Below are 55,264 nucleotides of genomic sequence, written 5' to 3' on the forward strand. Positions count from 1 at the left end.
GACTTCACGGCAAGGCCGCCCGATGCCGCATCTGGCGGGCCTTTGCAAGCCGGGGTTCCCTCGTCAGCGATTTCCCCGGAACCGTTTGCAAGCGTCGTCTTTTTCAGCAAATGGTGGAACAAACCGCAACCACCCACGTTTTGCTCGCACCATTCGGAAGGAGATGAACCATGCTTTACTGGGCGCTCGTATTTCTCGTCGTGGCCATCATAGCCGGCGCGCTTGGTTTCGGCGGCATCGCCGGCACGTCTGCTGGCATAGCGCAGATATTGTTCTTCGTCTTTCTCGCCTTCCTGATCATCTCGCTTCTTGCCGGTCTGTTCAGGCGGGCATGAGGCGACCTTCATTCAGGCGAACACTGGAAGCCGCACCCCTCAAACGGTTTCCAGCCACCGCCGGGCGGTGTCCCTCAAACGGACGCCGTCCGGCGGACCGCTATTTGGAAGCTGGTTTTTCCTTGGGAACCCATTTGCCGGGGAACCGTTCAGCCTAGCAGGGGTGGACAGATTGACCGATGCGCTCCAAGACTTCAGATAGGACGGAAGGCGCGGGGAGTGACGAAGTCATCGCGCTGCATCCGGCGGAAAGCGGCATGCAGCTTGGCCGGGCGCTTCTCCACGCCCTGCACAATGCCGGCATTTCCGTCCTCTATCAGGATCGAGAGATGAAGACCGTATGGGCCCGCAACATGCGTGCGCCCTGGGTCTCTGACAATACCGACGGCAATGGCATCTTGCCTACAGCGCAGGCCGACCGCATCCGCACCGCAAAGGGCGATGTGGTCGCGACCGGCAATCCGGAGCGGCTTGAGATCAGTGTCCCGGGCGAAGATGGCATCCGCTGGTTCCAGGTTTGGGTCGATGCCGACCATGGCGACGGCGGCGATGTGCAAGGCGTGGTCACCACAATGGTCGAGACGACCGAGCAGAAGCGCCGCGAACAGACATTGACGACGCTGTTGCGCGAAGTCAGCCACCGCTCGAAGAACCTGCTGGCGATCATCCAGAGCATAGCGACCCAGACCGGCCGCTATTCCGACAGCATCGGCGATTTCCTGACCCGTTTTCGTGGCCGGCTGCAGTCGCTGGCGTCCTCCCAGGACCTGGTGACTTCTTCCAACTGGCGCGGTGCGGCCCTCCATGACCTGGTGGCAAGCCAGGTCGGCCGCTATGGCACGAGCACATCGCACAGCCTTCGCTTCCGGGGCGCCAATCCCTACCTCAATCCCAACGCCGCACTGCATATTGGCCTCGCGATGCATGAACTCGCCGTCAACTCGGTCAGCTATGGCGCCCTGTCCCGGCCGGATGGTTTCGTCGAGGTGAGCGCCGATCTCAACACCGCAGCCGCCGGTGAGGTCGTCCTGTCGCTGACATGGGCCGAAGCCATTGGAACCAATGGCGGCCGAGGCAGTCAAAAGCGTTTCGGCAGCGTCGCGCTGGAGCGGGTGGTGCCCGCGTCCCTGAATGGAACCGCGAGCCTCGATATCGTAGATGGCCACCTCGAATACCGCCTTGTCGTTCCGCACAGCAATTTCGAGACATGACGAGCGCGGTGGCCGGGAACGCCTGCGGCGGCCGGAGATCCTTAACCGACTGTTCACCATAAGGGCGGATGCTGTTTTACCCAGATACTGCTGCAACTTGCTTGGGTTGCAACAAGGTATTGGGAGGAATGCTTGACCGTCTCCGACATGAACAGACTGGAACAGGCCGCCCGTGTTTCGATGGGCGAATTCCAGGATCCCGAAGCATCCGCGGAACCGCTTTCCCCGCCTCATCACGGTCTGCTTTGGGGTGTGGTCCTGGCCGCGGCCGCGACAATTCTCCTGGTCACCGTGTTCAGGCTGACCTGACTGCGATCCGTCCTGCCCGCCTACTGTTTAGCCGCTCGCGACAGCCATTGTCCGCTTGTCATCCCGGAACCAGGAACTTTTGGCTCATCCGGACCGTTATTGTGGCGAGGGGGCTCGCCATGGAACATATCGCTGCACTGTTGCTGGTCATCGGTTGCACCAACTCGATGGCCGATTGTCATGAGCTGCAGGTTCCAGTCAGCGTCTTTGCGACCGTCGACGAATGCACTGCCGAGCGTCCCTTCGTCGTGGGCGATGTGCGGGAGCAGGCGCAACACGTCGTCGCCAAGTGCCTCGCGGTCGATCCCGCGCTCGAGGATGACTATGATCGGATCGTCTGGAATGTGCATACCGATGGCAGTCTCGACGCCTCGCTGGCGATATCCAGCCTCGTCGTGGCATCGAACGCGGCGCGCCCAGAAAAAGGCGACCTTAGCCAACAATAAATTGGAGCAGCAAAGCCCGTTGTTTCATGCTAAATGGCTGCTGGTGCTTACCAAAGTGTGGACACAAAGTGAGGAGTGACTCAATGCGGAAGATGATTATTGCCATGATTGCGGTGGCTGCTCTAAGCGGCTGCACCTCCACCGAGCAGGACGTGGTTGGCGGCGGCTTGATCGGCGCCGGTATCGGCGGCTTGGTCGGCGGTGGCAAGGGCGCGCTGATTGGTGCGGCCGTCGGCGCCGGTTCCGGCCTGCTGGTGCGCAAGCTGCAGAACGGCTACTGCCAGTATCGCGACCGCCATGGCCGCATCTACACGGCACGCTGCAACTAATCCGCGATAATGGAATGCAAATCCGGAGGCCGTATCCGGCCTCCGGATTTTTTTTATGACCCGGCAATCTGTGGCTATCCCTGCTGACAGGCTGAACCTCAGCCGACCAGCGGAATTCTGATCTCCACCTTCAGACCATCGGCCTGAAAATCGCGTTTGATCGTGCCACGCAGTTCGCGCGTGACGTTGAGGTCGATCAGCTTGGTGCCGAATCCGGTTTCGGACGGCGCCTCGACTTTCTTTTTCCCGGCCTCCCGCCAGTTCAGCGCCAGCGTCCGCTCGCGCCCACGCCCTTCCAGCGACCAGTCCACCTTGAGCGCCCAGTCACTCCCAAGCGAATTGGCGGAATTGCCGGCTTCGCCATATTTCAGCGCGTTGGTCGCCAGTTCATGGAAGGTCAGGCCAAGCGACTGCGTCGTCGTCTCGTCGAGCAGTACCTCCGGCCCTGACAGCAGCCCCTCGGGCAGTTCCTTGCCGAACACCTGGCCAAGCTCGATGCGCAGCAGATCGGCGAGATCCGCCTTCTGCCAGCGCGAGCGCGTCAGCATGTCCTGGGAAGCCGCCATCGCCTGCAGCCTGGCCGAGAAGGATGCGGAAAACTCGTTGACGTCGGTCGCCCGCGACGCCGTCTGTCGCGCGATCGCCAGCACTCTGGTGATCGAATTCTTGATACGATGCTTCATCTCCTGCAGCATCAGGTCCTTTTCGAGCAGGCTCTTTTCGGTCGTCTCGTGCAGACGCGATGCCGCCTCGTAGGCCCGTTCCTGATAGCGCGCCACCAGCGCGATGGCGCCTGCCGCGAGCAAACCGAACAGCCCCAGCATCACCGGGATGGCGCGCGACGACGGTTGCGAAAAGGCGCTGGTCGGCCTGAACAATATGGTCCATGGACGGCCAGCCACCATGATCTTGCGGGTGACCAGCAGCCGGTCGCCAAACGACGAAGCCGGTGGCGTCTCCGACCGAAACAACAGATTGTCGCCGTTCACCGTGCCTTCATAGATCTCGGTGTTGACCGGCAGCAGCGGCGTGCGGCTGAGCGCAATCTGGAACAGGTCGCGGGCCCGGAAGGCTGCGTAGAGAAAGCCCGCGGTCGAGGATCGCGATGCGTTGATGACCTCGGGCGCGGTTTCGACGTTGAGCCGCACGAAGACCAGGAAGCCGGTGAAGGTCTGCGCGGCGCCGGTGCCTTGGCCGAGTTGCACCAGCCCGCTCGCGTGCTGCTGGTCGTCCGCCATTGCCTTTTCGATCGCCGCGCGCCGAACCGGCTCGCTGAACATGTCGTAGCCGATGCTCGCCTGGTTGGACGGATCCAGCGGCTCGAACAGCGTGATGGGCGCGCGCCAGGGCTGCGTCGTATCCGGATAGACCGGATGGCTGGCACCGAAATCGTGGAGGATATCGCGTTCGACCGCCGCCTCGTCGCCCGTCTTGACGAGTTGGAGGAACCCGATCCCGCGCAGGCCGGCGAAATTGTCCTTGATATCCAGCGCGTTGAAGAATGCCTTGAACTCATTCTGCGATATGTCGCCGTTACGGGCGTCGAACAGAGCCTGCGTAGAGCGCAGCAGCGACAGATGCAGGTCGATACGGCTCTCGATTCGGTTGAGCGCATCGTCGGCCGCCCCTTCGAACTTGATGCGGGCGGCTTCCTGCGTCGCGAAATAGGCGAACCCCGCCATGGTCATGCTGATCAGCGCGACGGCGACGAACGCGACGATTGGAAAAAGTTTCTTCAACGGTGATGCGATCCATGAGCGATATCGGACCTTTATGGGCAAGTCGCCGGGTCAACACAATGGCAAGGCCAAGCCATCGTGATCGCTGGTACATCACGTGAACGGCAACCGGCCGTGCCCGATCGGCCGATGCCGGACCGACAAAACGCCTCAGGCGGCGATCTTCAGCGCGCCCGGCCCCGGAATGGCTCCCGGAGGACATTTACCCAGGATGATCATGCCGAGCACCTCGTCCTGCGTCACGTCGGTGGTGCGCGCGGTGCCGACGACCTGGCCGTTCTTCATCACGCAGACCCGGTCGGCCAGTTCGAACACATCATGGATGTCGTGGCTGATCAGGAAGATGCCGATGCCATCCGACTTGAGCTGCCTCACCAGTTCGCCGACCTGTGCCGTTTCCTGCGGACCGAGTGCGGCGGTCGGCTCGTCCATGATCAGAATGCGGGCGTTGAACAGGATCGCGCGCGCGATCGCCACCGACTGCCGCTGTCCGCCAGACAGCTTGATCACCGGCTCCTTGAAGCGCTGGAAGCGGGGATTGAGCCGCCCCATCACCTTGCGCGCCTCGGCCTCCATGGCGACGTCGTCGAGCGTGCCCCAGGCGGTCATCAGCTCGCGGCCGAGGAACAGGTTGGCGGCGGCGTCGACATTGTCGGCCAGCGCCAGCGTCTGGTAGATCGTCTCGATACCGTATTTCTTGGCGTCGCGCGGGTTGGAGATCGCCGCTTCCTCGCCATTGACGAAGATCTGGCCGGCATCGCGCTTGTAGGCGCCGGACAGGATCTTGATCAGCGTCGACTTGCCCGCGCCATTGTGGCCGAGCAGCGCCACGACCTCGCCGGGGAAAAGATCGATCGAGGCGTCGTCGACGGCACGGATGCCGCCAAAGGCAATCGAGATGTTGCGCATGTCGACCAGCGACGTGCCGGCGGGAGCAGATGCGGGAGCGGTGTTGTCGGCCATGATGGTTCTCCTTCCCTAGACCCGCTTGCGGTAGACGGTATCGAGCCAGACCGCGACGACGAGCACGGCGCCGACGACGATGCTCTGCAGCGGTGAGTCGATGCCGAGCAGCACCATGCCGGACTGCAACGACTGCATCAGCAGCGCACCGAGCATGGCGCCGAGCACCGTTCCGGAGCCGCCGGCAAGCGAGGTGCCGCCGATAACGGCGGCGGCAATCACCAAAAGCTCGTCCAGTGTGCCCAGCGCATTGGTCGACGCGTTAAGACGGGCCGACGAGATCGCAGCGCTGATCGCGGCCAGCACGCCCATGATCATGAACACCTTCATCGTCACCCATCGGGTGTTGATGCCGGCGAGATTGGCAGCCTCCGGATTGCCGCCGATGGCAAAGACGTAGCGGCCGAAACGGGTGCGCTTGGTGATGAACGTCATGACGATGCCGACCGCCACCGCCATCAGCACCGGTATGGCAATGCCGTGGGCGATGAACAGTCCATTTTCGGGAATGGCGATGCCGTTCTGCTGAGCGTACTGGCGTACGATGCCGATTGGCCACGGATAGGAATTGGCGATCCACACCGCGCCAAGGATGGCAGCGCAGGCGACTACGCCGAGAAAGGTTTCCGCCCAGACCGGACGTAGCGGAAAGTTGAACCGTTTGCGCTGCGATCGACCGTTGAGCAGCGCGAAAGCGACAGCCGCGCAAGCAACGGCGCCGATGATCCAGCTGGCGGTGGCGCCGATCGAGCCCCTCGGTCCGCCCCCCATCAGCTGGAATGTGGCGTCGAGCGGCGCGACCGTGCGCCCGTTGGTGATGAGCCATGCCATGCCGCGCCAGACCAGCAGGCCGCCCAATGTCACGATGAAGGCCGGAACTTCGAGATAGGCGATGATGAAGCCCTGGAATGCGCCGATCAGGAGACCGAGCACCACGCCGGCGGCCAGCGCAATGATCCAGAGCCAGGGATTTCCAAGCTGGAAGCCGATGACGCGAATGAGGAATTCGGCTTGCGCCACGCCCATGATCATGCCGATCACACCTTCGACGGAGCCAACCGAAAGGTCGATGTTACGCATGACGATGACCAGCACCATGCCGGTCGCCATGATCGCGACCGAGGACGTCTGCACCGACAGGTTCCAGAGATTGCGCGGCGTCAGGAAAAGTCCGCCCGACAGGATGTGGATGCCGATCCAGATGACCAGCAGCGCGCCGACCATGCCAAGCATGCGTGTGTCGAGTTCGGTTGCCTTCAGAAACCGGGCGACCGCGCCAAGTTCCGATGCCCGCGCGGTGTCGGCCGGTGCATTTGAGGTCGTGTCGGTCATGAAATCCTCCCGCCGGCTTGCCGTCTGACGCGGATGCCGGAATAGAGCCTGGAAGTTACCCGCCCGCGGCGGAAACACAAATCTTCCTGAAAAAACGCCGCGGCCTGGCAGCCGCGGCGTTTCATTGTCTGACGTCTTCGAGATCAGTTGCAGGCCGCGAGGCTGCCGGCGGCGACGCCTGCACAGACCTCGTCCTTCTTGATCCAGCCGGCGTCGATGACCACGTTGAGATTGTCCTTGGTGATCGCAACCGGTGTCAGGAACAGCGACTTGACGGTGTTGCCGCCAGGCGTCGTGAAGTCCTTCGCACCGGCGATGTCTGCCATCTTCTTGCCGTCGGCCAGCTGCGAGGCGATCTCGGCGGCATTCTTGCCGAGTTCGCGCGCGTCCTTCCACACCGACACGGTCTGGGTGCCGAGCGCGATGCGGTTGAGTGCCGCATGGTCGCCGTCCTGGCCGGACACCGGCACGGTGCCGGCAAGGCCTTGCGCCGTCAGCGCCGCGACGACGCCGCCTGCGGTGCCGTCATTGGCCGCGACCACCGCGTCGACCTTGTTGTCGTTGGCGGTCAGGAACTGTTCCATGTTCTTCTGGGCGTTGGCGGGCAGCCAGCCGTCCGTATAGGCTTCGCCGACATTCTTGATCTTGCCGCTGTCGATGGCTTCCTTGAGCACTTCCATCGAGCCCGAGAACAGGAAGTCGGCATTCGGATCGGCACCCGAGCCCTTGATGAAGACGTAGTTGCCTTCCGGCTTGGCCTTGAACACCGCGCTGGCCTGCAAGCGACCGACTTCCTTGTTGTCGAAGGTCAGGTAGAAGACGTCCTTGTTCTCGATCAGGCGGTCATAACCGACGACCGGAATGCCTTCGTCCAGCGCCTTCTGCACCGCCGGGCCGATGGCCGAGGCATCCTGCGCCAGGATGATCAGCGAATTGGCGCCTTGCGAGATCAGGCTTTCGACATCGGTGAGCTGCTTGCCGGGATTGGACTGCGCGTCGGCGGAGATGTACTTGTCGCCGGCGGCCTCGATCGCCTTTTTCATCGCGGCCTCGTCGGTCTTCCAGCGCTCTTCCTGGAAATTGGACCATGAAACGCCGATGACCTTGTCCTTCGCCTGCGCGACCGACGCAAGCGTCAGCGACATGGCGACACCCGCCAGGATGGCGGCTGTGAATTTCTTCATGATATTCCTCCCTGCGCCGCGTATGGCGCGACCAAACTGGCCCTAAGGCCGGCACAAAGGCCCTATTTTTTCGAGCCTCGAAAAAACACTGGTCCATCACCGGAACACTGTCAACAATGATTCTGATGGATTTTGAGGTGCCGCAGACTTTTTTTCGAGCTCCGGAATAAATAATGACAGCGTGGGGCGCTTCTGCCAGTATTTGGTGGCTTCGCTGGCGGCCTTCGGGAGGCACGAAAGGCCGCGGCGATCGGGAGGATGTGGGAAACATGTCGGTCGGAATCCGCCACGACGATCTGCGCCGGCGCAACCGCGCCATGGTGATCGCGGCCGTGCGCCGTGCCGGTCAGCCTTCGCGCACCGAGATCGCCGCGACCACCGGCCTCAGCCACTCGACCATCTCGGCGATCTCCTCCGACCTGATCGGCGAAGGCGTCCTGACCGAGGGCAAGCCGAGCGAGGCCGGCTCGCTAAAACGCGGTAGGCCGCAGGTCGGCCTCACCCTCAACCCCGAGGCGGCGGCGGTGATGACCGTGGTGCTGTCGCTGAATTTCCTGTCGGTCGCCGTCATCGACTATGCCGGCCAGGTGATATCGGAGGAACAGCGCCGGCTGGACACGCTGACCATGTCGCGCGAGGCGCTGATCGGCGAATGCACGGCAATCGTAAGGCGGCGCCTCGAGGACCCCGACATCGACATCCGCAGCGTCGCCCGCATCGCGCTGGCGGTCCAGGGCATCACCGACACCGAGGCGCGAGCCATGCTGTGGTCGCCGATCACGCCGCAGACCGACATCGCCTTCGCCGACATATTCGAAGCCGAGTTCGGCATCCCCGCCACCATGGAAAACGACTGCAACATGATGGCGGTGGCGCTGCGCTGGCGCGATCCCGAGCGCTACCGCGACGACTTCATCGCCATTCTGCTGTCGCATGGCATCGGCATGGGCCTGGTGCTGAAGGGCGAACTGTTCACCGGCACCCATTCCTCGGGCGGCGAGTTCGGCCACATGATCCACCGCCCAGGCGGCGCGCTCTGCCGCTGCGGACGGCGCGGCTGCGTCGAGGCCTATGCCGGCAACTACGCCATCTGGCGCAACGCGAGACAGCTTGGCGAGGACACCGAACCGATCGACGTCAGCGACGCCGACATGCGGGCGCTGGCGGCTTCGGCGCGCGACAAGGACGGGCCGGAGCGCCAGGCCTATCGCAAGGCCGGCGAGGCGCTGGGCTATGGCCTGGGCAGCCTGTTCGCGCTGATCGATCCCGCCCCGGTCGCCATGGTCGGCGTCAGCGCCGCCGCCTTCGACCTGATCGAGCCGGCCTTGCGCGAGGCGATTGCACAGACCGCCGGCGGCCAGCACTCGAAATCGATCTCCTTCGACACCGAGCCTAACGAACTGCCGCTGATCCGCGAAGGCTGCGCCATGCGCGCTCTGACCTTCGTCGATCAGGAAATATTCGCGCCGGGCGTGCAGGCGAGAGCAGGCGCGGCTGGGAAGAACGTGGCGTGAAATCGAAGCCATCGTAACATCCGTGGGTTGGACAAAGCCTCACGACTTCGTCATCCCTGGGCGGAGCAGGAGCGAAGCTCCGTCGCGGAGACCCTGGAATCCATGCCGCGACCTTGGCCACGGAGTGCAGCGGAGCAGAATTCCGCACCGAGGCAACGCTTCGAAGTCGCGGCATGGATCCTCGGGTCTATGCCGCGTCGCTTCGCTTCTTGCTCCGCCCGTGGATGACGAAGCAATGGACGTTTTCGCGAATCGCCAAGGTAAAGCGATCCGGCTTAAGCACGAAATCCGACTGTCTAACCTTCCGCGCCGAAGAACCTAATCTTCGCGGATGGCGTACCCTGCCCCGCGAATGGTGCGAATCACATCCGGCATGCGGCCATTGTTGACCGCCTTGCGCAGCCGGCCGACATGCACGTCGACGGTGCGCTCGTCGATGTAGATCGTCTCGCCCCAGACATTGTCGAGCAGCTGGCTGCGCGAGAACACGCGGCCGGGATGGCGCATCATGAATTCGAGCAGGCGGAACTCGGTCGGCCCGAGCCGGATCTCGCTCTTCTTGCGGTAGACGCGGTGCGATTCGCGGTCGAGCACGATATCGCCGACCTTGAGCACGCTGGACAGCACTTCAGGCTTGGCGCGGCGCAGCAGCGCCTTGACGCGGGCCATGAACTCCGGCGTCGAGAACGGCTTGACCAGATAGTCGTCGGCGCCCGTGGAGAGCCCACGCACGCGGTCGCTTTCTTCGCCCCGCGCGGTCAGCATGATGATCGGCAGCCGCTCGGTCTCGGGCCGCATTCGCAGGCGCCGGCAGAGTTCGATGCCGGACACCGCCGGCACCATCCAGTCGAGCACCAGAAGGTCGGGCACGTTCTCCTGCAGGCGGATCTCCGCCTCGTCGCCGCGCGTCACCACCTCGACCTGGTAGCCTTCCGATTCCAGATTGTAGCGGAGCAGCACCCCTAGCGGCTCCTCATCCTCCACCACCATGATGCGTGGCGCGATCATCGGCTGGTCACCCCTGCTATGCCGCCGGCGCCGACATCGCGGTTTCGTCCTGCTTCGGGCGATTGGCGGGCAGCTGCGTGCCGGTCAGCACATAATACGCATTCTCGGCGATGTTGGTCACGTGGTCGCCGATGCGTTCGAGGTTCTTGGCACAGAACAGAAGATGCGTGCAGGCGGTGATGTTGCGCGGATCTTCCATCATGTAGGTCAGCAGTTCGCGGAACACCGAGGTGTATTTCACGTCGATACGCTCGTCGTCGGCGCGCAGCTTCGCCAGTGCCGCGGCATCACGCGCCGCATATTCCTCGATGACACCTTGAACCTGGATCAGCACCAGCTGCGCCATCGCGTCGATGGAGTGCGACAGGTCGCGCGGCGTGGCGGAGAGCCCGACCGTGCCGACGCGCTTGGCGATGTTCTTGGCAAGGTCGCCGATGCGTTCGAGATCGCCGGCCATGCGGATCGAGCCGACGACATGGCGCAGATCGTCGGCCATCGGCTGGCGCTTGGCGATCAGCGTGATGGCGCGGTCGTCCAGCTCGCGCTGGCGCGCATCCATGATCGCGTCATCGGAGACGACGCGTTGGGCGAGCGCATTGTCGGAGTTCAGCAGCGCCTTGGTGGCACCGCCGACCATCGAGCCGGCGAGGTCGCCCATGTCGCTGATCAGCCTGCTGATCTGTCCGAGATCTTCATCGAAGGCTGCAACCGTGTGTTCGGCCATGATCCTGGTCCTCGTATGCGTGATCAGCCGAAGCGGCCGGTGATGTAGTCCTGCGTCCGCTTCTCGCGGGGCGACGTGAAGATCTTCTCCGTCTTGTCGAACTCGACCAGTTCGCCCAGATACATGAAGGCCGTCTGCTTCGATACGCGCGCCGCCTGCTGCATGTTGTGGGTGACGATGACGATCGTGTAGTCGGCCTGCAATTCGTCGATCAGCTCCTCGATCTTGGCGGTCGACAGCGGATCGAGCGCCGAGGCCGGCTCGTCGAGCAGGATGACTTCCGGCTTCACCGCCACGGTACGGGCAATGCAGAGCCGCTGCTGCTGGCCGCCCGAAAGGCTGAGGCCGCTGGCATTGAGCTTGTCCTTGACCTCGGTCCAGAGTGCTGCGCGCTTCAGCGCCTGTTCGACGCGGCCGTCCATCTCGGCCTTGCTGATCTTCTCGTAGAGCCTGACGCCGAAGGCGATGTTCTCATAGATCGACATCGGGAACGGCGTCGGCTTCTGGAACACCATGCCGATCTTGGTGCGCAACAGGTTGAGGTCCTGCGAACGGTCGAGAACGTTCTTGCCGTCGAGCAGCACCTGGCCCTCGGCGGTCTGCCTGGGATAGAGCTCGTAGATGCGGTTGAAGACGCGCAGCAGCGTCGACTTTCCGCAGCCCGAAGGGCCGATGAAGGCGGTGACGCTGCGTTCGGGCAGCGACAGCGTGATGTCCTTCAGCGCCTTCGACTGGCCGTAGTAGAAATTGAGGTTCTTGACCTCGATCTTTGCCTTGGCGGCTGCCTCGGCGGCGATCGTCATGTCTGGAGACAACATCTGGCTCATTTGTCCTCTCTGCGTCCGGTCAGGCTGCGCGCAAAGATGCTGAGCGCGAGAACCGTCAATGTAATTATGAGTGCGCCGGTCCAAGCCAGTTGCTGCCATTCCTCGTAGGGGCTGAGAGCGAACTGGAAGATGGTGACAGGCAGGCTGGCCATCGGCGCGTTGAGATTGCTCGACCAGAACTGGTTGTTGAGCGCGGTGAACAGCAGCGGCGCCGTTTCGCCGGAGATGCGGGCAATGGCCAGCAATATGCCGGTGACGATGCCCGAAAGCGCGGCGCGGTAGGCGACCGAGCGGATCACCACCCAGCGCGGCGCGCCGATCGCGGTGCCGGCTTCGCGCAAGGCGTTGGGCACAAGGTTGAGCATGTCCTCAGTGGTACGCACGACGACGGGGATGACCAGGATGGCCAGCGCGACGGCGCCGGCGATCGCCGAGAAGTGCCCCATCGGCCGGACCATCAATTCGTAGACGAACAGGCCGATGATGATCGACGGCGCCGACAGAAGGATATCGTTGATGAAGCGCACAACGGTGGTGAGCTTCGAAAAGCGGCCGTATTCGGCCATGTAGGTGCCGGCCAGTACACCGATCGGCGTGCCGACGATGATCCCGATGACGGTCATCACGATGCTGCCGTAGATGGCGTTGAGCAGGCCGCCGGCGTCGCCTGGCGGCGGGGTCATTTCCGTGAAGACCGAAAGATTGACGCCTGACAGGCCCTTGTAGAGCAGGGCGCCGAGAATGAGCGCCAGCCAGGCAAGGCCGATGCCGGCCGCGGCGACGCACAGCGTCATCATCACGCCATTCTTGCGCTTGCGGCTCTGGTGAAGCGACGTGGCTGTCGACATCGGTCAGGCTCCGGTGCGGGCGTCGATGCGCATCAGCATGTAGCGTGCGATGGCAAGGATCAGGAAAGTGATGACGAACAGGATCAGGCCGAGCGCCACCAGCGAAGACGTGTAGAGATCGCCGACCGCCTCGGTGAATTCGTTGGCGATGGTCGCCGAGATCGTCGTTGCCGGCGCAAACAGCGACGTACTGATGCGATGCGCGTTGCCGATGACGAAGGTTACCGCCATGGTTTCGCCGAGCGCGCGGCCAAGGCCGAGCATGACGCCGCCCATGATGCCGATCCGCGTGTAGGGAATGACGACGCGGCGGGTCACTTCCCAGGTCGTGCAGCCGATGCCGTAGGCCGATTCCTTCAGCACCGGAGGCACCGTGTCGAAGACGTCCTTGGTGATCGAGGTGATGAAAGGCAGCACCATGATGGCAAGGATCATCGACGATGTCAGCAGGCCGATGCCGTAGGGCGGGCCGGCAAACAGGCTGCCGAGGCCCGGGATACCGTGGAACACGCTGATGATGAACGGCTGCACCGTGGTCTGCAGGAACGGCGCCAGCACGAACAGGCCCCAGATGCCGTAGATGATCGAGGGAATGCCGGCCAGCAATTCCACCGCCATGCCGATCGGGCGCCGCAGCGGGCGCGGGCAAAGCTCGGTGAGGAAGATGGCGATGCCGATGCCGAGCGGCACGGCGATCAGGATGGCGATTGCCGAGGTGATGATGGTACCGTAGATCGGCGCCAGCGCGCCGAATTTCTCCGTCACCGGATTCCAGCTTTCGCTGGTCAGGAACGAGAAGCCAAAGGTCGAGAGGGCTTGCCAGGAGCCGGCAAACAGCGAGATCGCGACGCTGCCGAGCAGCACCAGCACCAATATCGCAGCGGCGCGGGTCATTGCGTGGAAGATCGCGTCTGTCAGCGCAAACCGCCTGACGATGGCGTCGCGCGAACCTCGAATGGCTGGCAAGGCTTCCTGGACAGCACTCATGTCAAGCTCGGCTCTTTCGAGTTGAAGGAAAAGGAGCGCCGCGGGCGCGGCGCTCCTCCAGAAGATGTTACTCGCCGGCGTAGATGGGCTTGCCGTCGGCCTGGATGTCGGTCTTCCACGAAGCCTTGATCAGGTCGACGACGCTGTCGGGGATCGACACATAGTCGAGCGCCTTGGCGGTTTCCTTGCCGTCCTTGTAGGCCCAGGCGAAGAACTTCAGCGCTTCGCCGGTGGCAGCAGCGTCATCGGGAACCTTGTGGATCAGCACCCAGGTCGAAGCCGCGATCGGCCAGGTGGTGTCGCCGGGCTCGTTGGTGATGATGACGTTGAAGTTCTTGGCAGTCTTGAAGTCGGCATTCGAAGCGGCAGCGCCGAAGGATTCGAGCGACGGCTCGACGACCTTGCCGGCTGCGTTCACCATCTTTGAGTAGGACAGGTTGTTCTGCTTGGCATAGGCGTATTCGACGTAGCCGATGCCGCCGTCGGTCTGCTTGACGGTATTGGCAACGCCTTCGCTGCCCTTGGCGCCGACGCCGGTCGGCCATTCGACGGCCGTGTCCGAGCCGACCTTGTCCTTCCAGTCGGGCGAGAGCTTCACCAGATAGTCGGTGAAGTTGAAGGTGGTGCCCGAGCCGTCCGAGCGGTGCACGACGGCGATGGCGGTCGACGGCAGCGTGAGGGTGGGGTTCAGCGCTTTGATCGCGGCATCGTCCCAGGTGGTGATGGCGCCGAGATAGATCTGGGCCAGCGTCTTGCCGTCGAGGACGAGTTCGCCCGGCTTGACGCCGGAGAGGTTGACGATCGGCACGATGCCGCCCATCACCATCGGAAACTGCACGAGGCCGTTCTTTTCCAGATCGGCATCGGACATCGGCTTGTCGGTGGCGCCGAAGGTCACGGTCTTGGCGATGACCTGCTTGATGCCGCCGCCGGAACCGATCGACTGGTAGTTGAGGCCGATGCCGGTGTCTTTCTTGTAGGTGTCGGCCCACTTGGCGAACACCGGATAGATGAAGGTCGAGCCGGCGCCTGAAAGGTCAGCTGCCATTGCCGCGGAAAGGGTGATGGTGGACGCCGCAGCCATTGCAATCGCAACGGCCGCCGAGCGGATGAAATGTCTCATGTGGCCTGCTCCTGTTCGGAAGATGGTCTCTCGGCGCCATTTCTTGCCAGCGCCCGCTGAGGCCAATAGCCTTCGATTATAACAGTCGCATGACAGTTTCATGTCAGCCCGGTAACGCGTCGCCGGCGCCGGCAAAGGCGGTGGCGCGGCCGGTTCGCGGCCCGATCCGAGTTTGTCCCCGGAATCATGGGCTTGAGCCGTCCGCCGGCCGCAGCCGCCGCCGGATTCGACGGGGCTTTCAAAGGTGAAGAAAATCCGGACGGGAGTGCGTTGCTCGAGGCCAGAGCGTGTCGTGGCCGGGCCATCGCCGAAAACAGGTCCGTTGGGGTAGAGTGACGCTGTTCCTTGCCGGCGGTCGCTGCTCCCGCCCGTAACTGGATGAGCGGAATTCGATGCCGCCATTGTCCCGGCTAGGCACAGCCTTTGATATGGTGCGATCGCACCATAGTCATTGCACGCGGGGGTAGCAGGGAATCTCCCACTGATTCCTTCGGCTTGCCTCTTCAGATGCCGCGAATCCGCGACGCGGTGCTATCCCGCGTTGCGCTGCGCCTGGCGGCTGGCGCCGACCCAGCGCTCGACCTTCTCCAAGAGGGCCCTGGGGCTGATTGGTTTTGGCAGATAGTCGTCCATGCCCGCTTCCAGGCATCGTTCGCGATCGCCCTTGAGCGCATGCGCGGTGACCCCGACGATCGGCACATGCGTGCCGGTGTCTTCCTCCAGCCGGCGGATCGCGGCCGTCGCTTCGAGACCGCTCATCTCCGGCATCGAGACGTCCATCAGGATCATGCAAGGATTGAGCTTGCCGAAGGCGTCGAGTGCCTTGCGGCCGTTGCTGACGATCTCGAAGCCGTAGCCGGTCTCGCCAAGGATCTGGGTGAAGACCATCTGGTTCACCTCATTGTCCTCGGCCACGAGGATATCAAGCCTCTGTCCGTCACCGCCGACGGCCGGCAGCCTGGGACGAACCGGCGGTGGCTGCAATTGTGCGCGCTGCTCGGACGGCGCCAATGATTGCCGCTGAGGCGCATTAGGCGCCTCGCCTGCCGATGGCTGGGCGGCGTGGCCAACCGTGGTGTGGCGATGGCGCTGGACGGTCGCGACCAGCGTTTCCAGCAGCACCGAGGAGCGCGCCGGCTTGATCAGCTGTGCGTCGATGCCGAGATCTCGGTAGCTGGTGTTGGCAAGCGACTGGTCGACCGAGGTCAGCATGATGATCGGCGTGTTGGCGAGGCCCGCAGTGTTTCGCACGATGCGCGCCATTTCGGCGCCGCTCATCCCAGGCATCTGGTAGTCGAGCACGACGCAGTCGACCGGTACGCCATAGGCCGCGGCGGCGATCAGCACCTTGAGCCCCTCGGCGCCGCTTTCAGCCGCGCATGAATCGAATGTCCACGACGTCATCTGCTCGGTCAGGATGGCACGGTTCACGGCATTGTCGTCGACGATCAGCACGCGAGCGCCGGTCACATCCACCGGCATGATGCGCTGCCCGTTCTGCTGTTCGGCGCTGGGCAGCGTCACCTCGAACCAGAAAGTCGAACCCTTGCCCTCGGCGCTCTCGACACCGATTTTGCCGCCCATCAGTTCGACCAGCCGCGAGGTGATGGCGAGACCAAGCCCGGTGCCCTCGTGCCGCCTTGTCGAGGAGGTGTCGACCTGGCTGAATTTCTCGAACACCAGCTTCAGCTTTTCCTCGGGGATGCCGATCCCGGTGTCGGTGACCGAGATCGTCAGTTTGGTTCCGGTCGGCATCCGTTCGCCGGTCACGTCGACCAGCACATGGCCTTCGTCGGTGAATTTCACCGCGTTGCCGAGCAGGTTGGTGACGATCTGCCTGATCCGGCCGACATCGCCGATGAAAAGGCTTCCGAGCCTCGGCTCGATGCGCACGATGAGTTCGAGATCCTTTTCCTTGGCGCGTGTCGACACCAGCGTCGCGACGTCCTCGATCGCCTCCGCGAGATTGAACGGCGCCGGATCGAGCACCAGCTGGCCGGCATCGATCTTGGAGAAATCCAGGATGTCGTTGATGATGGTCAAAAGTGCGTTGCCCGATTTGACGATGATGTCGGTGAACGTCTTCTGCTTTGGATCGAGATTGGATTTGGCCAGGAGTTCGGCCATGCCCAGCACGCCGTTCATCGGCGTGCGGATCTCATGGCTCATATTGGCGAGGAATTCCGACTTGGCGCGGTCGGCGAGCACCGCACGCTGGCGCGCCTCGCGCAATTCGGCCTCGCGCATCTTCAATTCGGTGATGTCGGTGGTTGATCCGATCAGATAGAGCGAACCGTCGGACGCGATCATCGCGCCCTTTCGGGCGAACTGGTGGCGCACGCTGCCATCGGCAAGCGTCACCGTCTCCTCGATCTCCTGGGTTTCGCCGGTGCGCAGCACGGCCAGGTCGCCGGCGACGAAGGCCTCGCCGTCCGGCCCGAAGATCTCGACGTCGGTCTTGCCGATCGCCTCTTCCTTGCCGAGACCGGTGAGGTCGCACCAGCCCTTGTTGACGTAGAACTGCCTGAGGTCGGAGCGCTTGGCGTAGATCGACACCGGCACGTTGTCGATCAGGCTGCGGAACACCTCGTTCTCGCGCATGCTTTCTTCCAGCGCCCGCTCGCGCGCCTTGACATCGGTGATGTCGGTGCTGGAGCCGACAAGGTGCACCGAGCCGTCGCTGGCCACCAGGCGGCTCTTGCGCGTCATCAACTGCCGCACCGTGCCGTCGCGATGGGTGACCGGCTCCTCGACCTCGCGCACATTGCCGGTCGCCACGACATCGGCGTCGTCATGGCTGAAGCCTTCCGCTTCCTCGGCGCCGAACAATTGCCGGTCGGTCCGGCCGATGACATCTTCCTTGGCGAGGCCGGTCAGCGCGCACCAGGCCTTGTTGACGAATTCGATGTTCAGGTCCTGCGCCTTGATGAAGGCGGCCACCGGCAGCTCGTCCATGACGTGCCGGAACAGATCGATCTGGCGCATCGAGTCGCGCAAGGCGGCCTCGCGGCTCTTGAGATCGCTGATGTCGACGCGCACGCCGATGAACGTGCCGTCATCGGTGCGCATGTCGTAGACCTGATACCAGCGTCCATCCGCATTGAGACGCTCATAGGAAGAATTTGGCAAACGGTAGCGCCTCAGCATGCCGTCGAGCCAGCGTTCGGTATCGACCGCATAAAGGCTGTCGACCACGGCATCGCCGCTCGAGCGGAAATAGCCGACCGAGTGGCCGAACTCCAGCGCCTCGCGGAAAGTGCGGCCGGGCTGCCAGTAGGGCTTCAGTGCCGGCAGCGAATCCTGCAGCTTGCGGTTGGCGAAGACGAACTTGTCGTCTCGGTCGTAGATGATGACGCCTGCCGGCAGCGATTCCAGCACGGTTGCAACGTTTTTGCGGGCATCCTCGGCTTCCGTCTCGCGGCCCTTCATGTCGGTGACATCGACATAGGAAATGAGCCGCTTGCCACCGGCCAGCGATGCCAGTGAGGCGACCAGCGTGCGCCCATCATTGTGCGGCAATTGCCTGGAGCCGGCGACGCCGGCCCTGATCTCGGCTTCGCGCTCGGCGACATGGCGCTGCCAGGCAGTCTCGTCGGCACCGAAGGGATCTATGGCACGGCTGGCTTCCATCAGCTCGCGGAAGCTGGAGCCGATCCCGGCGCGGTTTGGATCGATCCTCCAGAAGTCATGGAAGGCGCTGTTGATCACCTCCGCGCGCATGTCGGCACCGAGGACGACCACGCCGATCGGCATCGAATCGACCATCGTGCGAAGGTTGACGAGACTTTGCGAAGAAACGTCTTCGTCCTGTTTCGGCGCCATCTCCTCGAAGGCGGCGGCCAGCGCGGTGATGTTGCGGCCGATGCCACGATAGCCGGCAAATTTTCCTTCGCTGTCGAAGCGTGGAAAGCCTGACGTCAGCACCCAGCGGCAGTCGGCGCCGCCGCCCTTCAGCTCATAGACGAAGTCGCGGAACGGCCGGCGCGCCTGCAGATCTTCCAGATGCGCTGCCGCGCTGCGATTGCCCTTCAGGACCTGGTTGAGGAAATCGAAGCGGAACCGGCCAAGCACATCGGCCGGATCGATGCCCGTCGCCGCCTGGTAGCCCTGCGAAAGCCAGGAGAAGCGCAGCTCCGCATCGGTCTCCCAGATCCAGTCCGAGCCGGCTTCGACAAGCTGGCGAAGCCCTTCGGCGCGATCCATATCGGCAGTATGTGGCAAGGCGTCGCCGCCATGCACTGCTGCCTTGCCGGGCTCGCGCTTGCCGCGCGCGCCGATTGCTTCGTCCGCTTCCGCCATGCTGTCCCCACCCCGAAAATCAAGGCCGAACCCTCCCTCCGCGGTTCGTCGGCGGAATGTGCCCGAGAAGCATTAACGATCCGCTAACCTTAACGAGCAACCGGACCGTTGTTGCTGCGTTGTTCCGTGCGGTTGCCGGGTCGGCCAACGCTGCGTTATAAGCGCCCGCAGGGGTGTTGCTTATGTCTGGACGGATAGGGCCTTTTTTGCTGGGCGTGGCGCTGCTTTTCGGCAGCGGCTGTTCGCGCAGCTATGACGGCACGGTCATCATCCCGCGGCCGCTCGATGCCAGGCGCTTCTGGGACCGGCCGCCACCCAATGTCGACTACGGACCGTCGCAGGTCGACAACGGTGCCTTTCCGGCGCCACCACAGTCGCCCGAACGGTTTTCCGAGCGCAGGGTTGTGAAGCCCGCCGTGCAGAGACGGCATCAAAGGAGGCTTTCCTCCCCGGCTCCCTCGTCTTCCGGCCCGGAAAAGCAGCTGGCGTGCAGGAATGTAAGCGCGCCAGGCCAACGCGTTCGCATGGTTTGCGACTAAAGCTGGAGCCTTGTTGCCGGCAGGGCTTCTATAGCGTTGCCGCGCCCTTCTTGGGTTCTTTTGCACCGAGCTTGTCGAGCGCTAGGCGAACTTGGCGCAGATCGTCTTGCCAGCCGTCATCGTTGCCCATCGGGCTCTCCGACGCTGCCCGCTGTAGCCCGCGCGCCTCGGATTCGATCTTGCGCAGTTCGGCGATCTTCTCGTCTTTGGTCAAGGAGCCGTCTTCGAGGATCTCCAGAACCCGCATTTCCCTGAACGTGGCCATGGCGTTGCTCCCGGCTGATGTCGATCACAACGCTGGGAGCAGGCACCTGTTCCAGCCGGATCGCGGCGGCCAGGATCGCGGCCAGGTAAGCGACAGGCTCATCGCGGCGGTCGGCCGCCGGGTTTGAAAAACCGTTGCTATTCCACGGGGAAGAAGGCAGGGCCAACCATGCGCACCGACCGCTTGCCAGCCTCGATCGATTGCAACCGAGCGGTGCCCGGAGCCTCGCTGCCGGATCCCGGAATTGCCGCGACACTGCCGAGGTCCGGCTTTGGCTGCGGCAAGGGGATGATGGCATTGCTCATGTTCGTGGGCGTGACCGTCCTCGCTCTCAGTTCGGCAACCCGCTGGTAATAGCGCTTGACGTCACAGGCCTTGAAATTGGCATCCTCACGGTAGCGGAAAGCCGTCGGCAATTCCGTGTAAGGCTTGCGCGTGTCAAGCGCGGCCATTTTTTCGGTTTCCAGACTGGCATCGCTCAGCGTGTAGAGGTCGACCGCCGGATCGTCACAGATGTAACGGCATTGATCGGCCGTATCCTTGAGATCGTCATTGCCGGCGAATTGCGACTTGGGCGCCGGGAAGAAATATCCATCCGAAAGGCGCACGCAAAACAGCATGGTGTTGCCGCCGTACGTTGGCACCGCCGTTGCCGCGGCGGACTGCGTCTTCGGCGCCGGGCGCTGCTCCTTGCCCCGGAATGTGCAGCCGAGCGCCGCGAACCGTGCCTGCAGGCCCGAAATGTCCCGGCCGGAATTGGACGCGGCGGCGATCTGGCGCTGCACGTCCGACCGGTTCCTGGCAAGGTCGGCGCAAGCGTTGAAGAAACCACCCGTCGCACTTTGCGCGGTGCATCTGCGCTGCCTCTCCAGGCCCTGGATCGCCGCGAGCTGGCGACGCAGCTGCGCCAGTTCCGGGCTCACGCCGCCGCCGCGACCGGCGGAAAGCAACTGGCCTCTGATCGCGCTGCAACTGTCCGCGTAGGAAGATGTTGTGCCGAGCGCAAAGGCGGTCACCATTACCAGTGCGACCGTCATCATGAGAAACCAGAAACGGGTCATCGGGACGACATGATCCTTGTTGCGGATAGTCTGGAATCACGTTCTTTAGACTGAGCTAACCTTTGGTTAGATGAGCCTAGTCTAATGTTTTAAGACTTTCGACCTAAGCAGACCTTCATTTAGTGTAATAGGACCAGCCCTGTAAATTCGATATTACATTTTTATTTCAAGATTGAGACGAACCGGAAAACAGTGCGGCCCGATCGATGGCAGCCAATGCTGCAAGGCCAGGACGCCAGGCGGGCGACTAAATCCGATACCTGACCTGAAACCTTTGCCTGGCGTGCGGCGTTGAAAGGCAAAGGAGAACGCGGATGTCGATCCACTTCACGGTATCGGAACTGACAAGAAACCTTTTTCATTCCCTCGGGCTTGACCATGAGGGCGCGCCACGGCCGCTCAACGCCGAGCAGAACCTGTTGCTGGAGTGCTATCTGGCCGGGCAAATTCCGGAATCGGCCTGGAGCGACTACGTCTTCGAGACACCGGATTTGGCACGGCATGCCGAGGCGCGGCGCCTGAGCCATTGAGCCAAAAGCGCCGGGCCATTGAGCCGCTGATCTCGGAGGGGCCGGCTACGCGGAGGTGTAAAACCTGCCGGACAGTCTGCTTTTCGCGAGCCTTCCCTGACCCATGGCGTCAGGCATGGTCACCGTAAGGTCGTCGCGGGAACAGCTATTTACTTCGGGGAGACCGATTGCAACTGCTTCGGGGAAACCAATTGCAATGTGAACACCTTGCCGCCAATGCCCTGTGCCAGCGTCGCAGAGAAAGTCAGGGGCGTGCAATTCTTGACGGCCGCGGTGGCCGCGTCGATGAACGCCTGCCGCGCCTTGTCATCGCCGGCCACCTTGACGGCAGTCGCCCTTGGCGAACCGATCAGCGTGCCGTCGCGCTTGAAGCTGAAGCTCAGGGTTACGGTGGAATTCCCGGCATCCGCCGAGGGCGTCCAGCACGCCTGGATCGCGGCCCCGACATCAGCCATTGTATTGAGCGTCGCGGCCTGTAGCGGGAGAAGGGTCCCGACCAGCATTCCAACGGCGATCATCAGCCTTGCCGCGACGCACTTCATTGCAATCCCTCGATTTCACTGCCGGCCGGCATTCATGGCTGGACTGGCTGTAAGGGATGTTAGAGCCGACGTTGGCAATGACAATATCTTGCAGCAAAAGTTGATGCTTCGGCGTTGCCTGACTTTCGTGCCGCGATGCCCCGGCACCACCGCCCCAAAAAAAGCAAAAAGGCCGGCGCGGGGCCGACCTTTCCTTCCACCTCGGCGCCAGTACATCCGTGGTCGCGCGGTGAATTCCGGGCAGTAGACAGGGCTTTGGTTAACGAATCCCTAACCCCTGGCCTGCGACTTCACATGGGCGATATAGCCGCGCACGTCGCCGGCCGGCTCGGCGTAGGCCTTGCCGAGCTTCTTCTCGATCGCCGCCATGTACTCCTTCGTCCATCTGGGCAGCGCGTAGTCGATGACGGCCAGGAATTCGAGCGTCGCCGCCAGCCGGATGTCGGCGATCGACGGGTGCTTGCCGCCGATGAACGGCTTGCCGTCCCTGAAGAAGCTGTGGAAGACCTCCAACGGCTCGGCGATCGCGGCCATGGCTGCCTTCTGCGCTTCGGACTTCTTGTCGGGATGGGCGTCGCTGTGGCCGACCTCGCCGGCATAGTGCGGGAAGCCGAGCGCCGGATAGGTGGCGCGTGCCACATAGGGGTAGAGCGTACCGATCAGGTAGAACATGGCGCTGTCGACCATTGCCCGCTTGGCCGGCGCCGTGGGATAGAATTTCTCCAGCCCGTGCTTGTTGGCGAGATATTGCATGATGGCGCAGCTTTCCCAAAGCACGCCTCTGGGCAGCCCCTTGTCCTCGATCATCGGCGTCAGGTGCGCCGGATTGCGCGCCATATATTCGGGCGAGCGCGTGTGGCCCCAGGCGTCGGTCTCGGCGGCGTCGAATCCGGCCGCGCGCGCGAACACCCGCACCGTCATGTTGTTGACGCTCGGCTTCAGCATGCTGAGCTTCAGCCCCGGTTTCTTCGCCGGCTTGGCCTTGGCCTTCGCAGCGGGTTTTGCGGTGGCCTTTGCCGTCGGTTTCGCCGCTGCTTTGGCCCCCGCCTTTGGGGTCGCTTTTGCGGCCACCTTGGCCGCGGGTTTCTTCGCCTTCGTTGTCGCTGTCTTGGCCATTTGTTCCTCCCTCTGTGCCCGTTCAGTATGGGTTCTTCGGCGCCCGGTCATCCGACAGGGTTGCGCGCGAACGCTCGACGAGCGCCTGGATCGCATCGGCGAGATGCACTTCTGCGATGTTGTAGTCGCCGCGCGCGACCCGCAGCCTGTGCGCTTCCATCAGCACGTCGGCATGGGTGAAGCCGGCCGGCGGCTCGAAGCGATAGGAGGCGAGTTCGATCAGCAGCCCGAGCGGATCCTCGAAATAGATCGAATCCATGAAGCCGCGATCCTTGACGCCGCTGTGCTTGATACCGCGCTGGTCGAGCCGCGCGACCGCCTGCAGGAAGGTGACGCGCGACACCGAAAAGGCGATGTGATGGACACAACCCGTATCGGTCGGCGTGCGTCGCTTCTCCGGCGTGCGGCTTTCGTCGGTGAAGATGGTGATCAGCCGGCCATCGCCGGGATCGAAATAGAGATGGCTCTCCTTGGGCTTGTCGAGATTGGGCTGCTCGAAGATGAACGGCATGCCGAGCACGCCCTCCCAGAAATCGATCGAGGTCTGGCGGCCGGCGCCGACCAGCGTGATGTGGTGGACACCCTGCGACTGCAGTTTCTGCATTGGCCCCTCCCGAGGCATCAGCTGCCCGTGCGGATCTGCCCGGCGCTCGGCGTTCTGCGCGCCACTCGAGCCGTGCCTCAAGATCCAGGAGGTGATGCTAATGCAATCGGCTCCGCCGCGCCAGAAGCGGCGAACCCTAATGTTGGCACGCCGGCGAAACCATTCCTGGTGATAAAAGCCAGAGAAACGTTTTTAGGGATAGCGGTTATCAGTGCAAGCGAAAGTCGCGTTCGTAGCGCCATGGCCGAAAACGCGACTACGCGACGGCAACCGCGACTACGCGACAGCCCTGAGCTCGGCCACCGCCAGCATCCCCACGCCGCCACATTCGGCGCATGCGATGGTCTTCCCCGGGCAGCTTGTCTGATGCGTCCCCTGCGGGCAGCAATGCCCTTTTGACGCAGACCATCTCGAGCAATCGAAAACCTTGCCGCCGCCATGGCAGCGCGAGCACATCGTCTTCACTGCGGTCATCCCAACTCTACCCGACCCAAAGTCCGCCATCCGCGGACGCTACCCCGCATGCCAAGTAACAGAGATCGTTATGCTTTCAAGCGTCGCGGCCTGACTTAAATTGGGTGGATTCGGCCATGCGGCCACCGGATTTTCGCGGGCTTTGCCGCTTCTTTCGGTGAACGCAACCCACACGGGTGCTTTGTCTGAATGTGACCCGAGACTGCGGGAAGAAGCGACGGAGCTGTTGTTGCGCCGGGACGGACCGCTGCACAGCAGTCTAAAAGCAAAAGGGGCCGGCATTGCGCTGGCCCTCCACTTCCACTTGGAGCGCGAGGTGGTCGCGAATACGCCAATGCTAGTCGAGAAATCTGATCTTCGTGAAGGACATCATCTCTCCCATCACGTTGCCGCCGTCATCGATCTGCTGCCCTTGTCCGACTGTAACGGTCACGCGTTTTCCCTTGTAGCGGGACGGCATCGCGGTTTGCTCGTTCCAGCTTCCGCACTCGGGAGCGGAACACAGGCCGACTTGCTCCTCCTTCTTGCGGTCGACAATGGTCAGATAGCAATTGTCGCCACATTCGAAACCTCGAATGGTGCCGGTGATCTTCCTGTCCTTGGAGAACGACGGACCGCACTGGGCGATCAGGGACGCGGAAATGAGGAGCGGCAAAGCCAATTGTTTCATGCAGCCAACTTGCTGCAACAGGCCGTATGGCGCAAGCATCGCATCTGGCAGAAAATCCTTGGTACGCCCAAGGGGAGTTGATCTTTCCTTTGAAATCAAAACGTTAGGCTGTCCAACCGCCTATCTGGCCCTCGTTGAAACCATTGGCGAATTTGTCGCCGTGTCCAACGCGAGATAACTGCGGATGGCCGGCAGCAAAAAGGAAAAGCCCGAGGTCGAGGTCGCGAAGGCGGCGCTTAAGCGCATGGGCGATCGTCCTGGCGATGATCAGCCGAAGGCGCAGGCAGAATTCGACGCGCTTGCCAAAGCCGCCGCTGGCGACATCGATCCCGACGACAACGGCTTCGATATCGATGCCTTCAATCGCGAGTTCGCAGTCGTGCCAATCGGCAGCCGCGCCGTTATCCTCTGGGAAAAGCCGGATGCTCCGCCCGAGGAACAGTTGCAGCTGCTCCAGGTCGGCGCCTTCCAGACCATGTATCAGAATCGGTTCACCGAAGTTCGCGGTGCCGATCGAAAGGCCAAGTGGAAGACGTGGGGTAACGCATGGCTCGACAGCCGTCGCCGGCGTGATTTTCGCGGGCTGGAGTTTTTTCCAGATCCGGCCGACGCGGAAGGCACTCCAGGCTTCTACAATCTATGGCGAGGCTTTTCGGTCGAGCCGCGCAAAGGCGGCAGCTATGCCATCTTCCGCGATCACCTGCTGACCAACGTCTGCGGCGGGTCGGAAAAGATCTACGCCTGGTTCTTCGGCTGGTTTGCCCAGATGATGCAGCGGCCTCGCGAGAAGCCGGGAACGTCGATCGTCTTGCGTGGCCCGATGGGCGCCGGCAAGTCCAAGATCGGCGAAACCTTCGGCTCACTGATCGCGGCGCATTATTTCCAGATCGATAATCCGCGATATCTGATCGGGCAGTTCAACAGCCACATGGCGGCCTGCCTATTCCTGCAAGCCGACGAGGCAGTCTTCGCCGGCGACAAGGCCGCCGAAGGCCACTTGCGCGGCCTGGTCACCAGCGACCGAATGATGATCGAGGCGAAAGGCATCGATCCGCTTCGCATGCCCAACTACATCCGGCTGCTGATGACATCCAACTTCGATTGGGTAGTGCCAGCCGGAAAAGAGGAGCGGCGCTTTGCGTGCTTCGACATCGCCCCGCATGCGAAACAGAACCACGACTATTTCCGCGAGATGACAGATGAGCTCGACGCGGGCGGACGCGAGGCGCTGTTGCACGACCTGCTGACCTTCGACCTGTCGAAAATCAATCTGCGCGATATCCCCAAGACCGCCGCGCTGCTCGAGCAGAAGATCAGATCGTTCCAGCCGGTCGAGCAATGGCTATACGACCGTTTGCACGATGGCTCGCTGTATGAGCGCGGCACGGGTTGGCCCAAAGAGATCGAATGCCTTGCGCTCTATAAGAGCTTTCTTGCCTCAGCCGAGCAGATGGGCGTGCGTTGGCGCGTGTCGCAGATCAGCTTTGGCATGAATGTCGGGCACTTGCTGCCAGGCATACAACGAGCGCGACGAGCCATCGCCGACGACGATACAGGCGCCAGCGTAACACGGCGATGGGTGTACGTCCTGCCGCCACTGCAGGACTGTCGCGCGGCCTTCGACGAGCAGGTCGGTCAGCGGTCAGATTGGGGGGCGATCGATGACCCCGAATAGCCAAGTGTCCCAACTAAGGTTAGGACAGCGTCGAAGGTTAGGACGCGAAAAGATAAATGATTTCAATGGGCAGTCCCAACTGTCCCAACTGTCCCAACCTTGCTGCTATCCCCCGCGCGTGCGCGTGAATAGCGACGATGATGGGCTGCTGTTTTCTTATAACCCTCTGAAATGGTTAGGACAGTTAGGACAGTTAGGGCAACGCATTGAAATCGCTTCTGAATATGATGTCCCAACTTCCGATCGACTAGCCGCGAGGTCGGGACAGTTGGGGCGGAGCCCCGTCGCGGGTCCTTCCCCTCATCAAAACAGTATGCGGGACGGCGTAGCCCGAGGGTTCGCTAGTCAGAGGGGTGCGCAACATGGTTGACATGTTGACGGAGGTTGACGGCGAGGAAACAGGCTTGTGGCTGCCCCTCACCGAGATCGCCAGGCGCCGTGGTGTTTCGCGAGCGGCGATTTCTAAAAGGGTCAAGCGACTGGTGGCCGAGGGTTCGATCCAGACCAGGCCCGGCCGTGGCGGCACGATCGAAGTTGAGCTTGCCGCATTTGACCTAGCGACCAACGAAACCACGCGGCTCGACGACGGGCCGACGCAGGTGCCATCTGCGCGCCGCCGTTTGTCAGCCCCGCAAGGAGGCCCCGCGGCCGACAAGATTCGGTACGAAGCCGCCCTTCGCAAGCTCGACTACGAGGAGCGCATTAAAACGCTTCTGCCGATCAAGGACGTCGAGAACGCGATGGTGCGCGCCAGCGAGGTGATCGTCCGGGCGATCGAGCAGTTGCCCAACTTCACAGCCGAACTGATGGCGGCGACGCGCGACGGCGAGCCGGCCGTTCGCCGCAAGCTGCGCGAGATCAAGGATCACATCCGGCGCCAGGCCGCCGATGCACTCACACTGCTGCACAACGAAGGATTGGCCCAAGAAAACGCCGGCATGGAGCTGGACCTTGGCGAGACAGAGAAGGGAATTTGACATGGCCGAAAGTCGCAATGCAATCAACGTCCTGATCAAGCTTCTCGGCGGCGCCGAGATGACGGCCGAGCTGAAGAACCTCGGCGCGTCGGGCGAAAAAGCGCTCGCCAGCATCCAGGACGCGGCTTCAAAGGTGCAACTCGCGGGCCTCGGCAACAACATCGCCAACGCGATAGCGCAGACGGAAACCGTAATCAGGCGCGCCGCCATAGGGCTCGGCCTGTTGAAGGCGGCAGCTGATGCCGGCGCCGCAGCACTGTTCTTCTTGGCCAAGTCCGGCGCGGATGCCGCCGTCTCGGCCAACAATGCAGCGCAAGCGGCCGGCCTGTCGGCGAAAGCCTATCAGGAATGGGCTTTCGCCGCCGATGGTATCGGCGTCAGCCAGGCGCAGCTTGGGACCGCGCTCAACACCTTCAACAAGCAGGTCATCAAGACGGCCGACGAGACCACCAAGGCCGGCAAGGCCGGCGCTCAAATGGGCCGTGACATCCAGCAGGGCATCGGCTTCTCTGTCGAGACGTTCAAGGATCTCAACGTCGAGGTGACGCGTTTCGGCGAAAGCACGAAGGGCGCCGGCGACAAGGCCAAGGCCGGCGCGGGAAAAATCAAGACCGGCTTCGACGACCTCGGCATCTCCGTCAAGAACACCGACGGCACGCTGAAGACCAACGAGCAGTTGCTGATCGCGGTCGCCAATGCCTTCCAGAAGATGCCGGACGGCGCCCGCAAATCGGCCGTCGCCATCAAGCTTTTCGGCCTCGAGGGTGCGAAGCTTATCCCGCTGCTCGACAAGGGCGCGGCCGGCATCGAGGAATTCAAGGCGCGCGCCGCCGAACTCGGCATCGTCTTCACCGATGATCAGATCAAATCGGCGCTGGCCTTCGACGATGCGCTGACCGAACTGCAGAAATCGGCATCCGGGCTGTTGCGCCAGATCGGCCTGATCTTCGTGCCGGCTTTCACCACCGGCGCCAACGCCTTCCGCGACATCATCCTGCGCAACCGGGCGGCAGTGCTCGACTTTGCCAACGTTGCGCTGGCAAGGGGCAAGGTGCTGGTCGAAGACTTCTTCGCCGCACTCTCCGGCCGTGATGCCGATGTCAGCACTAATGGCAAATGGATTACCCAATGGCGCGACGCGATCGTCGGATTCGGCCAGGATGCGCTGCGCGTTTTCAACGGCGTGGTGATCCCGGCGATCGAGGGCGTCCGCAAGGGTGCCGATCTCGCGGCAAAAGCGATAAACGCCCTCGGCGGCGCAGGCATTTCCGGCGGCGATCTGTTGATCACATTCGGTATCCTACGCGCGGTCGGCGCAATCCGCCTCATCACCGAAGCGGCGACCATAGCCGTGAAGGGAATAGCCCTGATCAGCAGTGCGCTCCTGCTAACTCCGGCCGGCCGCGTCTTCCTGTTGATTGCCGCCGGCGTTGAGGCGGTCGGCGTGGCCGTGGCGCTGCTGCGCGGAAAGCAGAACGACGCGACGACCTCGGCCGAAGGTCATCGCAAGGCACTCGACGATCTCAAAGCCGCCATGGATGCCGTGAAAAACAGCGTCCCTGGCGCCAGGGAACAGCTCAAGCAACTGGCCGAGACGCAGTTGGCGGCGGCCAAGGCGGCCCTTACGACGTCCGAAGATCAGCTCGCGCGCATGAAGGACAACCTCGATCAGTTGAAGGCCAGCGCATTCAACTCTCCGCTCGGTGCCGACGACATCCAGGCAGCCACCGATGCATACGTGCAGGCCGAAATTCGGGTCGCGCAGCGAACGCGCGAGCTGAAGGATATCGGCGACACGCTCGCCGGCAAGGTCGTCGGCAACATTGAGGACATGCGCCAGACGGCCACAAAGGGCGCCGACGGCGTCAACCAGCTGGGCACTGCTGTCGACCAGACATCCGGCAAGGTCGAAAACCTCGACCACCAGATCACGGTGTTCCGTGGTGGCGGCGCAGGCGGCATCAGCAAGGAAGTCTTCGACGTCATCGACGGCGTCGCGCACCGAGCCGACCAGTCCAAGGCTGCGCTCGACGGCGTTGCGGCGAGTGGGCAGACCGTCGCCGACAAGCTGAAGAACGTCTCCAACGAGGTCACCAACTCAGTCCAGGCCGTGCCGGACGCGATCAAGCCGGATGCCGCATCCGCTGCCGTCAACGGCATCGTCGACGATGTCGGCAAGATCGCACCGGCCGCGCAGGACGCCGCGTCGAGCGTTTCCGATGCGCTGGGCAATATCGACGCCAGCGGCGCCGAGGTGGCGGCGGCGGCCTTCGCCGCGCCCTTCACCGGCTTGCCGGGCCAGATCAGCACCATCATCTCGGGCATTCAAAGCCTGGTGCAGGGCGGCTTCGCCAACCTTGCCGCCACGGTCTCCAGTCTTGCCGGCCAGATCCGATCGGAAATCGCGCAGATCATCTCGGCCTTGCAGGCCGCCGTCGCGCAGGCGCAGCAGCTGCGCGCGCAGGCTTCCTCGTCGTCTCCCTCGTCGGGCGGCGGCTCGCAGGGCGGATTCGCCGAGGGTGGCCATGTGGTTGGTCCGGGCGGTCCCAAGACCGACAGCATCCTGGCGTGGCTGTCCAACGGCGAGTTCGTCATGCAGGCCGCCGCGGTCAGGCGCCTGGGCGTCGGCTTCCTCCACGCGCTCAACAGCGGCTTCATCCCGTCGCTGAAAAGCCTGAAGGGTTTCAGCGTTGGCGGCGCCGTCGACAATTTCAGCCAATTGATGGCCATCCCGAGATACGCCGGCGGCGGCCTCGCCAGCATGCAGCTTGCGCCGGCGTCGACGGGCAATCTCACGCCGCTTCATTTCCACCTGGATGGCGGGAAGGAGGTCGTGATCGATGCTGTCGGGATTTCTGATTTTACCTTGCAGCAACTGCAGAAAACTTCTTTGCGCGGGGCGCGCGTCAGCGCCGGCCGCGCGCCGATGAGGAGGTGAACATGAGCATTCCAAACCCGGACCTCGGCCCGTTCGAGGGCGAAAACGAAGCCTGGTGCAGACACGTGACGAAACAGTTCATGCACGAGGTCACGACGCCCATCCTTGTGGCGCGTGAATGCTCACCATCGCACGCGGCAATCGCCTTCATGCACGGCTTTGTCAACTTCGCTTTCGAGGACGCGATGGAGCGCGGTGACGGCGAACAGCAGATCATGCCGGATGTGTTGGAACGGGTCTGGCCTTTGATCGAAGGGCTGAAGAACAGCACAGTAATAGCGGTGGTTGCGGATCGACCGCACTCTCGGCTCACGGTGCTGCCAGGCGGCAAGACGTGATCGCGAAGTTCGCCTTCGCCGTTGCCTGCGCCGTGGTGCTGGCGATGGTCTGGTGGCCATTCTAGCTGGCGCGTCTAGACGCGTTCCTTGCGCAGCCGCACGCCTGGCCCTTCGCCGTTCTCGTCGACGAAGATGACGCCGGCGGCTTCGAGCGCTACGCGCACGTCTACCAACGTCCGATCATAGGGTGTTCGCTTGCCGCGCTCAAAATCGGCAAGTGTCTTCGTGGCGACTTTGCTCGCTGCAGACAGTTGCGCTTGCGACCAGTCCAGCAGCGCCCGAGCGGCCCGACACTGCGACGGCGATATTTCCATTTTTATGAAACCTTACCTAAAATCGGTTGACTTTAATCGCGTAACGTTACACAAAAACGGTTATCGCATACCGCGACGATTGGAGCAACCATTATGCCGAACACCCGTGTTCAGGCGGCCGGCGAAGCCGTGTCGTCAATGATCGACCGCCGTGCCATTCTTCGAGGCGCCCTGGTAACAGCCGCCTTGCCGTTGGCCATGCCAGCAAAGGCAGAGCCGCCGCTTTCGCGCCAGGATCGGATCAAGGCCTGCATCCTTCAACTCGATGCCTTGCTTTCCGAGGAAACGGGCCTGCCGTGGTCGATCTGGATGGCGTCAACCCAGTGCGCGTTGGTCAATGGCGAACGGCAGGTTCGCTACCTTGGCTTCGATTCAAGACTTGAGGGTTTTTATGATCTGACTGGCATTGTCGGTTCGCCTCAGAGGTATGGCACCACGGAGGGCAAGCAGCTATGAAAACCACCGTTTTCCTTGCCATGACGCCCAAGCTTCGCCTGCAGCTCGCCACCACGATCGAAAACCTGATCGCGTTGCTCGACGAGGTCGACGGCGACGCAGACCTTGAGGACGACGCCGCCGACGAGCCGTCGCTTGGCTGGAACGACATCAACCAGCCCGGCGGCGTCGATGATCGCGAGCTCGACAGCTGCGACGACGAGGATTGCCACGATCGCGAGCCGACGATGTCGGGAAGCAATTCGATCGACCAGACCCATGCCTATCGAGGATCATCGCACCAGGACGAATGCGAGGAAGAAAACGAGCATGGCGGCGACGTGCTCGACGAGCCGCACGATGCTAACGACCAGGGCGACGATGAGCCTTCCATGGGCTGGGCCGAAAAATGCGGCCAGGCCGGCGTCGGCGTCGAAGACATGGATATCCTCGATAGCGAACTACTCGACCCCTATGCGTCGCCGCTCGACTTCACAGGGCAAGGGCACGACGAGGCGCGGCAGTTGCTTGGTCATGTCTACCGCAAGCACAACACGCAGCCACCGCCGAGGCTAGTGCAGCTCCGTCGCAGTTGAGCAAAAACCCTGTTGACAATGGGACAATCCCATGGTCTTTTCCGCGCATGGGATTGTCCCATGCACGGATTTTTAGAGCGATGCGAAGCTACACACCTTCTGAGATCAAGGCGGCTATCGGAACCACTCCAGACATGCTGCGCGATTGGCGCCGAAGGGGCTTGCTCGAAAATTTTGGCGTTCTTGGCAGCAATGGAAAATGGACCTACGCCTATGGGGACGTCATCGCTCTGGCAATTATGGCCTTTTTGGTTACCAGGAGGATTGCGAGCGATCTAGGCGACGCATTGCACATCGCGCGCGCTGCCGTTCCCTATGTTGTCGCCAGATTGGAAAAGTCGACGCCGTCCCTGTCGCGGTATCGCGAAGTCGGCTTTCTCGCCGCATGGGCAAATCGCGACGGTGATACAATGCAGATCGAATATTTCAGTTCGATCGGCAAATTCGCCTTTGCGGTTCCGGGATACCTGGTCGTCAGCTTCGATGCCTTGGTCGCTGAACTGACGCCAAGCCTCCCGCTTCGCGACCAGGAATAAGCCTAAAATGAACGCTCGCCAGCTTGCCAAGGTGGTTGACGAGATGCGCGAGCCCGATTTCGTGCGGCGCATTTCGAACCTGCGCGCCGCCACGGCGCGAGCCGGCGGCATAGCGCCCAAGACGGCGGCGGCAATTTTGGACCTGCCAAAGCCTGTCGTCGATCTGATTTGCGCTTGGCAGGAGGCTGCCAAGATCGAGGGCCAGGCGCATCACATGGCGCAAAAAATCAGTGGCATTTGCGAGGGAAGGAGATACCCGCATCATGGATAACGTTCTCGCCTACCTCCGATCCCGCGAGTTCATCGAACGTTTAACTGCGACCCGCCTCGCTGCTCGCGTGGCGACCGTCAAGGGCAAACCTCTTACCGACGACGACCTCGCCCAAAGCCTAGGACTGCCTAGCGAGACGGCGCAGATGCTGTTTGCCTTTATCGAGGCCTGGGACCTGAGCGAGGCAGCAATCGCCGAGATCGCCACCCACGTCGCACCGCCGGCAGGGGAGGCGAAGCATTGAAAAGGCCAGCCATCCGCACCCGCAAGAAGCAAGGCGCCCGCCCGGCGACCGAACGTCTCGCTATGAAGTTCCGGCCGGAATCGTTCAATGTCGAAGGTCAAGAGATCACCTGCTATGCGACCATTGCCACGCAAACGCCCGTCAAGCGTTTCGGCTATAGCGAGATCCTGAGCTGTGCTCCCCAGGCGATCAACCCAGAACGCCTTATCGGTATGCCTGTGCTGGATTCTCACCAAAGCGGCATCGACAACGTGCTCGGTCGGGTGGACTCCTATCACTTCGAAGGCACGCGAGTAGTCGCCAAACTCCGGTTCGCCAAGACCAAACGAGGTCGCGACGCGGCAGCGCAGGTCGAGGACGGCACCATCAACAAAGTGAGCGTCGCCTATTACGTGGACGCCGACACCGAATCCAGAGCGCCTGACGGGACATACACAGTCACGGTGACGCGGTGGACACCTTTCGAGGTGTCGCTCGTCAGCGTGCCAGCCGACCCCAACGCAAACATACGAGGAGTGAACATGAAACGACCCCGCAGAGTTTCCAATCCGCCGCCGCTCGATATCAGCCAGGATGACATGGTTGACGACGCCACGATTACCGACGACGACGATGACAGTCGCCAGACCCGATCGGCATCCCAGACGATTTCGCGCCAGGCAGAGCGCAGCATCGAATCCGTGCGGAGTGGCGCGATCAATGCCGGCGTCGCCGAAGCCGACATCGATGAGGCACTGGAAGATGTGACGACACCCGACGAGGCTCGTCGGCGCGCTTTCGCCCTGATGTCACAGCGCAGCAACAGAAACCGCACAAGCCCGACGTGGCAGGGCGGCGACGGTTCCGACAACAGTGCTATCCGTGAAGCCGCTGCCGATGCGTTGGCTTACCGGATTGGATCGCCGAAGCTGCAGGTGCAGAACAATCAAATGGCGGGCCGGTCGGTCGCCGGTATTTTCCGTGCCGTGATGGAGGCATCTGGCGTTTCGACCCGCAACATGGACGATGTCCGCGTGATCGACGAAGCGCTTCACGGCACACGGGCCGGCATGACCACCTCGGACTTTCCCGCCCTGTTCGTCGACGCCAGCCAGAGAGTGCTGACCGAGATCTTTGAGGCCGCGCAATCGCCTCTGAAAGCGCTTTCCAGGAAGCGAAATGCTCGCGATTTCAGACCGGTCTCGATGATCAGGCCTGGTGGATTTCCCCAGCATAAGAAGGTGCTTGAGAGGGGAGAGATCGTCTACGGCACCTTCGATATCGAGAACGAGGCTTTCAGCATTCTGTCCTATGCGGTCGCTATCAGCCTCAGCCGGCAGATGATGGTCAACGACGATCTTGGCATCATCTCCGATATCATCAACCAGGCAGGAAATTCCGCCGTCAACGATGAAGGCGACCTGTTCTTCAAGCTGCTATCCGAAAACAGTTTCGGGGGCAGAAAGCTCGCCGATGGCAAGAATTTCTTCCATGCCGACCACGACAACCTTGCCGCGTCGGGAACCGCGCTAGACGTCACCAACGTGTCGGCGGCCAGGCAGGCGATGCGCTTGCAGAAGGGCGTCGACGGCAAGACCACCGCTGGCGCAGCGCCAGCTGTTCTGGTGGTCGGCCCGGCCTTGGAAACGATTGCAGAGCAACTGGTGGCGACCCTGACAGCCGCGACGGTCGACACCGTCAATCCGTTTTCCGGCAAATTGTCGGTTCAGGTGGAGAATCGTTACGAGGCCAAGGGCTGGTGGCTGTTTGCTGACGCAAGAAGTCGCCCGACATTCGTCCATGGTTATCTCGAGGGCTTCCAGGAAGGGCCGCGTATCCGTTCTGAAGAGCCATTCGGCCGGCAGGGCATGTCCTTCTCGTCGGAGTTTGACTTTGGTTGCGGCGTCTACGATTACCGCGCCGCCTACTTCAATCCTGGTGTTGCATAAACGAGGTTCGGGGGCCGTTCTGGAAGGCCGTACCGGTCAGGCCTAAAGCGTCGCCTCCTGCCCCCGCTGGTGGATCAACCAGTCCTTTGGGGAGGCGGCGCAGATCGGATTTGAGGACACCATGTCGAAGCGTGCAGCATTGATCACCAAGAGCGACGCCAGCCGCCTGTTCCAGGCGGCCAAGGCGGCCGGCTACGATCGCGCCCGCCTAGTCAGTCATCCCGATGGCCGCATCGAATTGCTTGCCGAAACCATGCGGGATGGCGATCGCGCCGCCGCGGGCGGCAACGAGTGGGATGAGGTGCTGACGCAATGAAGCGGGCATCGCGCAATCCGTTTCCTGGCGTGACGCGAGCGACCGACCGCCACGGCAAGGTGCGTTGGCGCTTCCGCATGAAGGGCCGGCCGGATTGCTATCTGCCGGGCACCTATGGCTCTGTCGAATTCAGGACGGCATACGAGGATGCAAGGGTCGGCGGTACAAATCTGCCGGTCGTGCCGCGCGCGCCCTACGGCACGTTCGATTGGCTGATCGAGCACTATATCCGCACGCCGAAATGGCAGAAGCTTGCCGCCATCAGCCGCCGCAACTTGCTGCACGAAATGGACCGGTTCCGCACCGAGCACGGTACCAAGCGCGTCAAGAATTTGCGCCCCGAGCACGTCGAGGCTCTGATCGCCCGCAAGGCAGCGACGCCAGCCGGCGCCAATCGGCTGCTCAAGCTCATCCGCCGGCTTTGCCGCTTCGCCATCCGTAAGGGTGTCATCACCGTCGACCCGTCGATCGGCGCCGAGCGCTACGCCGAAAACCCCGACGGCTTCCACACATGGACGGAAGACGAGATCGTAAAATTCGAGGCGCATCACGGCGCGGCATCGAAACCGGTGCTGGCGCTGCGCCTGATCCTGAACACGGGCGCGGCCCGCCAGGACGTTATCCGGCTCGGCCGCCAAAGCGTCCGGGGCGGCCGAATCGGCTACCGGCGCGGCAAGACCGGCGGCGACGTCGACCTGCCGATCATGTCTGACCTGGTCGAGGTGCTGGCCGCGGTGCCGGCAGACCAGTTGCTGTTCCTGACGCATGGCGCGGCCAGGCCCTATAAGCCCGAGACATTCGGAAACTGGTTCCGCGATCAATGCATCGCCGCCGGCCTGCCGCACTGCTCGTCGCACGGTCTGCGCAAGGCAGGCGCTACACGTTTGGCGAATGCCGGCGCGAATGCCCTGGAGATCATGGCATTCCTCGGCCATCGCACGCCGGCCGAGGCGCAAACCTACATCAAAAAGGCCGACCGCAAGCAACTCGCCGATCGAGGCATGGGGCGGCTTGAGAGCGCAAAACAGGAACAAAATTTGTCCAACCAAGTCGAGAAGTTGGACAATCGCCGCCGCAAGCAATTGAAAGAAAAGGGTAATTAAATGATGGTGGTACGCCCAAGGGGAATCGAACCCCTGTTCCCGCCGTGAGAGGGCGGTGTCCTGACCGCTAGACGATGGGCGCGCTCAAGAACCGGCGATATAGGCTGACGGCTGGGAAAAAGCAACTGGGGTTTCGGCTGCTTTGCCGCATCGGACAAAAAGCAACGCGCACGTTACCGTTTGGGCTCGATCAGGTCCCAGAGATTGCCGTGCAGATCGGCGAAAACCGCCACCGTGCCATAGGGTTCGTAACGCGGCGCCTCGCGGAATTCGACGCCCTTCTCCAGCATCGCCGCGTGGTCGCGGGCGAAGTCGTCGGTTTCGAGAAAGAGAAAAACCCGGCCACCGGTCTGGTTGCCTATGCTTTTGCCTTGTGCCTCGTCGGAAGCCTCGGCCAGAAGCAGCCTGGCGCCCTGGCCGTTGGCCGGCGCCACCGTGACCCAGCGCTTGCCGCCGCCGAGATCGACATCCTCGACGAGATCAAAACCCAACCGACCGACATACCAGGCGATCGCCTCGTCATAGTTGGCGACGACCAGCGCAACGGTCGCGACGCGACGATGTTCGGCAAAATCCGTCATCTGTTGCGAATTGCAAAGCGGCCGATCAGGCGGCGCTCGGCGATATCGTAGATGAAGATGGCACGGCTGCCGTCGGTGAGCTCGGCATCGATGGAGACGCGGCTGCCGGACAGCGATTGGCTCACCACCTTGGCCCCGACCGGCAGCACGATGTCGCCGCTGGCAAGCTCGCCGGCGGAGGTCTGGATATCGCCGGCCAGCGGCGGGCTCGTCGGTGGCGCGTTGCGCGCTTTGTAGACAAGGGCGCCGATCACCACCATAAGGGCAAGAAACAGCAGGCCGAGATTGATGCCGACGAAACGGACGAGTTTCCTGCGCACCTTTTCGACTTCGGGGTCGAGCGGCTTTTCCTGATCTTCCTCGGCGGTTGGGCTGGCCATGGCAAAACATTCCGGAACGGTTTTTCAATGAGCGCTCATAGCGAAGAGGCCCCTCAATTGATAGAGGACCGATTGATGGAGGCACCCACCGTGCTGGTGACGGGCGCGGATGCGGCCGGCCAGCGCCTCGACCAGTGGCTGGCTGCCAGCCTTGGCCCGGACATGTCGCGCAGCCGCGTGCAGATGCTGATCCGGCAGGGCGCCGTTTCCATCAACGGCAAGCCGGTCGACGAAACCAAGCGCAAGATGCTTCCAGGTGAAAGCGTCTCGGTCGCCATGCCGGAGCCCGAGCCGGCCGAGCCGCAGGGCGAGAACATCGCGCTCGATGTGCTCTATGAAGATGACGCACTGATCGTCATCAACAAGCCGGCCGGGCTTGTCGTGCATCCCGGCGCCGGCAACTGGACCGGCACGCTGGTCAACGCGCTGATCCATCACTGCGGCGACAGCCTTTCCGGCATTGGCGGGGTGCGCCGGCCGGGCATCGTCCATCGCCTCGACAAGGAGACCAGCGGCGTCATGGTGGTGGCCAAGACCGACCGCGCCCACAAGGCCCTGTCGGAAGCCTTCGCCGATCATGGCCTGACCGGCGATCTCGAACGCGCCTATCTGGCTTTGGTCTGGGGCATCCCGCAACGGCCGACCGGAACGGTCGATGCGCCGCTTGGCCGCGCCGCCGACCGGGTGCGCCGCGCCGTGGTGCCGGAAGGTCGCGACGACGCCCGCCACGCCGTCACCCATTTTGCCGTCCAGGAGCGTTTTGGCGAGAAACAGCAGGAGTTCGCCACTGCAAGCCTGGTCGAATGCCGGCTGGAAACCGGCCGCACCCACCAGATACGTGTCCACATGGCCCATATCGGTCATCCGGTGATCGGCGACCCCGACTACGGCCAGGCCTTCCGCACCAAGGCCAACCGGCTGCCCGAACCGTTGAAAAGCCAGGTCAAGGCATTTTCCCGGCAGGCTTTGCATGCCTGGCTCCTTGCATTTCGTCATCCCGATACCCATCTAACGATGAGGTTCGAGGCGCCGATACCGAGGGACATGGAGGAACTCGTCGGCGGCTTTCGCAAGTTCTGAACCTGCCGACGACAGGCGTTGAGCCAGCCATCAAAAACCTGACTGACATTGTTCACTTCAACGTGACACACTGTTTCGTGTTGAACAAAAGCTGTCTTTTCTGGTTTTGTTCCTGTATAAGATCTCGTGTCGCGGGCGAGCCTTTGGTGCTCGCGTCACATGCCCGCCGCGTTTCGGGGGCATCACTCCAATAGAGAGGGGGCGCTATCATGGCCCAGTCACTACCCAGTATCGTTTCCGGCGAAGGCGGCCTCAGCCGCTACCTGGAAGAAATCCGCCGCTTTCCCATGCTTCAGCCGCAGGAAGAGTACATGCTCGCCAAGCGTTATGCCGAGCATGAGGACACCTCCGCTGCGCACAAGCTCGTCACCAGCCATTTGCGGCTCGTCGCCAAGATAGCCATGGGCTATCGCGGTTACGGCCTGCCGATCGGCGAAGTGATCTCGGAAGGCAATGTCGGCCTGATGCAGGCCGTCAAGAAATTCGAACCCGAGCGTGGCTTCCGCCTCGCGACCTACGCCATGTGGTGGATCAAGGCCTCGATCCAGGAGTACATCCTGCGCTCGTGGAGCCTGGTCAAGATGGGCACGACCGCCAACCAGAAGCGCCTGTTCTTCAACCTGCGCAAGGTGAAGGGCAAGATCCAGGCGCTGGATGACGGCGACCTCAAGCCCGACCAGATCGCCGAGATCGCCACGCGGCTCAACGTTTCCGAAGCCGAAGTGGTGTCGATGAACCGCCGCCTGTCCGGCGACGCTTCGCTCAACGCCCCGATCCGGGCGACGGAAGGCGAGTCCGGCGAATGGCAGGACTGGCTGGTCGACGACCACGAAAGCCAGGAAGAGATGCTGATCGAGCAGGACGAGCTGGAAAACCGGCGCGGCATGCTGTCCGGCGCTCTTGCCGTGCTCAACGATCGCGAGCGGCGCATCTTCGAGGCGCGTCGCCTCGCCGAGGAGCCGCTGACCCTGGAAGAGCTGTCGGCCGAGTTCGACATCAGCCGCGAACGCGTGCGCCAGATCGAGGTGCGTGCCTTCGAGAAGGTGCAGGATGCGGTCAAGGCCGCCGCCAAGCGCCAGATGCAGGCGTTGCGCACCATCGAGGCGCAGCCGGCGGCGTAAAGCCGGGTTCGGCAACAAGATCAAAAGGCGGCGTCAGGAAACTGGCGCCGCTTTTTTATATTCGGCTGGCGGTTTGCGAAAACCGGGAGCATGGCCAATCTCCCCCCTTGCGGGGGAGATGTCCGGCAGGACAGAGGGGGGTGTGAAGGAACGCTACTTTCGGCGTCAGTCACCCAACCGAAAACTGAAGGCACAATTGGCTGACAGGTCGGAGGGACAGCACCCCCCTCTGCCCTGCCGGGCATCTCCCCCGCGGGTGGGGAGATCGGCAGTTTCACCGGCGGCGCCCGCCACAAAAATACCCGTCAAAGCCCATCCAGCGGAAACTTCAGATATCGCCGGCCATTGGCCTCCGGTTCCGGCAGCCGCCCGCCATTCATGTTCACCTGCAGTGCATGCAGGATCAGGCGCGGCATAGGCAGGGACCGGTCGCGCGCCTCGCGCAAGGCGACGAACTCGGCCTCGCTGTGCGCGGCGACGAGATGGATGTTCGTGGCCTTCTGCGCGGCCACCGTGCTTTCCCACAGAGGCTCGCGGCCGCCGGCCTGATAATCATGGCCGACGAAGACGCGCGTTTCATCAGGCAAAGCCAGGATGGCCTGGATCGAATGCCAGAGCCGCAAGGCGCTGCCGCCGGGAAAATCCGCCCGCGCCGTGCCGCTGTCGGGCATGAACAGCGTGTCGTGGATGAAGGCGGAGTCGCCGACCACATAGGTGATAGACGCCAGCGTGTGTCCGGGCGAGAACAGCACCTTGACCGGAAGGGTGCCGATCCGGAAGGTCTCGCCTTCCGCAAACAGCCTGTTCCACTGCGAGCCATCGGCAGGAAAATCCGGCCAGTTGTAGATTGCCTTCCACAGGTTCTGGACATCGACGACCCTGTCGCCGATCGCTGTCGGCGCCCCGGTCTTTTCTCTCAGGTAATGCGCGGCGGAGAAATGGTCGGCATGCGGATGGGTGTCGAGGATCCACTCCAGCTCCAGCCCGTTTTCCCTCATGAAATCGAGCAGGGCATCCGCGTTTTTCGTGCCCGTTGCGCCGGATTTCTCGTCGAAGTCGAGGATCGGGTCGATGATGGCGCAGCGCTTCGTGGCCGGATCGGCGACGATATACTGGATGGCCCCGGTCGGCTTATCATAGAAACCGCTGACCAATGGCCTGGCCAAAACCATGTCCAATTCCGGCTCCCTCAACTCCTCGGCCGGCAGGAATGATTTTCTCTGACGGCGCCCGAGAAGAGCATGGTTGTCCTCTCAGGCCGCCCAGTCAAGTATCGCTTCGCCCGAGGCGGCGAGAAAGGCAAAAACCGTTCCCAGGCGCCCGGGCAGGTGCTCAGGCCGATGGCTGCTTGGTCTTCCGGAGATAGGGCAGGATGGTTTCGTAGGCGCCGAAACGCTTGATCGCATCCTCGTTGGAAACGGCGGCGGTGATGATGACGTCCTCGCCCTGCTTCCAGTTCGCCGGCGTCGCCACCTGGTGCTTGGCGGTCAGCTGCATGGAATCGACCGCGCGCAGGATCTCGTCGAAGTTGCGGCCCGTGGTCATCGGGTAGGTCAGCACCAGCTTGATCTTCTTGTCCGGCCCGATGACATAGACCGAGCGCACCGTGGCGTTGTCGGCGGGCGTGCGGCCTTCCGACGTCTCGCCGGCGCCGCCTGGCAGCATGTCATAGAGCTTGGCGACCTTGAGGTCCTTGTCGCCGATCAGCGGATAGTTCACGGAATGGCCGGTCGCCGTCTTGATGTCGGCCTGCCATTTGTCGTGGCTCGCGACCGGATCGACCGAAATGCCGATGATCTTGACGTTGCGCTTCTTGAACTCGCCTTCGAGCCCCGCCATCGTGCCGAGCTCGGTGGTGCAGACCGGAGTAAAATTCTTCGGGTGGCTGAACAGGATCGCCCAGCCGTCGCCGATCCAGTCATGGAACTTGATCGCCCCTTGCGTGGTCTCGGCGGTGAAGTCCGGCGCGATGTCGTTGATACGAAGACTCATGGCACATTCCCCTGTGAATAGATCCGGTGAGCAGCGAGGGGCGGCGAACCATACCGTCATCTAAGGCGCCCGCCCCCAAGCATGGCTGCATCTTAGCGCAAAAATCGCGACCGCAGGATAATATGAAACTTTTATCGGCGGTAGATTGAGTATTTTCGTGCCGCCAGTGCCGTTGACCTACAAGAACCTTCCGTGCTGCCGGAAGAGATCCGTGCCGGCTCAGGCCTTGCCAACCGCCAGCGTCGCCGTGAGGTCTTCCATGCGCTGCGCCAGCGCGCCGAGCGCGTTGGTCAGCACGCTGTCGCTCTTGTCGGCCTTGGTCAGCGCCTCGTCGCGCGTCTTGCGCAAGGTCAGCACTTCGCTTTCCATGCCCTTGACGCGTTTTTGCAGCTCGGAAAGCTCGTCCATCACCATGATCCCCGCCATCACGGTCAGCCGCTGGTCGCCGATCTCGCCGAACGAGTCCTTCAGGTGTGAAACATAGCGGTCGAAGCGTTCGGCAAGATCGATCAGATGCTCTTCCTGGCCCTCGTCGCAGGCCATGCGATACTGCTTGCCGTCGATTGAAACCGTGACCTGTGCCATCGGGCCAACTCCTATCTGTCCAACACGGCGCGGATGGTTTCCATGGCGGTTACCAGCCGTCGCGAGACTTCCTTGTTGGCGTCTTCCAGCCGTTCGGCGCGTGCTTCGGAATTGTCGAGTTCCTGCGCCAGCCGCGACCGATCGGCATTCATCCGCTGCACCTCGGCTTCGGCTTCCGAGTAGTCGCGTTCGTGCTCGAGCTTGGCCGCGACGGCGTTTTCCAGCCCCTCCATGGCCTTGCCCAGCCTGGCGATCACTTCCTTGAGCGTGGTTTCCCCGGTCATGGCGTTCGTCCTGTGCCCTGCCCATCACCGAATCGTTCGCGTTCAGAACGCGTTATATCGGAAACATTAGGCACCGGGTGAAGGCGACGTCAACAAAGCTCTCGCGACTGTCCCCCGCTAACGCTAATGTAGGCCCGCTGTCGGCATCACAAGACCGGCAAATGTGCACCCGATTTGTTGACTAAAAGCCCGCGCCTGCTATGTGTCGCGCACCCTTTTCAAGGGCTCTCCCAAGCCCCCAACTCCCCACCATGGAGGAACCATGACGTCGCGTGAACAACATGACCGGATGGCCAACGCAATCCGTTTTCTCGCCATGGATGCCGTCGAGAAAGCCAATTCAGGTCATCCCGGCTTGCCCATGGGCTGCGCCGACATCGCCACCGTGCTGTTCACCCGTTTCCTGAAATATGATCCGAAGACCCCCCATTGGCCCGACCGCGACCGTTTCATCCTGTCGGCCGGCCATGGTTCGATGCTGCTCTATTCGCTGCTTCATCTGACCGGTTACGAGGACATGACCCTCGACCAGATCAAGCACTTCCGCCAGCTGGGCTCGAAGACGGCTGGGCACCCCGAATACGGCCATGCCACCGGCATCGAGACGACCACCGGCCCGCTCGGCCAGGGCCTCGCCAATTCGGTCGGCTTCGCGCTCGGCGAGCGCATCATGAATGCCGCCTTCGGCAACGATCTCGTCGATCACTACACCTACGTGCTGGCCGGCGACGGCTGCCTGATGGAAGGCGTTTCCCAGGAAGCCATCGCGCTGGCCGGGCATCTGAAGCTCAACAAGCTGATCGTCTTCTGGGACAACAACAACATCTCGATCGACGGTCCGGTCTCGCTCGCCGACAACACCGACCAGGTCGCCCGCTTCCAGGCCTCCGGCTGGAACGCCAGCCACATCGACGGCACGGATCCTGAAGCCATCGCCTATGCCATCGAAGCCGCCCGCCATTCCGACAAGCCGACGATGATCGCCTGCAAGACGACCATCGGATTCGGCGCGCCGACCAAGGCCGGCACCAACAAGGCGCACGGCTCGCCGCTTGGCGCCGACGAGATCGCCGGCGCACGCAAGTTCTTCAACTGGGACTCGCCGCCCTTCGAAATCCCGGCCGACATCCTCGACGCCTGGCGCACCGCCGGCAAGGCTGGCGTCAAGGCACGCACCGATTGGGAAGGTCGCCTCGCCAAGGCCGACGCCAAGCTGAAGGCGGAGTTCGAGCGTCGCACCAGCGGCAAGCTGCCGTCCAATTTCGACGCCGTCATTGCCGACTACAAGAAGAAGCTTGTCGCCGACAAGCCGAAGGTCGCAACCCGCAAATCGTCGGAAATGGCGCTCGAAATCATCAACGGCGCCGTGCCCGAGACCATCGGTGGCTCCGCCGACCTCACCGGCTCCAACAACACCAAGACCAGCCAGACCAAGAACATCACGCCGGACGATTACGGCCAGCGCTATGTCCACTACGGCATCCGCGAGCACGGCATGGCCGCCGCGATCAACGGCCTGACGCTGCATGGCGGCCTCATTGCCTATGGCGGCACCTTCCTGTGTTTCTCGGACTATGCCCGCCCCTCGATGCGGCTTGCCTCGCTGATGGGCATCCGCTCGATCTTCGTCATGACCCATGATTCCATCGGTCTGGGCGAAGACGGCCCGACCCACCAGCCGGTCGAGCATATGGCGGCGCTGCGCGCCATCCCGAACCACAATGTCTTCCGTCCGGCCGACGCGGTGGAAACCGCCGAATGCTGGCAGATCGCCCTTGAATCGGAGAAGACCCCGTCGACCCTGGCGCTGACCCGCCAGAACCTGCCGACGGTGCGCACCGAGCACTCGGACAAGAACCTGAGCAGCCAGGGCGCCTACGAACTGGCCGCGGCCAGCGGCGAGGCGGCGGTGACGATCTTCGCCACCGGTTCCGAAGTCGAGATCGCGCTTGGCGCCCGCGACTTGCTGGAGAAGCACGGCCACCCGACCCGCGTCGTGTCGGTGCCTTGCTTCGAGCTGTTCGACAAGCAGAGCGATGCCTATCGCAAGAAGACGATCGGCGACGCGCCGATCAAGATGGCGATCGAAGCCGGCATCCGCCAGGGCTGGGATCATCTCATCGGCTCCGACGGCATCTTCATCGGCATGACCGGCTTCGGCGCCTCGGGTACCATCGAGCAGCTCTATCCGCATTTCGGCATCACCGCCGAGGCGGCTGCCAAGGCGGCGGAAGCCCGCCTGCACGGCAAATAACCGATTGAGGTGCCGAGGCCCACGAAACTGCATCCGGCATTTTCGTGGGCTGGCCCAACCTAATCGATTTAAATCCATGCCTTGGATGGCTGGATTCTTCGGCCGTCCGCCGCTATGAAGCTGCGGACCAAATTACCTTCCAGCTCCCAGGGAGAGAAACATGACCGTCAGAGTTGCCATCAACGGATTCGGCCGCATCGGCCGCAATATCCTGCGCGCCATCCATGAATCCGGCCGCAGGGACATCGACGTCGTCGCCGTCAACGATCTCGGGCCGGTCGAGACCAACGCGCACCTGCTGCGCTACGACAGCGTGCATGGCCGTTTCCCGCATGAGGTGAGCGTCGATGGTGACCAGATCACCGTCGGCAAGGAAAAATTCAAGGTCACCGCGATCAAGGATCCAACGCAGCTGCCCTGGAAGGAACTCGGCATCGACATCGCGCTCGAATGCACCGGCATCTTCACCGCCCGCGACAAGGCCGCCGCGCACCTCACCGCCGGCGCCAAGCGCGTGCTGGTGTCGGCGCCCGCCGACGGCGCTGACCTCACCGTCGTCTACGGCATCAACCACGACAAGCTGACCAAGGACCACATCGTCATCTCGAACGCGTCCTGCACCACCAACTGCCTGGCGCCGCTGGCCGCCGTGCTGCACGAGACGGTCGGCATCGAAAAGGGCATGATGACGACGATCCATTCCTACACCGGCGACCAGCCGACGCTGGACACCATGCACAAGGACCTCTACCGCGCCCGCGCCGCCGCGCTGTCGCAGATCCCGACCTCGACCGGTGCCGCCAAGGCGATCGGCCTCGTGCTGCCCGACCTCAAGGGCAAGCTCGACGGCATCTCGATCCGCGTGCCGACCCCGAACGTCTCGGTCGTCGACTTCAAGTTCATCGCCAAGCGCGCAACCACGGTGCAGGAAATCAACGAAGCGGTGATCGCCGCCTCCAACGGCAAGCTCAAGGGCATTCTCGGCGTCACCCATCACCCGAATGTCTCGATCGACTTCAACCACGATCCGCGTTCCTCGATCATGGCGCTCGACCAGACCAAGGTGATGGACGGCAACTTCGTTTCGGTGCTGTCCTGGTACGACAATGAATGGGGTTTCTCCAACCGCATGGGCGACACCGCGGTCGCCTTCGGCAAGACCATCGCCTGATCGAAGGTCCGTCTTCGCAAGACCCTGAAACGCCCGGCTTCGCCCGGGCGTTTTTCATTTGCCGGAGCCGCAACGGCTAGTCGCCCGAAAATCAGCGGCTTCGGCCAAAAAACCACCCTCCCGCCTTGCACTGGCCATGCCTTCGCCCCACTCTCCGTTGAATCGGGAAAGCACTACAGCGCCGCGCGTCCTCGGACGCGCAAAGGACGCTGTAACACTTTGACTTGGCGCATGACTCTTTCCGAAATCGATCCCGATTTCGGGGTCATGCGTCAGGATTTCGAGGGGCAAATCACGGATGGAGCATGCGATCTATCTCGTCACGCTGGTCGGCACAGCGCTTGTCGTCGCCGCCGCGTTTTCGAGCCTGATCGCCTTCCGCTTCGGCGCCCCCCTCCTGCTTCTGTTTCTCTGCATCGGGCTCGCCACCGGAACCGACGGCCTCGGCATCGAGTTCGACAATGCCCGCGTCGCCTATTTTGCCGGCTCACTGGCACTGGCCGTCATCCTGTTCGATTCCGGTTTCGGCACGCCGCTCAATGCCTTGCGGCAGGCGGCGGGGCCGGCGCTGTCGCTGGCGACCTTCGGCGTGCTGCTCACCACTGGCCTGTTCGGGGCCGCCGCCCACTATCTGCTCGACCTCAGCTGGCTGGAATCCTTCCTGCTCGGGGCTGCCGTCGCGTCCACCGATGCGGCTGCGGTGTTCTTCCTGCTGCGCGCCGGCGAGATCAATTTGCGCGAGCGCGTGCGCTCCACGCTTGAGGTGGAATCCGGCACCAACGATCCGATCGCCATCTTCCTCACCATCACGCTGGTCGAGATCATCGCCGCCCACGCCAATCCCGAAACCAACGTCCTGGTCACCAACCTGATGCTGGGCTTCCTCGTCAACATGGGTCTCGGCGCCGTTGTCGGCGTGCTCGGCGGCCTCGGCATCGTGCGCCTCGTCGACCGGCTCAATCTCGACCACGGCCTGCTGCCGATCTTCGTGCTGACGCTATCGCTGATGGTTTTCGCCGCCGCTGGCGCCATCGGCGGCTCGGGCTTCCTGGCGGTCTATCTTGCCGGGCTCATCGCCGGCAATTCCGACATCCGCGCCGTCACCATCCTCAAGCGCTTCCAGGATGGCATGTCGTGGCTGGCACAGATCATCATGTTCCTGATCCTCGGCCTGTTCGCGACGCCCTCGCAGTTCCCGGCGATCATGCTGCCGGCGATAGCGCTTGGCCTGTTCCTGATGTTCATCGCCAGGCCGATCGCGGTCTGGCTCTGCCTGATCCCGTTCCGCTTGCCCCGCCCTGAAGTCGCCTTTGTCTCCTGGGTCGGCCTGCGCGGCGCGGTTTCAATCCTGCTGGCCATCACCCCGCTGCTTGGCGGGCTGGAGAACGGCCGCACCATCTTCAATGCCGCCTTCATCATCGTGCTTGTGTCGCTGGTCATCCAGGGCTGGACGGTTGGCCCGCTGGCACGTCGCCTTGGCCTCATCGTGCCGGCGCGCCTCGGCCCCCTGGACAAGGTCGAGCTGGAATTGCCGGGCTCCGCCCACCACGAGCTGCTCGCCTATCGCGTCGCACACGGCAGCCCGGTGGCACGCGGCGAGCGCATTCCGCGCTGGGCGCGGCCCTCGCTGGTGCTGCGCGACGGCCGCTCGATGCGCTTCCAGGACATGGGCCGGCTCGCCGCCGGCGACCAAGTCTACATCTTCGTGCCGGACCGCTATCCGCGCCTGCTCGACAAGCTGTTTGCCAGCCGCGCCGTCGTCGATCCCGAGGACGCCGATTTCTTCGGCGCCTTCGCCGTCGACCCGGCACGCTCGGCCGCCGAACTGGAAGCCGCTTATGCGCCAGGCCTGAGCGAAGCGGAGCAGAAGCAGACCGTCGGCGCGCTGGTCACCGCGCGGCTCGGCGGCCATGCCGAATATGCCGACCGTGTGCTGATCGGTCCGATCGAGCTGATCGTCAGGGATGTCGATGATAAGGGCAGGATCACCGGGCTGGGCCTCTCCTTCGAGCCCACCGCGCCGGTGGCGCGAGTGCCGGTCTTCCTCAGTGCCGGCGAGATCGTCGACCGCCTCGCCGCCTTCATCCGCGATTGGCGCAGACCGGTGGTACCGCAGGTGGCGGCAAAGACAGACGACGCCCCTGAGCCGCCGGTCGAAAAGGCAGCGACGGGAAGCTGACTGCGGCGCTCGTTTGCGTCTCCCTCATCTACGTCGGCGCTGTCTTCACGGACTGTGTGCCCGCCCGCCTCAAAATTTCGTCCCGAACCCAGCCCAAGCCTTGCATCGTAGCCGATGCGGGGTATGGTCCCGGCGATTTTTCGAGGAAAGGGATCGGCATGGCTGCCTTCAGGACACTGGACGACATCGGCAACATCAGCGGCAAGCGCGTGCTGGTGCGCGTCGACCTCAACGTTCCCGTCGCTGACGGCAAGGTCACCGACGCCACCCGCATCGAGCGCATCGCGCCGACCATCGCCGAGCTCACAGGCAAGGGCGCCAAGGTCATCCTGCTCGCCCATTTTGGTCGCCCCAAGGATGGCCCCTCTCCCGAATTCTCGCTGGAGCCGATCGCGAAAGCGACGGCAGGGGTGCTCGGCCGTCCCGTCGGCTTTGCCTCGGACTGCGTCGGCGACACGGCGGGAACCGCGGTCGCCGCCATGAACAAGGGGGACGTGCTGCTGCTCGAAAACACCCGCTTCTACAAGGCCGAGGAGAAGAACGATCCGGCCTTCACCGAGCGGCTCGCCGCCAATGGCGACATCTTCGTCAACGACGCCTTTTCGGCGGCGCACCGCGCCCACTCCTCGACGGAGGGGCTGGCACACCTGTTGCCGGCCTTCGCCGGCCGCACCATGCAGGCCGAGCTCGAAGCGCTGGAGAAGGGCCTGGGCAACCCGGTCCGTCCGGTCGTCGCCATCGTCGGCGGCGCCAAGGTCTCGACCAAGATCGACCTGTTGATGAACCTGGTGAAGAAGGTCGACGCGCTGGTCATCGGTGGCGGCATGGCCAACACCTTCCTCGCCGCGCGCGGCACCAATGTCGGCAAGTCGTTGTGCGAGCATGATTTGGCCGCGACCGCCAAGCAGATCATGATCGAGGCGGCCGAGGCCGGCTGCGCCATCATCCTGCCGGTCGACGGCGTCGTCGCCAAGGAATTCAAGGCGGGCGCGGCCTGCGAAACCGTCGCCATCTCGGAGGTGCCGGCCGACGGCATGATCCTCGATGTCGGCGAAAAGACCGTGACGGCCGTCGGCGAATGGATCGACCGCGCCGCGACGCTGGTCTGGAACGGCCCGCTCGGCGCCTTCGAGATCGCGCCCTTCGATCACGCCACGGTGGCCGCGGCCAACCATGCCGCGGCGCGCACCAAGGCCGGCAAGCTGGTCTCCGTTGCCGGCGGCGGCGATACGGTGGCAGCGCTCAACCACGCCGGTGTCGCCGACGACTTCACCTATGTCTCGACCGCCGGCGGCGCGTTCCTGGAATGGATGGAAGGCAAGCCGCTGCCCGGCGTCGACGTGCTGAAGCGTTAGGCATTTCAGGAAAAACGGGCAATCCGATCAACTCGGCGAGAGCCGGAGAGGCGCCCGGGACTTTCAATCGATTCGAGCTTTCCGATGCCATTCCTTTGGCGGTAGACTTCCGTTAAGCGCGGAAGAAACCCCTTCAGGAGGAAGCACGATGAGCGAACGTCTCGAAGACATTGCCGCCGCGATGGTGGCGGGCGGCAAGGGCCTGCTGGCCGCTGATGAAAGCTCGGGCACGATCAAGAAGCGCTTCGACGTCATCGGCGTCGAATCGACCGCCGATAGCCGTCGCGACTACCGCGAGATGATGTTCCGCGCCAAGGACGCGATGACCAAGTATATTTCCGGCGTCATCCTCTACGACGAGACCATACGTCAGAAGGCCGCCGACGGCACGCCGCTGGTCGACATCATCAAGGCTTCGGGCGCCATTCCCGGCATCAAGGTCGATGCGGGCGCCAAGCCGCTGGCCGGCTTTCCCGGCGACACCGTCACCGAGGGCCTCGATGGCCTGCGCGAGCGCCTTGCCGACTATTACCAGCTCGGCGCGCGCTTTGCCAAATGGCGCGCGGTGATCGACATCGATACCGGCAAGGGCGTGCCCTCGGCCAATTCGATCGCTGCGAACACCCATGCGCTCGCCCGCTATGCGGCGCTTTGCCAGGAAGCCGGCATCGTGCCGATCGTCGAGCCGGAAGTGCTGATGGACGGCGCCCACGATATCGACACCTGCTACGAGATATCGAAGGCGACGCTGATCAAGCTCTATGACGAGCTCCATGCAGCCCGCGTCGTGCTCGAAGGCACCATCCTGAAGCCCAACATGGTCCTGTCGGGCAAGAAATCGGGCACGGTGGATAGCCCTGAGGAAGTCGCCGAGAAGACCATAAAACTGTTCCGCCAGACGGTGCCGGCGGCGGTGCCGGGCATCGCCTTCCTTTCCGGCGGCCAGGAGGACGAGGAGGCGACCGCAAACCTCAGCGCGATCAACGCCATCGGCCCGCATCCGTGGAAGCTGACCTTCTCCTACGGCCGCGCGCTGCAGGCCGCCCCGCAGAAGGCCTGGAGCGGCAAGGCATCGAACGTCGCCGCCGGCCAGGCCGCCTTCACCCACCGCGCCCACATGAACCACCTTGCGGCGCTGGGTAAATGGAAAGCGAGCCTCGAACAGGCCGCCTGACCACATCTTTTTCGTCTTCCTTCAAACCCGGGCCGCCGCGCCCGGGTTTCGTTTGTGGCATGCCGGGCTTGGGACGGCGCGTCTCCGTCCTTATCTCCTCTGCGGCGATGTCGGTTTTCGCTCGTCCCGAACGTCCTTGGGATGCAGACAGGGAGAGATACATGCATCGCAACAAGGTCGTTTCACGCGAAGACTGGTTCCAGGCGCACAAGGCGCATCTGGCTCGCGAGAAGGAACTGACGCGGCTCCGCGAGCGCCTCGCGGCCGAGCGGCGCGAGCTGCCGTGGCTGAAGATCAGGAAGGACTATGTCTTCGAGACCGGGCAAGGGCCGAAGAAACTGGCCGACCTGTTTGGCGCCAACAGCCAGCTGATCGTCTACCACTTCATGTTCGGGCCGGGCTGCTCCCATCATTGCGAGGGCTGCTCCTTCCTTGCCGATCATATCGACGGCGCCAATCAGCACCTCAAGCACCACGACGTGTCTCTGGTCGTGATCTCGCGCGCGCCGCTGGCCGAGCTTCTGCCCTACAAGCAGCGCATGGGCTGGAAGTTCGACTGGGTGTCGTCCTATGCGTCGGATTTCAACTTCGACATGCAGGTCTCTTTCACCGACAGGCAGATCGCCGCCGGCGAAACCACCTACAATTTCGAGACCCGTCCCCGCACCTCGAAGGAACTTCCCGGCACCAGCGTTTTCTACAAGGACGAGACCGGCGACATCTTCCTCACTTTCACGTCGCGCGCCCGCGGCGGCGAGGCACAGATCGGCGCTTACGACTATCTCGACATGACGCCGAAGGGCCGCAACGAGAACGGCCCCTATCACGGCCTGATGGACTGGGTGCGGCTGCATGACGAATATCAGGACAACCAGGCCGGCAAGTCCAACTGCTGCGACTGAAGGCGTTCACCTCGACCCGAACATGCGCTAAGCCTGCCTGATCATTTCACGGTATCGCCATGCGCTCCCCGGCTCTTCTCACCTGGCTCGCCTACCCCGTCTATGTCTGGCAGGGCTTGGGCGTGCGCCGTCGCACCACCCGCATGCTGCCGGCGCAGGGACCGGTCATGCATGAAATATCAGGCGAAGCACCTGCGATCTCGCTGCTGGTGCTGGGCGACTCCTCCGCCGCCTCGGTCGGCATCGGCAACTCCGAAAACGGACTTGCCGCGCAACTCGCCGTCATGATTTCGCAGCGCACCGGCCGCACTGTCCGCTGGCGCGCCGCCGGCTTCAATTCGGCGACATCGGGCCAGATCCGCGATCATGTCCTGCCCAATCTGTCGGCCGATCCGTGGACGCACATCGTGCTGGCCATCGGCACCAACGACACCAAGAACTTCCACTCGGTGCCGCGCTTCAAGAAGGAGTTCGGCGGGCTGCTCTATGCGCTGCGCGCCAAATGGCCGGAGGCGCGCGTGGTGTGGTCGCCGGTGCTGGAGTTCACCCGGGCGCCGGCGATGCCGCCGCTGCTCGGCAAAATCCTCGAAATCCGCGCCACCGCGATGAACCGAATGGGCGAGCGCCTGTGCCTGGAGCGCGGCGCGGTGCCCGCACCTCGCCTGCCGATCGCCGATCCCGAGGCCGGCTTTGCCTCTGACGGCTTCCACGCCTCGGAGGCCGGCTACCGGGCTTGGGCCGAGCATCTTGTCGGCCCAGTGATCGCCGGCTGAACACCGACGGGGCAGGCTCTGTATTGGCCCGCCTTATGCCAAATGCCCGAGCACGGCCGCCAATGAGATCGCGGCCATGGCGAGCAGCGCCAGTTTCCAGAAATCGCCGCGGCGTTTCAGCCCTGGCCAGCCGAGCGGCTTGATCAGCTGGATGACCATGAAGCCGATAATGACAAGGGCGAGGAATTTCGTCATCCCGCCTTTGACCAGCAACGTGGCTGGCTGTCAAAGCGGATCGTCCGGCTCCGGGAAAGAACAGGCGCCGCGATCCCGAACCGGAACGCGGCGCCCGCCTTGAGCACGCAGCGGCTTATTTCAGCGGCTTCAGCCCAGCCTCGATCGAAGCGCGCCTTGCTTCGAGGAATGGCGGCAGGGCCAGGCTTTCGCCCAGCGTCTCCAGCGACTCATCGGCGGTGAAGCCCGGCCCATCGGTGGCGATCTCGAACAGGATGCCATTCGGCTCGCGAAAATAGAGCGAGCGGAAGTAATAGCGCTCGACCTCGCCGCTCGACGGCAGGCGGAATTCGGCCAGGCGCGCCGTCCACTGATGCAGCGTCTCCTGGTCCGGCGCCCTGAACGCAACGTGATGGACCGCACCGGCGCCTTGCCTTGCCGGCGCGACACCTGGCTGCACCAGGACATGCAGCTCCGCCGCCGGCCCGCCCTCGCCCATTTCAAAAACGTGAACCTGGCCTTCCGGCGACGCATACTCCCGCGCCTTCCGCATATTCATGACCCCAGTCACCACCGCCTCGGTGTTGGTGACGTCGGGGACACTGATGACGATCGGTCCGAGCCCGCGGATCTGGTGTTCGGCCGGCACCGGACTTTGCGCCCAGGGATGGCTATCGCCCTTGCCGCCATCGCTGACCAGCCGCAGGCGCTGACCCTCGGGGTCTTCGAAATCCAGGCTGGCATAGCCGCCAATCTCGGCGATTTCTCCTGTCGCGATCGTCTCGTCGGTCAGGCGTTGTTTCCACCAGGCAAGGCTTTCCCGGCTGCCGACCCTGAGGCTGGTCCGCACGATGCTGTGCGTCCCGCGCCGCTCGCTCCCGACCGGCCAGTCGAAGAAGGTGAGGTCGGTGCCCGGCGTAGCCTCGCCGTCAGCATAAAAGAGGTGGTAGGCCGAGGTGTCGTCCTGGTTCACCGTCTTCTTGACCAGCCGCAAGCCCAGCACCTTCGTGTAGAAGTGAAGATTGCCGGACGCGTTGGCTGTGATGGCGGTGAGATGGTGGATTCCTGTCAGTTGCAGACTCATTGGGTGTCTCCCTGTTTTTGGGGGGAATTTTCTCCTTCCATATCGGAACGGCAGCCATGACGCTGAAGGCCTTGCACTCCGACAGTCCGTCGCTGCTGATTGAACAATGGCAGACTGATTTGCTCCCACTCAGTGAACAATCCGCTGTCCGTAAGCTGGTCGGAGGCCGTGGCCCAAGGACCGCTCTCCGACGAGCCGCGCCCGTGCGCGCTATTGTCGTGCGCCCTGCCATCCTCCTGACAGACTGCTGTCAGGAGGGGTATGCGATACTGCCTCCAGTTAGAGAGAGGAGAATAGCCATGAACGGGTTTACCATTCTTCGCGGCGTGCAGCACTATGTCGGCAAGGTGCGGACCATGCGCAACGAAATCCGCACCCAGCGCTTCATGAATTCGCTGCCGGCGGACATCCGCAAGGATATCGGCTGGCCGGACATGTATGCCGATCGTCGCCATCGCGGCAATTGAGACAAGATTTTCGAGACAGCACGTTGGACATGGGCGCGTCAACGCCCAGGTATATCGCGACATGCATGAAAACAAAGTCCGGCGCTAAAGGGATGGAGCGAGCTTATGCCCGATCGGAAGACAATCGGCTTTCTGTTCATCGAAGGCTTCGCCGACTGGGAATATGGCTTGCTGGCGGCATCGGCGGTGGAATGGTTCGGCGCCCGCGCCGTCTCGCTGACGCCTGAAGGCAAGCCGGTGACCGGAATTAGCGGTTTTCGGCTTACGCCTGACCGCTCGGCGGGCGTCGATGAGAATGCCGACCTCGATGCCGTCGCCGTGATCGGTTCCGATCAATGGGCGGGCAAGGCACCGCCGGACGTCGCAGGACTGCTTACGGCCGTCGCGTCCCGCGACGGTGTCGTTGGCGGCATCTGCGCTGGGACGCTTACGCTGGCCCGGGCCGGCCTGTTCGAGAAGGCCAGGCATACCAGCAATGGCCGTGACTGGATCAACCGCCACGAAGCCGGTTATGCCGGCGACATCAACTACCAGGACGTCCCGCATGCCGTGGCCGACGGCAGGATCGTGTCCGCGCCGGGTTCGGCACCCGGCACCTTCGCCCTTGCCTTTTTGCAGACGCTCTACCCCGAAAAAGGCGGCGATCTCGCGCAGATGCGGGGGCTGTTCGCCAGGGAGTATGCTGAAGCCTCCTGACAGTATGCTGTCAGGAGCTGCGTGCAATGGTGGGATAATGCGCATGGCCGGCCGAAAGGACGATCGATGAAAAGCTGGAACGACAGGCTGAACACGCCGGGCATCAATGGTGTGAAACCAACGCCGCGCACGATGGGAGACGTCGTCGAAGGCCAGCCGATGTTGGTGCCGACGGCGCGGCAGGTCGACGATTTCATCCGTTCCATTCCCCAAGGCGTCGAGATGGACGTGCGCGCGTTGCGCACCGCGCTTGCCGTCGAACATGGCGCCGAAGTGACATGCCCGGTCACCATAGGCTATCATCTGCGCACCGTTGCCGAAGCCGCCAGGGAGGACCTCGAACGCGGCATGACGCTGAGCGA

At 63.0% G+C, this 55,264-nt stretch carries 57 protein-coding genes and 1 tRNA gene (1 of these 58 cut by a window edge); 31 read left to right on the plus strand and 27 right to left on the minus strand.

The features are described from left to right. The first annotated feature begins 170 nt into the window (after positions 1-170). The 5 genes from FJ978_RS19175 (at position 171) to FJ978_RS19190 (ending at position 2,630) form a co-directional block, all read left to right on the plus strand. The gene (locus tag FJ978_RS19175; protein ID WP_013892665.1) at positions 171-335 is read left to right on the plus strand and encodes a DUF1328 domain-containing protein; all 165 of its coding nucleotides are present in this window, start codon (positions 171-173) and stop codon (positions 333-335) included. 179 nt (positions 336-514) lie between these two features. Next, the gene (locus tag FJ978_RS19180) at positions 515-1,546 is read left to right on the plus strand and encodes a sensor histidine kinase (protein ID WP_013892664.1); all 1,032 of its coding nucleotides are present in this window, start codon (positions 515-517) and stop codon (positions 1,544-1,546) included. Between the two features lie 132 nt (positions 1,547-1,678). Continuing rightward, on the plus strand, positions 1,679-1,855 hold the full coding sequence (locus FJ978_RS32840; protein WP_013892663.1) for a hypothetical protein: 177 nt from the start codon (positions 1,679-1,681) through the stop codon (positions 1,853-1,855). A 119-nt stretch (positions 1,856-1,974) separates the two neighbouring features. Next, positions 1,975-2,301, plus strand: a complete 327-nt coding sequence (locus FJ978_RS19185; RefSeq protein WP_140573303.1) for a hypothetical protein — start codon at positions 1,975-1,977, stop codon at positions 2,299-2,301. 83 nt (positions 2,302-2,384) lie between these two features. Further along, positions 2,385-2,630 carry a YMGG-like glycine zipper-containing protein gene (locus FJ978_RS19190; protein WP_013892661.1) on the plus strand — a complete coding sequence of 82 codons (246 nt, stop codon included), beginning with the start codon at positions 2,385-2,387 and terminating at the stop codon, positions 2,628-2,630. Between the two features lie 98 nt (positions 2,631-2,728). Here the strand turns inward: FJ978_RS19190 and FJ978_RS19195 are convergent, their stop codons facing one another. From FJ978_RS19195 to xylF, 4 genes are all read right to left on the minus strand, one after another. After that, positions 2,729-4,369, minus strand: a complete 1,641-nt coding sequence (locus tag FJ978_RS19195; protein ID WP_140573304.1) for a CHASE domain-containing protein — start codon at positions 4,367-4,369, stop codon at positions 2,729-2,731. 150 nt (positions 4,370-4,519) lie between these two features. After that, a complete protein-coding gene (locus tag FJ978_RS19200) occupies positions 4,520-5,332 on the minus strand; it encodes an ATP-binding cassette domain-containing protein (protein WP_013892659.1) in 813 nt (270 codons plus the stop codon). Between the two features lie 15 nt (positions 5,333-5,347). Then, positions 5,348-6,664, minus strand: a complete 1,317-nt coding sequence (locus FJ978_RS19205) for a sugar ABC transporter permease (RefSeq protein WP_013892658.1) — start codon at positions 6,662-6,664, stop codon at positions 5,348-5,350. Positions 6,665-6,807: 143 nt separating this feature from the next. Then, positions 6,808-7,848 carry a D-xylose ABC transporter substrate-binding protein gene (xylF, locus tag FJ978_RS19210; RefSeq protein WP_140573305.1) on the minus strand — a complete coding sequence of 347 codons (1,041 nt, stop codon included), beginning with the start codon at positions 7,846-7,848 and terminating at the stop codon, positions 6,808-6,810. 269 nt (positions 7,849-8,117) lie between these two features. Here xylF and FJ978_RS19215 point away from each other — a divergent pair, with 269 nt between their 5' ends. Further along, entirely contained in the window at positions 8,118-9,362 is a 1,245-nt protein-coding gene (locus FJ978_RS19215; RefSeq protein ID WP_140573306.1) for an ROK family protein, read from the plus strand. A gap of 318 nt (positions 9,363-9,680) precedes the next feature. Here FJ978_RS19215 and phoB read toward each other — a convergent pair whose 3' ends face one another. The 9 genes from phoB to FJ978_RS19265 all read right to left on the minus strand — a co-directional run bounded on the left by phoB (position 9,681) and on the right by FJ978_RS19265 (position 21,043). After that, positions 9,681-10,370, minus strand: coding sequence for a phosphate regulon transcriptional regulator PhoB (gene phoB, locus FJ978_RS19220; protein WP_010911896.1), 690 nt, complete (start codon positions 10,368-10,370; stop codon positions 9,681-9,683). A 16-nt stretch (positions 10,371-10,386) separates the two neighbouring features. After that, positions 10,387-11,094, minus strand: a complete 708-nt coding sequence (gene phoU, locus FJ978_RS19225; protein WP_010911897.1) for a phosphate signaling complex protein PhoU — start codon at positions 11,092-11,094, stop codon at positions 10,387-10,389. A 23-nt stretch (positions 11,095-11,117) separates the two neighbouring features. Beyond that, complete coding sequence (gene pstB, locus FJ978_RS19230; RefSeq protein WP_013892654.1) at positions 11,118-11,921, minus strand: phosphate ABC transporter ATP-binding protein PstB; 804 nt, start codon at positions 11,919-11,921, stop codon at positions 11,118-11,120. Then, positions 11,918-12,769, minus strand: a complete 852-nt coding sequence (pstA, locus tag FJ978_RS19235; protein ID WP_140573307.1) for a phosphate ABC transporter permease PstA — start codon at positions 12,767-12,769, stop codon at positions 11,918-11,920. Before pstA ends, pstB begins: the two co-directional genes overlap by 4 nt. 3 nt (positions 12,770-12,772) lie before the next feature. After that, a complete protein-coding gene (gene pstC, locus FJ978_RS19240; protein ID WP_140573308.1) occupies positions 12,773-13,756 on the minus strand; it encodes a phosphate ABC transporter permease subunit PstC in 984 nt (327 codons plus the stop codon). 67 nt (positions 13,757-13,823) lie between these two features. Continuing rightward, positions 13,824-14,879 (minus strand): phosphate ABC transporter substrate-binding protein PstS, encoded by a 1,056-nt coding sequence (gene pstS / locus FJ978_RS19245; RefSeq protein ID WP_013892651.1) that lies wholly within the window; start codon positions 14,877-14,879, stop codon positions 13,824-13,826. 531 nt (positions 14,880-15,410) lie between these two features. Then, a complete protein-coding gene (locus FJ978_RS19250; RefSeq protein ID WP_140573309.1) occupies positions 15,411-19,178 on the minus strand; it encodes a PAS domain-containing protein in 3,768 nt (1,255 codons plus the stop codon). Positions 19,179-19,745: 567 nt separating this feature from the next. After that, entirely contained in the window at positions 19,746-19,982 is a 237-nt protein-coding gene (locus FJ978_RS19260; protein WP_013892649.1) for a hypothetical protein, read from the minus strand. A 137-nt stretch (positions 19,983-20,119) separates the two neighbouring features. Continuing rightward, positions 20,120-21,043 carry a DUF2865 domain-containing protein gene (locus FJ978_RS19265; RefSeq protein WP_140573311.1) on the minus strand — a complete coding sequence of 308 codons (924 nt, stop codon included), beginning with the start codon at positions 21,041-21,043 and terminating at the stop codon, positions 20,120-20,122. Between the two features lie 314 nt (positions 21,044-21,357). Here FJ978_RS19265 and FJ978_RS19270 point away from each other — a divergent pair, with 314 nt between their 5' ends. Next, positions 21,358-21,573: a hypothetical protein gene (locus tag FJ978_RS19270; protein ID WP_023776891.1), complete on the plus strand. Its 216-nt coding sequence runs from the start codon at positions 21,358-21,360 to the stop codon at positions 21,571-21,573. A 149-nt stretch (positions 21,574-21,722) separates the two neighbouring features. On the opposite strand, the gene FJ978_RS19275 is transcribed toward FJ978_RS19270, so the two are convergent. From FJ978_RS19275 to FJ978_RS19290, 4 genes are all read right to left on the minus strand, one after another. Beyond that, on the minus strand, positions 21,723-22,115 hold the full coding sequence (locus FJ978_RS19275) for a hypothetical protein (protein ID WP_140573312.1): 393 nt from the start codon (positions 22,113-22,115) through the stop codon (positions 21,723-21,725). Between the two features lie 270 nt (positions 22,116-22,385). Next, the gene (locus tag FJ978_RS19280; RefSeq protein ID WP_140573313.1) at positions 22,386-23,231 is read right to left on the minus strand and encodes a glutathione S-transferase family protein; all 846 of its coding nucleotides are present in this window, start codon (positions 23,229-23,231) and stop codon (positions 22,386-22,388) included. Positions 23,232-23,253: 22 nt separating this feature from the next. After that, positions 23,254-23,835 carry a VOC family protein gene (locus FJ978_RS19285; protein WP_013892644.1) on the minus strand — a complete coding sequence of 194 codons (582 nt, stop codon included), beginning with the start codon at positions 23,833-23,835 and terminating at the stop codon, positions 23,254-23,256. A gap of 811 nt (positions 23,836-24,646) precedes the next feature. Then, positions 24,647-25,018 carry a hypothetical protein gene (locus FJ978_RS19290; protein ID WP_013892642.1) on the minus strand — a complete coding sequence of 124 codons (372 nt, stop codon included), beginning with the start codon at positions 25,016-25,018 and terminating at the stop codon, positions 24,647-24,649. 145 nt (positions 25,019-25,163) lie between these two features. Between FJ978_RS19290 and FJ978_RS19295 the strand changes: the two genes are divergently transcribed. From FJ978_RS19295 to FJ978_RS19310, 4 genes are all read left to right on the plus strand, one after another. Next, on the plus strand, positions 25,164-26,654 hold the full coding sequence (locus tag FJ978_RS19295; RefSeq protein WP_140573314.1) for a primase-helicase family protein: 1,491 nt from the start codon (positions 25,164-25,166) through the stop codon (positions 26,652-26,654). A gap of 362 nt (positions 26,655-27,016) precedes the next feature. Then, a complete protein-coding gene (locus FJ978_RS19300; protein ID WP_140573315.1) occupies positions 27,017-27,631 on the plus strand; it encodes a MarR family transcriptional regulator in 615 nt (204 codons plus the stop codon). Between the two features lies 1 nt (position 27,632). Further along, positions 27,633-30,569 carry a phage tail tape measure protein gene (locus FJ978_RS19305; protein ID WP_140573316.1) on the plus strand — a complete coding sequence of 979 codons (2,937 nt, stop codon included), beginning with the start codon at positions 27,633-27,635 and terminating at the stop codon, positions 30,567-30,569. 2 nt (positions 30,570-30,571) lie between these two features. Beyond that, the gene (locus FJ978_RS19310; RefSeq protein WP_140573317.1) at positions 30,572-30,907 is read left to right on the plus strand and encodes a hypothetical protein; all 336 of its coding nucleotides are present in this window, start codon (positions 30,572-30,574) and stop codon (positions 30,905-30,907) included. A 74-nt stretch (positions 30,908-30,981) separates the two neighbouring features. On the opposite strand, the gene FJ978_RS19315 is transcribed toward FJ978_RS19310, so the two are convergent. Next, positions 30,982-31,221: a helix-turn-helix transcriptional regulator gene (locus FJ978_RS19315; protein ID WP_140573318.1), complete on the minus strand. Its 240-nt coding sequence runs from the start codon at positions 31,219-31,221 to the stop codon at positions 30,982-30,984. Between the two features lie 93 nt (positions 31,222-31,314). On the opposite strand from FJ978_RS19315, the gene FJ978_RS19320 reads away from it, so the two are divergent. From FJ978_RS19320 to FJ978_RS19355, 8 genes are all read left to right on the plus strand, one after another. Next, positions 31,315-31,677: a hypothetical protein gene (locus FJ978_RS19320; protein ID WP_181180421.1), complete on the plus strand. Its 363-nt coding sequence runs from the start codon at positions 31,315-31,317 to the stop codon at positions 31,675-31,677. After that, positions 31,674-32,252 (plus strand): hypothetical protein, encoded by a 579-nt coding sequence (locus FJ978_RS19325; protein WP_140573320.1) that lies wholly within the window; start codon positions 31,674-31,676, stop codon positions 32,250-32,252. The genes FJ978_RS19320 and FJ978_RS19325 overlap by 4 nt, the downstream gene beginning before the upstream one ends. A gap of 80 nt (positions 32,253-32,332) precedes the next feature. Then, on the plus strand, positions 32,333-32,788 hold the full coding sequence (locus FJ978_RS19330) for a hypothetical protein (protein WP_140573321.1): 456 nt from the start codon (positions 32,333-32,335) through the stop codon (positions 32,786-32,788). A 7-nt stretch (positions 32,789-32,795) separates the two neighbouring features. Continuing rightward, positions 32,796-33,059: a hypothetical protein gene (locus FJ978_RS19335; protein ID WP_140573322.1), complete on the plus strand. Its 264-nt coding sequence runs from the start codon at positions 32,796-32,798 to the stop codon at positions 33,057-33,059. Further along, entirely contained in the window at positions 33,052-33,303 is a 252-nt protein-coding gene (locus FJ978_RS19340) for a hypothetical protein (RefSeq protein ID WP_140573323.1), read from the plus strand. The genes FJ978_RS19335 and FJ978_RS19340 overlap by 8 nt, the downstream gene beginning before the upstream one ends. Beyond that, entirely contained in the window at positions 33,300-35,231 is a 1,932-nt protein-coding gene (locus FJ978_RS19345) for a prohead protease/major capsid protein fusion protein (RefSeq protein WP_140573324.1), read from the plus strand. Before FJ978_RS19340 ends, FJ978_RS19345 begins: the two co-directional genes overlap by 4 nt. 121 nt (positions 35,232-35,352) lie before the next feature. Further along, positions 35,353-35,547 carry a hypothetical protein gene (locus FJ978_RS19350; protein WP_140573325.1) on the plus strand — a complete coding sequence of 65 codons (195 nt, stop codon included), beginning with the start codon at positions 35,353-35,355 and terminating at the stop codon, positions 35,545-35,547. Beyond that, positions 35,544-36,650, plus strand: coding sequence for a tyrosine-type recombinase/integrase (locus FJ978_RS19355; protein ID WP_140573326.1), 1,107 nt, complete (start codon positions 35,544-35,546; stop codon positions 36,648-36,650). Before FJ978_RS19350 ends, FJ978_RS19355 begins: the two co-directional genes overlap by 4 nt. 7 nt (positions 36,651-36,657) lie before the next feature. Here the strand turns inward: FJ978_RS19355 and FJ978_RS19360 are convergent. The 3 genes from FJ978_RS19360 to FJ978_RS19370 form a co-directional block, all read right to left on the minus strand. Further along, positions 36,658-36,732 (minus strand) — tRNA-Glu (locus FJ978_RS19360). Between the two features lie 91 nt (positions 36,733-36,823). Continuing rightward, positions 36,824-37,231 (minus strand): VOC family protein, encoded by a 408-nt coding sequence (locus tag FJ978_RS19365; protein ID WP_013892641.1) that lies wholly within the window; start codon positions 37,229-37,231, stop codon positions 36,824-36,826. Beyond that, on the minus strand, positions 37,228-37,611 hold the full coding sequence (locus tag FJ978_RS19370; RefSeq protein WP_140573327.1) for a fimbrial protein: 384 nt from the start codon (positions 37,609-37,611) through the stop codon (positions 37,228-37,230). The genes FJ978_RS19365 and FJ978_RS19370 overlap by 4 nt, the downstream gene beginning before the upstream one ends. 27 nt (positions 37,612-37,638) lie before the next feature. On the opposite strand from FJ978_RS19370, the gene FJ978_RS19375 reads away from it, so the two are divergent. Both FJ978_RS19375 and rpoH read left to right on the plus strand, forming a co-directional pair. Continuing rightward, positions 37,639-38,691: an RluA family pseudouridine synthase gene (locus tag FJ978_RS19375; RefSeq protein ID WP_041164022.1), complete on the plus strand. Its 1,053-nt coding sequence runs from the start codon at positions 37,639-37,641 to the stop codon at positions 38,689-38,691. Positions 38,692-38,900: 209 nt separating this feature from the next. Then, positions 38,901-39,812, plus strand: coding sequence for an RNA polymerase sigma factor RpoH (gene rpoH, locus FJ978_RS19380; RefSeq protein ID WP_013892638.1), 912 nt, complete (start codon positions 38,901-38,903; stop codon positions 39,810-39,812). 305 nt (positions 39,813-40,117) lie between these two features. On the opposite strand, the gene FJ978_RS19390 is transcribed toward rpoH, so the two are convergent. From FJ978_RS19390 to FJ978_RS19405, 4 genes are all read right to left on the minus strand, one after another. Then, the gene (locus FJ978_RS19390; protein ID WP_181176754.1) at positions 40,118-40,984 is read right to left on the minus strand and encodes an MBL fold metallo-hydrolase; all 867 of its coding nucleotides are present in this window, start codon (positions 40,982-40,984) and stop codon (positions 40,118-40,120) included. A gap of 160 nt (positions 40,985-41,144) precedes the next feature. Beyond that, entirely contained in the window at positions 41,145-41,804 is a 660-nt protein-coding gene (locus FJ978_RS19395; protein WP_140573330.1) for a peroxiredoxin, read from the minus strand. Positions 41,805-42,023: 219 nt separating this feature from the next. After that, the gene (locus tag FJ978_RS19400; RefSeq protein WP_140573331.1) at positions 42,024-42,389 is read right to left on the minus strand and encodes a cell division protein ZapA; all 366 of its coding nucleotides are present in this window, start codon (positions 42,387-42,389) and stop codon (positions 42,024-42,026) included. An 11-nt stretch (positions 42,390-42,400) separates the two neighbouring features. Next, entirely contained in the window at positions 42,401-42,673 is a 273-nt protein-coding gene (locus tag FJ978_RS19405; protein WP_023763725.1) for a DUF4164 domain-containing protein, read from the minus strand. A 262-nt stretch (positions 42,674-42,935) separates the two neighbouring features. On the opposite strand from FJ978_RS19405, the gene tkt reads away from it, so the two are divergent. The 7 genes from tkt to FJ978_RS19440 all read left to right on the plus strand — a co-directional run bounded on the left by tkt (position 42,936) and on the right by FJ978_RS19440 (position 52,481). Continuing rightward, positions 42,936-44,927: a transketolase gene (gene tkt / locus FJ978_RS19410; protein ID WP_140573332.1), complete on the plus strand. Its 1,992-nt coding sequence runs from the start codon at positions 42,936-42,938 to the stop codon at positions 44,925-44,927. A gap of 160 nt (positions 44,928-45,087) precedes the next feature. Continuing rightward, a complete protein-coding gene (gap, locus tag FJ978_RS19415) occupies positions 45,088-46,098 on the plus strand; it encodes a type I glyceraldehyde-3-phosphate dehydrogenase (RefSeq protein ID WP_140573333.1) in 1,011 nt (336 codons plus the stop codon). A 298-nt stretch (positions 46,099-46,396) separates the two neighbouring features. Further along, entirely contained in the window at positions 46,397-48,277 is a 1,881-nt protein-coding gene (locus tag FJ978_RS19420; RefSeq protein ID WP_140573334.1) for a potassium/proton antiporter, read from the plus strand. Positions 48,278-48,435: 158 nt separating this feature from the next. Further along, the gene (locus FJ978_RS19425; RefSeq protein ID WP_140573335.1) at positions 48,436-49,632 is read left to right on the plus strand and encodes a phosphoglycerate kinase; all 1,197 of its coding nucleotides are present in this window, start codon (positions 48,436-48,438) and stop codon (positions 49,630-49,632) included. Between the two features lie 148 nt (positions 49,633-49,780). Further along, complete coding sequence (locus tag FJ978_RS19430; RefSeq protein ID WP_013892629.1) at positions 49,781-50,806, plus strand: class I fructose-bisphosphate aldolase; 1,026 nt, start codon at positions 49,781-49,783, stop codon at positions 50,804-50,806. Positions 50,807-50,967: 161 nt separating this feature from the next. Then, positions 50,968-51,708: a thioredoxin family protein gene (locus tag FJ978_RS19435; RefSeq protein WP_140573336.1), complete on the plus strand. Its 741-nt coding sequence runs from the start codon at positions 50,968-50,970 to the stop codon at positions 51,706-51,708. 59 nt (positions 51,709-51,767) lie between these two features. Continuing rightward, positions 51,768-52,481, plus strand: coding sequence for an SGNH/GDSL hydrolase family protein (locus FJ978_RS19440; RefSeq protein ID WP_140573337.1), 714 nt, complete (start codon positions 51,768-51,770; stop codon positions 52,479-52,481). A gap of 33 nt (positions 52,482-52,514) precedes the next feature. On the opposite strand, the gene FJ978_RS19445 is transcribed toward FJ978_RS19440, so the two are convergent. Together FJ978_RS19445 and FJ978_RS19450 are read right to left on the minus strand one after the other, a co-directional pair. Continuing rightward, positions 52,515-52,676, minus strand: a complete 162-nt coding sequence (locus FJ978_RS19445) for a hypothetical protein (protein WP_140573338.1) — start codon at positions 52,674-52,676, stop codon at positions 52,515-52,517. Between the two features lie 115 nt (positions 52,677-52,791). Continuing rightward, positions 52,792-53,739, minus strand: a complete 948-nt coding sequence (locus FJ978_RS19450; protein ID WP_140573339.1) for a ring-cleaving dioxygenase — start codon at positions 53,737-53,739, stop codon at positions 52,792-52,794. 299 nt (positions 53,740-54,038) lie between these two features. Between FJ978_RS19450 and FJ978_RS19455 the strand changes: the two genes are divergently transcribed. The 3 genes from FJ978_RS19455 to FJ978_RS19465 form a co-directional block, all read left to right on the plus strand. Beyond that, positions 54,039-54,206 (plus strand): hypothetical protein, encoded by a 168-nt coding sequence (locus tag FJ978_RS19455; RefSeq protein WP_013892624.1) that lies wholly within the window; start codon positions 54,039-54,041, stop codon positions 54,204-54,206. 105 nt (positions 54,207-54,311) lie between these two features. Further along, positions 54,312-54,902 carry a DJ-1/PfpI family protein gene (locus FJ978_RS19460; protein WP_140573340.1) on the plus strand — a complete coding sequence of 197 codons (591 nt, stop codon included), beginning with the start codon at positions 54,312-54,314 and terminating at the stop codon, positions 54,900-54,902. Positions 54,903-54,968: 66 nt separating this feature from the next. Further along, positions 54,969-55,264, plus strand: the 5' portion of a protein-coding gene (locus FJ978_RS19465; protein ID WP_013892622.1) for a hypothetical protein. 112 nt of this gene lie beyond the right edge of the window; the window shows 296 of its 408 coding nt (coding positions 1-296); the start codon lies at positions 54,969-54,971; the stop codon falls past the right edge of the window.

It is taken from the genome of Mesorhizobium sp. B1-1-7 (genome assembly GCF_006442705.1).
Lineage (GTDB): Bacteria > Pseudomonadota > Alphaproteobacteria > Rhizobiales > Rhizobiaceae > Mesorhizobium > Mesorhizobium opportunistum.

Bases quoted from the DNA above. Each gene is read 5' to 3' on its own strand.
- FJ978_RS19335 (WP_140573322.1), top strand. From the start codon at position 32,796: ATGAACGCTCGCCAGCTTGCCAAGGTGGTTGACGAGATGCGCGAGCCC.
- FJ978_RS19205 (WP_013892658.1), bottom strand. From the start codon at position 6,664: ATGACCGACACGACCTCAAATGCACCGGCCGACACCGCGCGGGCATCG.
- FJ978_RS19320 (WP_181180421.1), top strand. From the start codon at position 31,315: ATGCCGAACACCCGTGTTCAGGCGGCCGGCGAAGCCGTGTCGTCAATG.
- gap (WP_140573333.1), top strand. From the start codon at position 45,088: ATGACCGTCAGAGTTGCCATCAACGGATTCGGCCGCATCGGCCGCAAT.
- FJ978_RS19350 (WP_140573325.1), top strand. From the start codon at position 35,353: ATGTCGAAGCGTGCAGCATTGATCACCAAGAGCGACGCCAGCCGCCTG.
- FJ978_RS19405 (WP_023763725.1), bottom strand. From the start codon at position 42,673: ATGACCGGGGAAACCACGCTCAAGGAAGTGATCGCCAGGCTGGGCAAG.
- pstS (WP_013892651.1), bottom strand. From the start codon at position 14,879: ATGAGACATTTCATCCGCTCGGCGGCCGTTGCGATTGCAATGGCTGCG.
- FJ978_RS19290 (WP_013892642.1), bottom strand. From the start codon at position 25,018: ATGCTTGCGCCATACGGCCTGTTGCAGCAAGTTGGCTGCATGAAACAA.
- FJ978_RS19355 (WP_140573326.1), top strand. From the start codon at position 35,544: ATGAAGCGGGCATCGCGCAATCCGTTTCCTGGCGTGACGCGAGCGACC.
- FJ978_RS19390 (WP_181176754.1), bottom strand. From the start codon at position 40,984: ATGGTTTTGGCCAGGCCATTGGTCAGCGGTTTCTATGATAAGCCGACC.
- FJ978_RS19180 (WP_013892664.1), top strand. From the start codon at position 515: ATGCGCTCCAAGACTTCAGATAGGACGGAAGGCGCGGGGAGTGACGAA.
- FJ978_RS19185 (WP_140573303.1), top strand. From the start codon at position 1,975: ATGGAACATATCGCTGCACTGTTGCTGGTCATCGGTTGCACCAACTCG.
- FJ978_RS19325 (WP_140573320.1), top strand. From the start codon at position 31,674: ATGAAAACCACCGTTTTCCTTGCCATGACGCCCAAGCTTCGCCTGCAG.
- pstA (WP_140573307.1), bottom strand. From the start codon at position 12,769: ATGTCGACAGCCACGTCGCTTCACCAGAGCCGCAAGCGCAAGAATGGC.
- FJ978_RS19455 (WP_013892624.1), top strand. From the start codon at position 54,039: ATGAACGGGTTTACCATTCTTCGCGGCGTGCAGCACTATGTCGGCAAG.
- FJ978_RS19395 (WP_140573330.1), bottom strand. From the start codon at position 41,804: ATGAGTCTTCGTATCAACGACATCGCGCCGGACTTCACCGCCGAGACC.
- FJ978_RS19270 (WP_023776891.1), top strand. From the start codon at position 21,358: ATGTCGATCCACTTCACGGTATCGGAACTGACAAGAAACCTTTTTCAT.
- FJ978_RS19400 (WP_140573331.1), bottom strand. From the start codon at position 42,389: ATGGCACAGGTCACGGTTTCAATCGACGGCAAGCAGTATCGCATGGCC.
- xylF (WP_140573305.1), bottom strand. From the start codon at position 7,848: ATGAAGAAATTCACAGCCGCCATCCTGGCGGGTGTCGCCATGTCGCTG.
- FJ978_RS19295 (WP_140573314.1), top strand. From the start codon at position 25,164: ATGGCCGGCAGCAAAAAGGAAAAGCCCGAGGTCGAGGTCGCGAAGGCG.
- FJ978_RS19300 (WP_140573315.1), top strand. From the start codon at position 27,017: ATGGTTGACATGTTGACGGAGGTTGACGGCGAGGAAACAGGCTTGTGG.
- FJ978_RS19445 (WP_140573338.1), bottom strand. From the start codon at position 52,676: ATGACGAAATTCCTCGCCCTTGTCATTATCGGCTTCATGGTCATCCAG.
- rpoH (WP_013892638.1), top strand. From the start codon at position 38,901: ATGGCCCAGTCACTACCCAGTATCGTTTCCGGCGAAGGCGGCCTCAGC.
- FJ978_RS19315 (WP_140573318.1), bottom strand. From the start codon at position 31,221: ATGGAAATATCGCCGTCGCAGTGTCGGGCCGCTCGGGCGCTGCTGGAC.
- FJ978_RS19190 (WP_013892661.1), top strand. From the start codon at position 2,385: ATGCGGAAGATGATTATTGCCATGATTGCGGTGGCTGCTCTAAGCGGC.
- FJ978_RS19200 (WP_013892659.1), bottom strand. From the start codon at position 5,332: ATGGCCGACAACACCGCTCCCGCATCTGCTCCCGCCGGCACGTCGCTG.
- phoB (WP_010911896.1), bottom strand. From the start codon at position 10,370: ATGATCGCGCCACGCATCATGGTGGTGGAGGATGAGGAGCCGCTAGGG.
- FJ978_RS19260 (WP_013892649.1), bottom strand. From the start codon at position 19,982: ATGGCCACGTTCAGGGAAATGCGGGTTCTGGAGATCCTCGAAGACGGC.
- FJ978_RS19285 (WP_013892644.1), bottom strand. From the start codon at position 23,835: ATGCAGAAACTGCAGTCGCAGGGTGTCCACCACATCACGCTGGTCGGC.
- FJ978_RS19420 (WP_140573334.1), top strand. From the start codon at position 46,397: ATGGAGCATGCGATCTATCTCGTCACGCTGGTCGGCACAGCGCTTGTC.
- FJ978_RS19265 (WP_140573311.1), bottom strand. From the start codon at position 21,043: ATGACCCGTTTCTGGTTTCTCATGATGACGGTCGCACTGGTAATGGTG.
- FJ978_RS19430 (WP_013892629.1), top strand. From the start codon at position 49,781: ATGAGCGAACGTCTCGAAGACATTGCCGCCGCGATGGTGGCGGGCGGC.
- FJ978_RS19215 (WP_140573306.1), top strand. From the start codon at position 8,118: ATGTCGGTCGGAATCCGCCACGACGATCTGCGCCGGCGCAACCGCGCC.
- FJ978_RS19310 (WP_140573317.1), top strand. From the start codon at position 30,572: ATGAGCATTCCAAACCCGGACCTCGGCCCGTTCGAGGGCGAAAACGAA.
- FJ978_RS19340 (WP_140573323.1), top strand. From the start codon at position 33,052: ATGGATAACGTTCTCGCCTACCTCCGATCCCGCGAGTTCATCGAACGT.
- FJ978_RS19370 (WP_140573327.1), bottom strand. From the start codon at position 37,611: ATGGCCAGCCCAACCGCCGAGGAAGATCAGGAAAAGCCGCTCGACCCC.
- FJ978_RS19435 (WP_140573336.1), top strand. From the start codon at position 50,968: ATGCATCGCAACAAGGTCGTTTCACGCGAAGACTGGTTCCAGGCGCAC.
- FJ978_RS19425 (WP_140573335.1), top strand. From the start codon at position 48,436: ATGGCTGCCTTCAGGACACTGGACGACATCGGCAACATCAGCGGCAAG.
- FJ978_RS19330 (WP_140573321.1), top strand. From the start codon at position 32,333: ATGCGAAGCTACACACCTTCTGAGATCAAGGCGGCTATCGGAACCACT.
- FJ978_RS19460 (WP_140573340.1), top strand. From the start codon at position 54,312: ATGCCCGATCGGAAGACAATCGGCTTTCTGTTCATCGAAGGCTTCGCC.
- FJ978_RS19275 (WP_140573312.1), bottom strand. From the start codon at position 22,115: ATGAAGTGCGTCGCGGCAAGGCTGATGATCGCCGTTGGAATGCTGGTC.
- tkt (WP_140573332.1), top strand. From the start codon at position 42,936: ATGACGTCGCGTGAACAACATGACCGGATGGCCAACGCAATCCGTTTT.
- FJ978_RS19305 (WP_140573316.1), top strand. From the start codon at position 27,633: ATGGCCGAAAGTCGCAATGCAATCAACGTCCTGATCAAGCTTCTCGGC.
- FJ978_RS19280 (WP_140573313.1), bottom strand. From the start codon at position 23,231: ATGGCCAAGACAGCGACAACGAAGGCGAAGAAACCCGCGGCCAAGGTG.
- phoU (WP_010911897.1), bottom strand. From the start codon at position 11,094: ATGGCCGAACACACGGTTGCAGCCTTCGATGAAGATCTCGGACAGATC.
- FJ978_RS19365 (WP_013892641.1), bottom strand. From the start codon at position 37,231: ATGACGGATTTTGCCGAACATCGTCGCGTCGCGACCGTTGCGCTGGTC.
- pstB (WP_013892654.1), bottom strand. From the start codon at position 11,921: ATGAGCCAGATGTTGTCTCCAGACATGACGATCGCCGCCGAGGCAGCC.
- FJ978_RS19440 (WP_140573337.1), top strand. From the start codon at position 51,768: ATGCGCTCCCCGGCTCTTCTCACCTGGCTCGCCTACCCCGTCTATGTC.
- FJ978_RS19250 (WP_140573309.1), bottom strand. From the start codon at position 19,178: ATGGCGGAAGCGGACGAAGCAATCGGCGCGCGCGGCAAGCGCGAGCCC.
- FJ978_RS19450 (WP_140573339.1), bottom strand. From the start codon at position 53,739: ATGAGTCTGCAACTGACAGGAATCCACCATCTCACCGCCATCACAGCC.
- FJ978_RS19175 (WP_013892665.1), top strand. From the start codon at position 171: ATGCTTTACTGGGCGCTCGTATTTCTCGTCGTGGCCATCATAGCCGGC.
- FJ978_RS19375 (WP_041164022.1), top strand. From the start codon at position 37,639: ATGAGCGCTCATAGCGAAGAGGCCCCTCAATTGATAGAGGACCGATTG.
- pstC (WP_140573308.1), bottom strand. From the start codon at position 13,756: ATGAGTGCTGTCCAGGAAGCCTTGCCAGCCATTCGAGGTTCGCGCGAC.